This window comes from Nostoc sp. CALU 546 (assembly GCF_048836525.1).
In genome coordinates this window covers 35237-78521 of the sequence record NZ_JAWJTF010000034.1, presented here as the reverse complement: position 1 = coordinate 78521, position 43285 = coordinate 35237, and the positions used below count along the sequence as shown (strand labels likewise).

Below are 43285 nucleotides of genomic sequence, written 5' to 3'. Positions count from 1 at the left end.
GGCGTTCGGCGTGGCGTTCGGTGTGGCGGTGCTGCGTCCAGAAATCTGGCTTATTGGCTCACCTTTAAACTTGCGAACTATTCAAAACAGTAGTTGGCTACTCCCCCGCATTACTCCGCTTCCCCTTCCTAATCTTGTCTGGCGCTTGCAAAATTGGTTGCAAGATGATTGGGAAAAAGGTTTACATAATACCAATGAACTACTGGCATATACCCTACAATTTATTCCCGTTGTCCAAGCAGTCAATAAGGTACTTGCCAAAATCCCTTCAGACCAAATTATTTGGACTGTCTCTCGACTGGCGGCAAATCCCTTTGATTGGAATATAGTACATTTTGCCTCAGCTTCTCTAGATGAAACCCTAAAATCAACGTTTATCAAAGATTTCTTATCCTACCCCTGGTTCTTTTTCTTGCCTCGTTCTTGGCGAGAAGGTTTACAGGCTCGTTTTAATACAGACACTCGCTTAGATACTCCTGCCCGTGCCGCTTCTGCTGGCTTCTGGCATCTGCATGAATATGAGCCAGCCAAAGCAATGGAGGCTTTTACAGTAGTGCGTTCTCTACTTTACGGTGAGGAAATGTATACCCTTGCCCAAACTTTAGCGGCGTTTGATAAAGCTCAAAAACCAGCCTCTATTGCAGCTATTCAAGTTCCTCCTTTTCCCCAGGAACCGCTTTTACGTCCAATTACCTGGAAAGTCCTTAATAATCTGCGTCGAGTTGTTGAGGATGTGCAGTTTGTTAATCGCAGCGTCTCACGTTCAGCAAGGTCTTTAGCTCTCAATCGAGCATTAGGCGAACTGACAAACATCCTAAATCAAGCCAACACCTTGCCGCAAGCAGAGCAAGGGTTAATCATAGATATCGCTGAAACTTGGAAAGAAAGCCTTTTACAAATCGCTGGTGAAGTGGGAGAGATTTCCATCACCAAGCCTGTGGTTAATCCTTATGTTGTAGGCGACCCCGTTCAAGGTCATCTCTTTATTGGGCGAGAAGATATCATCAGACAGTTAGAAGAACTCTGGGTGATGGGTAATCAACTCCAGTCTATAGTTCTCTACGGTCATAGGCGCATGGGCAAAACTTCTATTCTGGTTAACGCTGCTAATTGTCTAGGCTCGCAAATACAGCTAGCTTATGTTAACTTGCTACGTTTGGGAGATAGCCCCCAAGGTGTGGGTGAAGTACTAATGGCAATTTGTGATGAAATTTCTCAAACTGTAAAACTTCCACCACCAACTGACGCTGATTTGCTTAATCTTCCCTACCGGACTTTTGAACGTTATTTGAAACAGGTTGAAGCAAAGCTAGACGGTGGGTTAATCATCGCCTTAGACGAATTCGAGAAAATTGAAGATTTAATAGAAGCGGGAAAAATCCCTATCGATTTTATGGGTTTTCTGCGCGGTTTGGTGCAAATGAGTTCTAAAATCGCCTTTGCCTTTGCTGGTTTGCACACTTTAGAAGAAATGACAGCAGATTATTTTCAACCCTTCTTTGCCAGCGTCATTCCTATTCATGTAGGCTTTCAAGAACGTGCAGCTACTCGCCAAATTCTTGCTAACCCAGATAATGAAGACTTCCTCCTCGACTACATCCCGGAAGCTTTAGATGAAATTTATGCTTTGACACACGGCCAACCATATTTAGTGCAACTACTGGGTTTTCAGCTAGTGCGTGGCTACAATGACTTTGTTTTTGAGCAAGGGCGATCGCGTGACCCAGTTTTCACTGTAGAAGATGTGGAAGCAGTTATCAATGACCCTGAGTTTTTCAAGCGAGGACGCTACTATTTTGATGGGGTTTGGGGTCAGGCGGCGCGGGGTGCTGAGGGTCAACAAGCAATTGTACAAGTGCTTGCACCTCACCCAGAAGGGCTAAGTCTGGATGCTTTAGCTCAGTCTACAGGTATGAATGACGCTGATTTACAGGAAGCGCTGAATACTCTGAAGCGTCATGATGTCGTTGAGGAAACTCAGGAAAGCTGGCGGATTATGGTAGAACTTTTTCGCCGTTGGGTTTTGCAGCAGTAGAGTACGAGCGATCGCATTTGTTATTTCGGAGTTCGCATTTGTTATTTTGGGGTTCGCATTTGCTATTTCAGCGATCGCATTTGTTACTTCGGCGATCGCATTTGTTATTTCGGAGTTCGCATTTGTTATTTTGGGGTTCGCATTTGCTACTTCTGCGATCGCATTTGTTATTTCGGAGTTCGCATTTGTTATTTTGGCGATCGCATTTGTTATTTTGGCGATCGCATTTGTTACTTCGGCGATCGCATTTGCTATTCTAAACGCTTATCTCCTCAAACTACGAGGATCAAGTGCATCTCTCAGCCCATCACCGAGTAAGTTGAATGCCAGCACTGTGAGAATAATCAGCACAGCCGGCGGCCAGATTAACCAAGGTTGCAATACCAAAATGGAAGCATTGCTAGCCAGAGAAAGCATATTTCCCCAAGATGGGTCTGGTTGCTGAATGCCCAAGCCGATGAGACTCAATATCGCCTCTGCACCAATAAAGCTGGGAATTGCAAGAGTCGCAGAGATAACTACATAACTAGCTGTTTGCGGCAAAACGTGGCGGAGGATGATATAAAGTGGGTTCGCACCCATTGCCCGCGCTGCTTGGACAAATTCTCGCTCTTTAAGTGATAATACCTGTCCGCGAATGACCCGTGCTAAACCAGCCCAGCTAATAACCGAAGTAATCACCACAATTAGCAAAAAGCGCTGGGTACTACTTAAACCCGCTGGTAAGACTGCGCCCAATGTCACCAAAAGATAAATACTAGGGAAAGTCATTAGCACTTCTGCCAAGCGCATAATCAGGCTATCAGTTACACCGCCGAAATAGCCAGAAATTCCCCCGATGAGCAAACCAAGGGGATAGGTAATGATAATGCCAAAAATCCCGATAAACATACTGATGCGACCGCCATGCAGGAGGCGACTGAATTGGTCACGCCCTTGGTCATCAGTGCCCAATATGTTGACTTTTGTGCCACTTGTTGTCCCAAATAAATGCCAATTTAAGGGGATACCAGGAAAGATCGTGACTTCATCCCACTTCGGCGGTAATGGCAAACTCATCTGTAACAATCGGTATTCTGGCCCGGAGACAAATAGACGCAGAGGTGATGGATTTTTGAAGTCTACAATGAGTTTGCGATCGCCTGTTTCTAAATTAGTATCTCCCTGAGTCGTCGGAAAAACATGGGGCCCGATAAACTGCCCTGACTGAGAAACCCAGTGGATCTTAGTTGGTGGTAGCAGTGAACCATTAGGCTGTGAAGCATAGGGGTCATAAGGAGCTACGAAATCAGCTGCAATTACTGCTATGTAAAAAATTAACAGCAAAATTGCCCCAAATCGTGCCAAAGGATTTTTCTTCAGTCGTCGCCACCAATCCATAGTAGTTAGGAGTTATAAGTTATGAGTTATGAGTTATTAAAGTTTTATCTTAGTTCATAACTCATCATTAATAATTTTCAACTCCCAACTCTTGTACAGACGCGATTAATCGCGTCTCTCCTAACTCTTAACTGCTAACTTCTCCAAATACCTCTGCTGTTCTTCCTGTTGTTTTTCATGTTCCACAACAAACACGTTTGAGTAGAGATTAGCGAGAATTTGTTTTCCCTGCTGTGTCAGTGATAGGTAATGCAGTCCCTCTTGGATATACGGATAGACGCCATTCCAGTAAAACTTAGCGTAGTTATTACGTAAATCGGCAGGAGTTTTATAGCCCAAAACTTTATTTACACCAGTTTCTTCAAATTCGTAAAATAAAGACGTAATTTTCTTTAGGTAACGTGGGTCACTTAGTTGACCAATCAAATCAGCAGCCCGGACTAATCCTGCAAAGCACTTTGTATCTTGATGATCTTCTGCCGCAGGCACGGGAAATCGAGTTAATTCAATATTGCTCTTAATTGCCTCAGCATCTATTAACTTGTGACCTCCAAAACGCTCATCAATAAAGAGCTTGGCTCTATCAACATGATACGGCGTCAGACTGGCATCAGAAGCGCCAGGAGCTACAGAAATCATTTTGCCATTTTTACCTGTGGCATATAAGCCTGCTGCTTCTCGGTCTTGTCGGCAAACTCCCTTAACGTAGCCAATATCATGACTCACTAAAGAAATGATACAATGTAACCAATCTTCACTGGAAACGCCGCCTTCCCTAATGTGTTTGCCACGTAAGATTTCTTGCCCTACTAGGGTGACAAGGACAGTGTGTTCAACATTGTGGTAAAGGGCGTCGCTATTGGCGATATTTTCCAAAGCCATGTTACCAGCCCAGGCGATAATGTCTTGATAATCATTTTTGAAGCAGCCATAAGTGCGACGGTAACCATCTCGAATTTCATTTACAAAGGCATCAATTAAAATTTCAGTGGCATTGAACATATCTGGTTACTCTGGTAAATACCAATTATTTATTGATTTGATTGATTTAAAAATTCCATAATCAGGGCCACCCTTACTGGAATTTAGAGCAATGGAGTTTGCTCCTTTGTAACTCACGTGTAGCTGTGGACGCTAGCTTAACCTATACCTGGATTACATGGTAATAGATGACTTTCTGGCAACACAAAGGCTGTAGAGTAATTATGGGTTGCGTATAAAAAATAATCTTCTCGTGTAGAAAAGCACATAAATATTTTAGATTTTAATTAGATAAATCTAGATTCGCTTTATCAGTTTTTCATATCTAAGCCTTGGTTGGCGGTGATCTAAATACATCTAGTGTGTGACCTAGAGTAGCTTAATCTACATAAAATTTTGAAGCTTTTTTTGTTAGTAATTACTCTTAGTAGAATCGTAGTATTCTATACAATTGCATCTGAAAGAGTTTACTATTAAATGCCTCATAGTTGATAGAAGTAAATAAACTTCAAGTTTTCTTAAGAAAAAACCAAGATTGATATGCATAGACAGAGTGGAGGTGGAACTGTGAGTGATAAAAATGTTTCATGTGAAAACCGCCCATAATTGGCGGTTTCACAACTACCACCCTGCTGAGACTGGTGATAGTACCAGTAAAATTTAGCTACATCGACAACTTCCAAACTTAGATTATGTATGGATGACTGCGCTATGGCTTTGGTAAAGAACCACCGCACCCATAATAAAAAATATCTCGTGGAGTTAATTATGCGTTACCTGAAATCCTTGTAGAGACGTAGCAGTGCTAAGTCTCTACATTCTTTTTTACCAGATGTCTATTACAGTAAACTTCCAAATTTAAGTGTTTTAGACAAATTGAATATCGCTCAGGCTATAGTTATTGGCGAGGATTGTGATCACATCAAAACGAGGTAAAATCACAGAAGAGTCAGTGCTGTTTTCTGTTGTATCTAACGAAACACCAAGACTCAAGGAATTTTTAGAGCCATTGTTTTTAATAATCTCGTTAACAGTCGACTCTAACTGAGGGTCGTTTATGTCTTCACTGCTCAATGTATCGTTCGTGATTGACCCAAATGGAGAGCCAATAGCAATGTAGTTGCTACCAAAAATATAGTTTTCAAGTTTTTTCAGTTGGATTTTATCTTGTCCTGTCTGAAAATCTCCGATAAAAGCAAAGTCATTAAGACCGAAAAATCCTCCACCTCCCACATAGTAAGGATTTTTTTCATCTCCAATCACAAATGTGTCTGGATCTGCACCACCTGTTAGGATATCTATCTCCTTTATCCCTGGTTGAACACTTGCAGTATCAACACCAACTAAAGTATCTTTACCATCAAGACCTGAGAGTTGGTCATTACCCTTTCCACCTTCGAGCAAGTTATTGGCTAAATTACCGATAATGGTGTCATTTTGTGAAGTGCCAGTGACGTTGACAAAGTTCTGAACTTTAAAAGTCAAAGTACCCAATCCTGGAACACCATTGACAATCAGACTATTGGTTGACAGGTTGACATTCAATGATGTTGTTGCTGTGCCTATAGAACCATCAATAGCATTGGCTTGTCCTTTTGCCCCAATGATAGTTTCTATCTCTAATAGCTGATCTTTACCAGATATACCCTCCTTATTCACGATACCAACGGCTTCGAGGCTAATAGCATTACCCAATCCGCTATAGTCAGCCGTATCAATTCCGATACCTCCGTCTATGAGGTCATTACCAGTTCCTCCAATTAAGATGTCATCACCGCTACCACCTTCTACAATATCGTTCCCATCTCCAAGGCGAGAGGCAAAGATAACACCTTTGCTGCCTCCACCAATCACATCATTACCATCACCACCGCGTACAGTATCATTGCCATTACCTCCCAAGATTTCATCATTGCCCTTTTCACCTTCGAGCAAATTATTGGCTGAATCACCGATAATGGTGTCATTTTGTGAAGTGCCAGTGACGTTGACAAAGTTCTGAACTTTAAAAGTCAAAGTACCCAATCCTGGAACACCATTGACAATCAGACTATTGGTTGACAGGTTGACATTCAATGATGTTGTTGCTGTGCCTATAGAACCATCAATAGCATTGGCTTGTCCTTTTGCCCCAATGATAGTTTCTATCTCTAATAGCTGATCTTTACCAGATTTACCTTTGTTGACAACACCAGCAGCTTCTAGAGTCACAGCCTGACCTAATTCGCTGTAGTCAGCTGTATCTGTTTCAGATCCTCCTACAAGTGTGTCATTGCCGATGCTACCGATAATGCGATCATTTCCCGCAAGACCAAGCACAATATCATCCAAAGAAGTACCAGTTAGGACATCATCAAAGCGAGTACCAACAATTAACATATATTAATGATGCTGAAGTTTTTATGACTTTAGCAGAAGTAGGTTATTGAATAAGCTTAGAGCGGGTTAAGGGTTATAAAATTGTTTACTTAAATGTCTATTCCCTCATTTTTTGACATCTAGTTTAATTAGCAGAAATAATTTATTGAATAAGTTTATATTGGGTTAAGAATTATAAAATTATTTATTAAATTGTCCGTTCACTCATTTTTTGACATCTAATTGAATAAGTTTGGGGTTCGGATGCCGGAGGAGAGTGAGTATCCCACGGTTTTTCCTTTTTCGATTGAGCAGACCTAGACATAGGAGTGGAAACCCTTGTAGAAAACTTAAATGTAAGGTTTCTACAAGAGTTTCAGGTAACGCATCATTATTTTCTGGTGACGCCTATTCTAGATGAGGATTTTTACGGACTGTAGAGGATTGCGTAGGCGTAGCCTGCCGTAGACATCGCTGTTATATTGCTTCACATCTAGATGGATAGACAGGTGAACCGAAAGGTTCTACAATCTGACTGATTGCGGTAAATTTACCTATTGTCCAATCCACATAAGCATAGTAAAGATTTTCTAGTGATTCCGTTTGATTGCGGAAGCACTAAATTAATATAGGAAAGTCTTGAGTAAGGGGCGGCAAACAAATGGATGTAAAGCTGATTCTAGCTGGATTAACGGTTATCTTCACGCTTTCGTGCTTATTTTTTGGTACGAAAAATGGATTTTATGATTCAGATAACTATCACGGCAATGGCTCCGCACATTGAGATAAATCTGTAGGCGCTTGGGTGACTTCCCAAAGGGAGAGTTGGCTGAAAGCGCTCAAAACTTGCAAAGGGAAAATACACAGAGGCAAACTCCTTGAGTTCCTAGTTTGACGGCTTCTCGTTAGCCCACCTTTCCGAACCAGTGCGGGTTCGGTGGAGGCGTCCTCCCCAATCAAAAATCTGTATTCTCAGGGTGTAGGGGCGCACGATAAAACTTACCCCTAAGTCACAAAACCAAAATTTGTGTATGTAACTTTTGGCTTTTGGGATATGTCCATGATGATGAGGTTTGAGGGGAGGAGAGCATGAGGGATAATCTGTCGGCATCCTCTCGCGTAGATGCTGCGGAAGCGGGTAGTGAATTAGAATGTTTCCCCTATAGTGTCCAGCATGACAATGAGGGCGTGTGTTTATTGGTGAAAATGGGCCCACACCGCATTCTGTTGGATTGTGGTTTGGAAGATATTTCATCGCTGGCTAAGGGGCTTAATAAGTCAGTACGTGGAGCTAATTCGCCCTTACCAGCGGATTTAGTTTTGATTAGTCATGCCCACCCAGATCACTCTAGAGGCTTACTGGCACTGCATAAAGCTTTTCCCAAGTTACCTATTTATGGTAGTGAGGTGACTAGCAAGTTACTGCCGTTGAATTGGCTAGACCAAGATCCTCAAGAAATTTCCCAATTTTGTCATGCCTTGCCGTTGCGATCGCCTGTAGAATTCCAAGAAGGTTTGGTGGCAGAATTATTTCCCGCAGGGCATCTACCAGGGGCAGTGGCAATTCTACTTACCTACACCACTCAGCAGCGTATTTACAAGCTACTCTATACAGGGGACTTTTTCCTGTCCAACTCCCGCCTGGTAGAAGGTTTGCGTTTAGAGGAACTGCGGGGCTTAGACTTGGATGTGCTAATCATTGAAGGTAGTTATGGCACATCCCGTCATCCTCACCGTCGTAACCAAGAAAATCAACTAGCAGAGCGAATTAATCGGGCGATCGCTGATCATTGTTCTGTAATCCTTCCTACTCCTGCTTTAGGATTGGGTCAAGAACTATTAATGCTCTTGCGATCGCATCACCATTTCACCGGACGAGATTTAGATATCTGGGTAGATGGTGCTGTTGCGACTGGGTGTGATGCCTACCTAGAACTGCTACCCCACCTTCCCCCATCGGTGCAGAACTTCGCCCGCCATCAACCTTTGTTTTGGGATGAACGGGTACGTCCCCGCGTGCGTCGTTTACAACCGGAACATCGTTCCACTGTGGGCAAGTCACCTTGTATAGTCCTCACTGACTCTACATCTGATTTAGGTGAACATTGCCAACTAGACACCGGCCCTTGGCTGATCCTGTTACCAGAAAAAATTGATATAAAAGTTAACAAAGAATATTTAGCACCCACCACCGTCGAAACCTATCTTTTAGCTCAACATAGTGATGGCCCTGGTACTACGCAGCTAATTCATAACTTGCGACCCCAGCACGTGATTTTTGTCCACGGTTCTCCTGCTTATTTAGCAGACCTGACTAGCTTAGAAGAGTTGCAAAACCGTTACCATGTACATTCACCAGCAGCTAACACTTTAGTAGAATTGCTGATTGGCGATACATTTTTGCAACCGGCAGCGCCAGAAACTAACTACGAAGGCGAACTGACGGAGTTGGGAACAGTAATCACAATCACCCTACCTGATGTGATTACTGCTGATCCGCGTTGGCGGCAATTTGCTGATACTGGGTTAATCGAAGCTCGTTGGCAAGGGGAAGAACTAGTATTAAGGGGATTGTCTCAACGAGAACTACTCAGCCAAAACAGCGATCGCTATACATGGACAGATGTAGACTGTTGTGGTACTTGCCGACACCAAAGAGGGCAGCGGTGTTGGAACCCAGCTTCCCCGCTGTTTAACTTCAAGGTAACTCTTGAAGGTTACTGTCCTGCCTTTGAACGTTTATCTAGTCCTGAGTCCTGAGTTCTGAGTTCTGAGTTAGGATTTATTACTCAGCACTCGACCCTCAGCACTCAGCACTGATTAATTATTCTGGATTCGAGTCAGTGTAGCGGTTATGAATGCGTTCAGCTTCGGGACAATCTTCAGTCATCAAAGGTTCCACATTCCCGCGTGGTACTGAAGCCAATTTTTGCGTTACAGCACCAATGCTCTCGAGGCGAACCATTTCTTCCCAAGAACAAACTTCGTCTTCTTCTTCTGTTTCATAGCGTAGGGTCACTAAATCTCCCTCTATGTCTATGATGCGGGCGCGTTCAATCCAGCGTTGCTGGTCCCGCAAGAAAACACATACCTCGCGCCCATCGCAACACAGTTGATAAATCTTGCGGTGTAGCATGTATTGTTTCTGCCTTTTTAAACAACGTAGTTAAACCTGTCAAAATCTGGGTTCTACCCCATTACATTACACCTTTAAGAGGTTAATTTCACTGTTGAGAACAACAAGTAGAGTTTATGACCTAATCCCAAGACTTGCTTGTAGTTGTCAAAATATCGGGAAATCTTTGGTCATCAATCAATGGTTGTTCTCCCAATGAACTTAATCTCCCTTTGGCTGATTTTAGGGAATGTCTGCTTCATAGAAGTCAAACAATTCGGCACCTGTCCTAACCAGGTTCATATTTGTTGGTGAGTCATTCCTACCATTATGTAATAAAGAATACTCCAAAACAATCGTTGATTGCGGTTGTTTAATTTGCCTACTTTTAGTCATTGGCATTACTGGGAAGTCCGGGGACTTGGTTTTACTTTTACCCACTTGTATCTGATCTTAACTCATTCTCTTGCTGACCTTGATGCTTTTCAACAACAACACTCAAAGAGTTTTGAGTTTTTAAGATTTTTGCCCGATTATAACTAAGAAAAAGGCAACGGAGTCGGAGGAAAGGCAGATAGACAAATGGAGATAAGGGGCAGAGGGTAAGTACTCTGAGAAGATTCCCCTCTGTTTCTTTTGTGGGAGTATCAGCAAGATTTATCAAGAAAGGCAGTTCTTGCTGCAATACGGTTCGGTTAAGGTTTTTTAATGAAAATTCTAGATCCAAAGACGCGATAAATCGCCGTCTCTACAAGGATTAATCTTTCGTCTTGATGGCGATTTATCGCGTCTCTTGCCTGGAACCCTATTGCGTCCTGCCTTCTGCCGACGCTCGCGGACTCGCTACTGCTGCGCTATTCTGTCTCCTGCCTCCTGCCTCTTTCAACCGATAGAGGAAATTCCATCAGCACGCTCGACGAAGACGCTTCTCGTTTAATTTGACCTGCGCGAACTGCATTATATAGGGCTGCAAGGAAAGGCAAATCCTCTGACTGATAGCATTTAGTAGACAGTACTTGCTGGAGTAAACCCTCAGATTCAACACTAAGATATCCAGTTTCAAAAGCAGATTCAATGAGTGTGCGAATCATCTTGATTAGGGCAGAGTAAACAATTTGTTACGTCAAGTGTGGAACATTTTCCTCTGGTACTAGTTGATATGGAACATGAATATCATGTGATTATAATTACAAGTAATTAGTGATTTTTATCACAAGAATGGTTAAAAATAGAACTTTGTCTGCGTTTATTTATATATTCACTAGTATAAATATTTGCAAACTATCTCAACATTAATACAAGAAAGTCACATGATTTAAGAATATTAAAATTGAAGAAGAATTCAGAAGTCAGAATTCAGAATAAAGACGCGACGCTCGCAGACTCGCTACCGCTCCGCTATCGTTCGCGTAGCGTGTCGTAGACAAGACTCGCTTTCCGCTACGCTATCCGCCAGTCATACAGAAAACATAGCTGAATTCTGACTCCTGAATTCTGTTCGATAAAAATTTTTAGAAATGATCAAGCAAAAAACTGCCGGAAGTCTTCATCGTTTTTACTTAATTGCGTCCAGTCTAAATTTAAGCCTTGGAATTTTTGCACTAAGCGATCGCAAGCCGGACGTTCGGTAGCGTAATGCCCAGCATCGATTAAAATGAGATTGCGATCGCGGCTTTCTTGAAACTGATGGAATTTACAGTCAGAAGTCAGATAAGCTTGAGCGCCAGTTTTGACGACGGCTGAAATGTAACTAGCTCCCGAACCACCCAAAACGGCAACTCGTGAAATTGTTTGCTGTAAATCAGCGGTTGGAGAAAAAATCAAATTAGGTGGAGCAAGTCTGGTTTGAATGGCTGCGAGTAGTTCCTGTAATGTCAGAAATGGCTCTAGCAAACCAACACGGCCATATCCTAATCCTCCTTGTGTAGGTACTATGGGAGTAACTTCTTTGAGTTCTAAAATCTGAGCCAAAACGTCAGCCGTACCATCCTGCACTTGGTCGAAATTCGTGTGAGCAGTGTAAATACCAATATTGTGGGTAAAGGCTAACCGTACCATTTCTGCGATCGCTTCACCAGTGCGTAAAGATTTGAGAGGATTGAAAATCAAGGGGTGATGGGCAAATATCAGATTAGCATTAAGAGCGATCGCTTCTTGCATTACCGCTAAAGTCGGTGTTAAACAGACCAAAACCCGTGCTTTTTCCTGCAAAACTCCCGGCTCAATCTGCCAGCCACAATTATCCCAACTTTCACACCAAGCTGGATTTGCCCATGCTTCAAACCAAGTAATTAAATCAGCAATTTTCATATTATAGTTATTCAGCAATTTTGAATTGCTAATCAATGTCTCTGTGGTTGAATGTTTAATTTTAATGCTAATTGCTGGCGCATTTCTTGGAAAGGTTTGTTCCATACAGGACTAGCATTCCAATTCCATGCTGCTACTGGAATAAGTTGTTCTTTTGCTAAATAAGTTAGCAGACGATATTCATCTTCTGGTTCACGAGAAAAGGTAAAGGGGTTACGGTAGCCTGTTTCACACAGTTTATAAGATATTACTTGATCATGATTAATACGTTGTAAAAGTTCCTTACCTTTAGCGAGTAAATAATCAAAAAAAACCAGACTAAAAGGTTCTATATGTGAGCGTTTTTGTGGTTCTTTTTTTACCCATCTTGCCCAATCAAATCCATACATAAAATCATGAACATAACGAAACCGCATTTCCGTTTTATTCCCGAACATTTCCGTCAAACAAACCATCTTTTCACCAAAAACTTTTAAGAATGGAACAGCGCCCTCTTCTGCGGTTAAAGCCTGTCTAAGCATACTACTTACCAGAAAATCAAAATCCCAGAAGATGTTTTCTGGGAAGTTTTGCAACTGAGTACAGACTATGCTTTCGAGAGTTTCTTGAAGGGTTGTAAGAATTTGAATGTCGGTGTTTTGTTCAGTAATCAAATTTCCCAATTCTGCAAAATTAGTAATTAATGTCTTGTGCGGATTAAGTGACAATAAGTTAACAGAATGCTGGGCAAGAATTTCATCAAGAAATTGAAAATTAGGATTTGGTTTTAGTTCTTTTTTCATATTAATTGAAGTTGCCCAGACAGCTTACACTAAAATATTAGTGTATATTAAAATAAATATATTATTAAATAATCATAAATAAACTTAATTTTTAAATTAACAAATTGACATATATTACTTGGTATGTATCTGGTTTAATTTTTATGAATCAAGCTATTACGGCAAGAATTATGTAATAAATATTGCCGCATAGATCATAATATTATACCATACTGATTCGCAGTATAAACAGAGTATTTAAACTCTATAAAATGACACTTCAAATCAACGAGAATTGAGAAGTATCTATCCAGAAATGTGAACAACCAATTCTCTTGAATGACTGCGTTGGCGGTGTTCCCAAATATAAATTCCCTGCCAAGTTCCCAGTACAAGATGACCTCGATTAATGGGAATATGTTCAGAAGTGTGGGTGAGTGCGGTACGGATGTGTGCTGGCATATCATCGGGGCCTTCTGCATTATGGATATATTTGCCTGATTCTGGAACAAGTTTTGCCATAAAATCAGCTAGATCCACAAGAACATCAGGATCGGCATTTTCTTGGATAACTAAACTGGCTGAAGTGTGGCGTAAAAATAAAGTACAAAGACCAATATCAACACCTGATTCTGCAACTATGGATTCAATTTTGGCAGTGATATTGTAAAAAGATTTACCAGTAGTAGAAATTCTCAGTAACTTTTGGTAGTGGCTCATTTAAAACAGTAATTATTGATGACAGTAAAATCTAATTAGCAGTTCAATCTGCTTGATTTGGTTGTTGTTCTCTCGTTGGTTGATCGCTTGACTTAGTATGTCTTCTTCTAAAGAGGCTTAACACCGCATTTACAGACTCTTTTATGACATCGGGGATGATAGGCGTATTAGGTAGATTGTGAGATAAAGCTGTAATGTTATCTATGTTTGGCTCTGGTAGTTGTACACTCTTTTTAGAAGATGTTGTATCATCTTGGTTGGTATTCATAATTTTTGTAGTTCAGGAATGAAATAAACTGTTACTTGATGTAACAAAGAAACCACAGCAATTCCAGCGGTAACACCAGTAGCATATTTCAAGGCAAGGGATATATCATCTACTTGCTTCTGGTTATTATTATAAGTCTCTCTGAAGTCAGCTAACATCTGTAAATTATATTCTTGAGGTGTAAACGTCAAATAATCCTCTGGAAATTTTAGTTTTCCTTCATTTTCTTCGCTTTTTTCGAGATTGGGGCTGACAAAAAACTTACGTGGTAATAAAGCCCAGATTAGTAGCAGAAAATTGATGGAGAATAACAATATTTCTAACGCACTGAAGATACTAAATATAGTAATCAATCTGGATATTGTTAGAAAACTTAGTATGGCGCTGTTTGTCACAAATAGAATGTTCATTTGGGTGATTAAAATCTGCCGTTCTTCTTTTTGCCTTTCAATCACTCGACGTACATCTTGGGCGGCCAATTCTAAAGTTTCTTTATCTATTGTTGGAGATTCCATTATTAATTGATTGTATTTTGAATAACTTTATTTCGTCTGCAAATAATTAATAACAGCTTTAGCGATCGCTTCATTACCATCTTTAGCAATTGGTTGAGATTGCTTTGGTGGTTGAGGTAACTCATGGAGAAAATCCCAATCCCCTTGAAAAAAGTCAGATGGGGTAATGATTTGATGCTGATTATAATTAGTTATGCCTTCTACTAGAAAAGCTGCTTCGGCAAAATCCTCACGCGGTATAGTAACAATCGGTACTCCTAATAATGTGGCTTCAGAAAAAGTACTGTAACCAGGTTTAGAGACGACTCGCGCACAAATAGGCATAAAATCTACAGGGCGGTATTTGCGGTCATCAATTTTCACTAAATTAGGTAAATCAGGAGCAGATTGATCAAAGACAATAAATTGCCAATCGGGGAATAGACGCAGATTATCGTAGGGGATTTGCTGTAAACCCAAGCCACCAAAGGTCAACAAAATAGTTTTTTCGACTGGTGCAGTTATTCCCCAAAGAGAACGTAAATCATCAGCAGAGTAACGAGGGGAACCGCCTGTTAAGCCGACATCTGTGATATTGTTAAAAGCTGGCATTGGTTCATGGAAGGGGAGACGAAACAAGCGATCGCACTTTGAGTACCCATCACTAATCCAATCTGCAACTGCGGTAAATTCGCCTCCCCAATCTCGGTAGATAAAGTCCCAGCCAAAGTTACTCATCATCCAGCAGGGAATATTTGCAGCTTTGGCAAACCCAGGAGCTAGGAAAGGAATATCTGCCAAGATGAGATTAACGCGATTTTGGCGGATAAAATTTACTTCCGAAGCAATCAGCGAATTTTGATGCTTCTTAATATCGAGCAACTTTTCTAAAGTCGCTGCTTTATCCATTGTCAAACTATCCGTTTGCACCACACCCAAATCAAATGCACGGGGACGATAGATAAAATCGCCTTGTATATAGCACTCTAGCAACCAGCGTGGGGCAGTACTCACCAGAATTAGTAGAACTTCTGGGCATAATTTTTGAATTGTCGCAGCTACAGAAGCCGTGCGGGTAGCATGACCAAAGCCGTGGTTAGTTATGGCTAAGTATAAGATTGGGCGTTCCATTTTAAAGTTAGAAATTATTCACATTTTGGATTTTAGATTTTAGATTTTAGATTTTTACTTCAATCCAAAATCTAAAATTGGCAGAGTTAGGAGTGAAAATTCTAATTTTCACTCTGATAATTTATAACTCCTAACTTTTAATTAATCTTGCAAAAACTTTGAATTGCCTCAACCAATAGGTCGATTTCCGATTCTAAAGTAAAGTAATGGACGGTAACCCGTATACAACTAGGATCGGCAATTGTCCGAGTTAATATCCTTTGTGAGTCTAAAAATTGCACCAACTTCAAATTAGCTTGGGGCTGATTATTTGCAAGTTGGAAGGAGATTATACCGCTTTCAGGTGGGGAAGTTCGCAAACATTTAATATCAGGTAACGCCGTCAATTGTCGCCAGAGGTAGTCACTGTTGTGGCAAATTTGCTCGTAACGTTCCTGTGACGTTCCCCATTGCTGATGAATTGCGATCGCTTCTTTTAAACCAACATACAAAGGATAAGCTAATGTAGACACTTCGTATCGTCGCCCATCTGGAAGCCAATCCACAGGCTGAGATTGACTATCCACAACAATGCCATTCAAGCCAATAAATGTAGGTTTCAAACTTTCTCGTGCTTCTGGTCGAACATACAAACCACCAGCACCCGCAGGGCCACATAACCATTTGTGACCAGTGAAAGCATAAAAATCTACTCCCAATTCAGTCAAGTTTAAAGGTAACAAACCAGCAGATTGAGCAGCATCTATTAATAGTGCAGAATGATTATTCCTACATACTTCGGCAATTTTATCAAGAGGTAAAACTTGACCAGTATTCCAGAAAACATGACTCAATATCACTAGGCGGGTATTGGGGCGCAAGTGCTGGGCAATTACTGTTACAGGGTCGCCCTCATTTAAAGTCGCTTTTAGGGGACAGGTAGTAACTTCTACAGCGAATCTGCGTGAGATTTCTTGCGCTGTCGCAATTACACCTGGATGTTCGCAGTCTGAGAGCAGCATGTGGTCGCCAGCTTGCCACTCAATGCCCCACATAGCGATATTACAGCCAACAGTGACATTTTGAGTGAGAGTAATTGTTTGGCTTGGTGCATTTAACTCCAAAGCGATCGCTTCTCTTGCTGCTTGAGTTTGGGGTGCTATCCAGCTATACGCCTCATTCCCAAAGGGGCCGATTTTTTGAACATAAGCTTGAGTTTCGGTCATAGCATCCATTGCCCTTTGGGGCATTGGCCCTTGTCCGCCATAATTGAAATAAGTCTTATTTGCTAAAGCCGGAAATTGCTCTCGATGGCGATGCAGCTTGATTGGTGATGCAGAAATACTAGTCATAATTCACAGGGGATATCTGCTGTTTGCAGGTTATTGAGATTTAGAGGAATTTGTACTTTGTGGTAGGAGCAATGAAATTAATTTAAGCCCTCGCTGCCAAATTTCATCTCGTAATCAGTAACGATAAATGCTCTGTGACTTTTTCTCTTAGATTCTGGGCTGTTTGAGAACTAATCAGATGATGTTTGAACTCTGATACATTACGCCACGGATTAGCCTTGCGATCTGGATCAGACTCGTAACGGGGGAAGAGATGCCAATGAATATGTGGCTCACCATTTCCATAACAGGCATAATTCATTTTCCACGGACTAAAAGCGTTAACAATAGCTTGTCCTGCCAACATCACCTCTTGAAATAAGGCGGACTGGATAAGTGGGGGAAGTTCATGCAACTCTCTAATATGTTTTTTTAGAAGGATGAGAGAGTATCCGCGATGAAACTGATGATCGCCAATCACAAAGATTGAATGCTCGAATTCGTGGATAAAGTAGGGATTCTGACCGTTTCTCCAGAGTGTGACACGCTCACAGATGAGACACGGCTCATGTTTTTCTGTCATGTACCCTTGTAATAATGGATAAACCGTGATTATGTTACTCTCTTGCAGTTGTAATTTGGCAAAAAAGCAAACGCTTGTGCTGTTTAAACCAATAGCTAGCTGTTGACAGTATAAAATAAACGGCAAATTAAGTGTGGATGCGTTGGCGTAGCCCACCAAAGGTATCGCTACTTCCAGATTTTAGTTGTCTAATTTACTCCCAGAGTGTGCTAATTCTTGTTAACTTATAAAGATGCTAATTAATGCTGAACTCCTACTGCAATATCAACGCTGTAAACGCCGGCCTTTTCTAGATACTCACGGTGACAAAAGTCAGCGCGATGCTCCCAATGAGTTGCTACGGAAACTGCAACAGGACAAAATCGCTCATCAGCTGAGTGCTTTGGCACAAAAGACTTATCACCAACCAGATTATTCTTATGGAAACTGGGAAAGGGGAGAGAAAGAAACTTTAGAATTGATGCAGCGTGGGGTTGAGTACATATATAAAGGAGTCCTGTTAGCAAATTATTCTGAAGCATACACCCTCCTAAGTCGTCCAGATTTACTTGTAAAACAGCCAGGACAATCCCATTTTGGGGATTGGATATACGTCCCGGCTAATATTGAACTCGGTAAGCGTCCTAAGCAAGAATATCAAGTTGTCGCTGCATTTCATGCTCAAGTATTAGCGACAGTGCAAAGAGTTCCGGCTGAAACAGCTTCGCTCATATTGCGAAGCAAAAATACAAACTATGCGGTGGATTTGTTCAAATGGATGCCACGGATGCAGGAAATTCTGGAGGAGTTTATTCAAGTTTTAGAGTTACCGAATCCGCCAGAAGTGTTTATTTCTCGGCAAAAGTGCAATCTTTGCCATTGGTATAGTGAATGTTATGCGATCGCTCAATCTGAAAAACATCTCTCATTATTACCAGGCGTAACACCCATTCGCTACACTCAACTCCAAGCCTTAGCCATCACCACACTGGAATCTCTCGCTAACACCAGTCCCAGCACCTTAGAAAACCTACTTGGTTTTGACAGAGAAATAGCGCCCAAGTTAGTAGTGCAAGCTCAATCTGCGCTAGAAAAACGACCTCTAATTTTACCCTACCCGTTACCAATAGAAGATATTACATTTACAGCACCCATAGAGATTTACTTTGATATTGAAGCACAGCCAGATTTGGATTTAAATTATCTCTTGGGGGTTTTAGTTGTTGATAGAGTTGCCAATACAGAACAGTTTTATTCGTTTTTAGCAGACAAACCAGAAGACGAAGAATTAGTTTGGCAGCAATTTTTGGATTTGGTTTGGCAATATCCCGAAGCGCCAATTTATCATTTTTGTGTCTACGAGTTTGATACAGTCAAACGGATGGCAAAGCTTTACCACACTCCTTACTCCTTAGTGCGTCCTGTCCTGAATCGATTTGTGGATGTGTATGAACAATTAACCGAAAGTGTAGCATTGCCAATAGAAAGCTATGCCCTCAAAGCGATCGCTCGCTGGCTAGGATTTGAGTGGCGGGAAAAGGAAGCTAGTGGTGCCAAGTGTATTTACTGGTATGATCAGTGGCTAGAAACAGGCGATCGCACCTTACTAGAAATTATCCAAAGCTACAACGAAGATGATTGCCGCGCTACCCGCAGAGTCAAAGATTGGCTTGTTAACTTTTTTCAGGATGAATATGATTTGCGACTTGCTTAATTAGCGCTGAGTACTTCGCATACTCCAGTATAGTTTTGTTCTTTTCAGATAAGATCAAAACACTTGTAGAGACGGCGATTTATCGCGTCTAAAAAACCCACAATTTTGTACAATTAGCCCTTAACTCAAGCGTATTGGTTTATAATTTTCAAAATTTAGCAATAGCTCTCCATGCAGTTCATTAAAAAACTCTTCATATTCCCGCGAATTATTTACTTTTTTATCCCGATTATAATTATCATTTTCTTCTTTATAGTTTTACATACAAATGCTGTTGAAATCAGTAGCATAGAATTTATTGGGGAAGCCACTCTACCGAAAGGTTTAATATTTCAGAAAACTGAAGTTGGAGGCTTATCTGGAATTACATATAATGTAAAAGACAACCTTTACTATGCTATTTCCGATGACCGTGGACAAAAAGCTAATGCCCGTTTATACACTCTTAAAATCGACTTGAGTAAAGGTTCCCTACAAAAAGATGGAGTTATCCCAGTTAGTGTAACCACATTATTAAATCAAAATAGTCAAACATTCCGCCCCAGTGAAACTGATACAGAAGGTATTGCATTAACTAATAAAGCAACTGTGTTTATTTCTTCTGAAGGCGATGTTGCAAAATTAATTGATCCTTTTATTAAAGAGTTCTCACTATCTTCTGGTAGAGAAATTACAACACTTCCCATACCAAACAAATTTTTGCCAGATAAAACTAATCAACAAGGTATCCGCAACAACTTAGCTTTTGAAAGCCTCACCATCACACCTGATAAAAAGCATTTATTCACAGCTACCGAAAATGCTCTAATTCAAGATGGTGTCGCAGCTAAACCTAATATCGGTAGTCCTTGCCGAATTTTGCAATACAACTTGCTCAACAAGCAGCCAGAAAAGGAATTTCTTTACCAAACAGAACCAGTTGCACCATTTTTGAATCTTATTGGCAAATTCGCTAGTGGATTGCCCGATTTACTTGCTCTCGACAATCAAGGACACTTCCTAAGTTTAGAACGGTCATTCACTGGTTTAGGATTTGCTATTTCCCTGTTTCAGGTTTCTTTAGAAGGAGCCGATGATATTCATAATATTGATAGCCTTTTAGCAGTTGATGCCAAAAATATTAAACCAGTTCAGAAACGACTGCTATTAGATTTGAGAAAACTAGATGTACTGCTAGACAACATCGAAGGCTTAACTCTTGGCCCTAAACTACCCAATGGACAACAATCATTAATTCTCATCAGTGATAACAATTTCAACTCCCTACAACGCACCCAGATACTAGCCTTTCAAATTAAAATTGAAACTCCGCTAATTAGATTCTTACGCCGTTTACTGCCAAGCTTAAACAATTAGCTGTATAGAGATAAAGGTGTGTAGGCGTAGCTCGTCGTAGACATCGAGGCTTTACTGCTATTTATTTATCGAACAGAATTCAGCAATGTTTTCTGTATGGCTGGCGGATGAATAATCGGCGTTTTTGCACCCCCACCGGATTGAAAATTTGGTGGTCTTCAAGGCGTTCCAGGATGATCTAACGCTGCGCTATCAGTCAGGGATTCAGACCCGCGACTGATTTATTCTGACTCCTGAATTCTGACTTCTGAATTCTTCTTCAATACTGTGTATTCACGGAATCTACTAGGTAACTTTATCTAGCCTATTTAGAGTTTCCGTGTAATTTCTCAACCGTAATCCTTAATAAATATGTTACACAATATTTAGGAGCTTTTGCAGAGAAATTAACCATAATTAAAGCTTGTAGTTAGTTATCTCAAAATAATGATATTTTTTTAAGATTTAAATTTAATAAATAGCTAGAATTTTTAAAGTATTTTGCCAACAATATTTTTCAAAAATGATTTTCATGAAACAAAATAAAATTGAGAATATGGTAGGGCAAAAATCAGAATTAGACGATTACATTGGGCAATGTTTAAATAATCGCTATTTAATCAGAGATTTGATTGGCAAAGGGGGGATGGGTAGAGTTTATCTAGCTGAAGATACTGCCAAAGGTGGTATGCCGATCGCAGTCAAAATATTATCACTTAATTTAGCGAACCAACAAATGTCTCAACGCTTTGCCAGAGAGATTTTTATTGGCGCTCAATTGGGTCGCAAAAGTAAACATATTGTTCGCATTTTAAGTTATGGCGTTACTGAAGATAAAACTCCTTTTTATGTAATGGAATACCTCCAGGGAAAAAACCTCAAACAAATTCTCAAAATTCAGCCCTTAACAATATCGAAGTTTTTGCAGATTTGTAATCAAATTTGTTTAGGTTTACAATGTGCCCACCAAGGCATCAGCCTTAAAGGAGAGATTTATCCTATCGTTCACAGGGATATCAAACCAGAAAATATATTCATTAGTGAAGATAGTAAACAAGGAGAAATTGTCAAAATACTCGACTTTGGCATTGCCAAATTTTTAACAGAACGAAGTGGGATGACCCTGACAGATTCTTTTATTGGCAGTTTGCCTTACTGTTCTCCAGAACACATGGAAGGGCGCAAACTGCTAGATGTTCGCTCTGATATCTACAGTTTGGGAGTACTAATGTTTGAGATGCTGACAGGAAAGCATCCATTTCAAACAAAAAGTAACTCTTTTGGTACTTGGTATCAAGCGCATCGCTTTCAAATGCCACCTACAGTTGAAGAAGTTAATCCACAAGTCAAAGTTCCGCAGATATTAGAAAAACTATTGATGAGTTGTTTAGCTAAAGAAGTAAGCGATCGCCCTCAGAATATGAACAAAATATTAGAAGATTTAGAAAAGGTTAGTATTCAGCTTAATGATGTTATTCCTAGTAATAGTATTAGCAATGTGAATCTCTCATTTCCGGTTCAGTTAGTACCCGCAACTTTATTATCAGAACAAGAGTGTTTGCAGAAAAATTGGCCTAAAAATAAACCAATTGCCCCAATCGGTTTTCCTCATTTACTCCATACTACCCAAAGACCTATACCAACTTTTTGGGCAATGTTGCCTAAACAAGAGATTACAAGATTTTTAGATAAAATACATGGTACTGAATTTATTAGTAAAATGAATGTCTACCCGATGCTATTGTGGATAACAGTACTATACGATGCCGAACCTTCTATGACTAAATGGCTACCTTATTTTCTAGATTTAAAAGATAATAAAGGGCAGAATATAGCGCGTAGTTTAGCGGAAGTAGGCTACTATCATCTACTATTTTTCACTCTAGAAGATCCAACCCGTTGCTCTCATGTAACAACTTTAAACCTCACCGCCAGCCAGCGACAGCAACTTGTAGATTGGTTAGATATTAGTCAACAGCCAAAAGAATTAATTTCACCTAATCAAGCCAAAAATATTCTCAAAACAGAGTATGAAAAGCTGAAGTTAGACATCTTACAAAATTTAGCCATACATCAAAAAAATGAGAAAGAAAGCTTAAGAAATTGGATGAATAAATTTTTGGAGATTTTTTTTAAGTTTGTATTACGTTATTGAAAGCTTGCCATCAAAATCTTTACCTCTATTCCCTAAAAGCCTTCTCTTAATTATGTGTGTATTGCTAACTTTAAATGTACTCAGCAATGGAGGTTAATAAAGTGAATCAGAGCTTATTTACATCTCCAAATAGTACGGGCTTGCTTGCCAATCGTTATCAAATCAAGCAGTTAATTGGTAGCGGTGGTATGGGTGAAGTTTTTTTAGCAAATGATATTTTGTTAGGAGGAATACCAGTTGCTATCAAGTTTTTGACTCAAACTGTTGTCGATACCAAGATGCAACAAGACTTTGCTCGTGAAGCTTTAATGAGTGCAGCTTTAAGTCAAAAGAGCATACACATAGTACGGGCGTATGATTATGGTGTGAATGAGAAAGGTAAACCATACTACGTCATGGAATATTTATGTGGCAAGAGTTTAAAGGATTTAATTCCGCTATCTCTGCCCATCTTTTTAACTATCTCTCGGCAAATTTGTTTAGGGTTAGAATCCGCTCATCAAGGTATTAATATTGATGGCAAAATTTGTCCCTTGGTTCATAGAGATATAAAACCTGCCAATATATTAGTTATTCCCGATCCGATATTGGGTCAGTTAGTTAAAATTCTCGATTTTGGGATTGCTAGATTTTTAAATTATGCATCAACAGCTAGTACAAGTAGGGGATTTAATGGCACTTTACCCTACTGTTCTCCAGAACAACTAGATGGGGAAAAATTAGATAGTCGATCTGATATTTATAGCCTCGGTGTGATGATGTTTGAGATGCTCACAGGGAAAAAACCTTGGCAACCAGAAACAGACTATTTTGGTGCTTGGTATAAAGCACATCACTTTGAACAACCAAAAGCGATCGCAGATGTTAAACCCTCTCTTAAATTACCTCAAAAACTAAATAATTTAATCATGTCTTGTCTTGCTAAAAAAGCAAGCGATCGCCCACAAAATATCGCTCAAGTTTTGCAAGTCTTAAATACTTTAGAACAGTCTAGTTGTCCCAGCTTACCTACAACTTTAGGCTCTAATTCTATCCTTAGCCGTCCCTTAGATTCTGGATTACCAATCACAGTAGAACAAAGTTATCGGCAACTTTTGTGGCCTCAAAATAAACCAATTCAAGAAATTGTTTTTCCTCAGCTTCTAGATACCCCACAAGGATCTATGACAGCGCTATGGTTGATGTTGTCTAAACAAGAAATCAAAAACTATGCGGTTTCTAGCCGTTACAACCAGTTTATCTTTATGACATCCCCTCACCCAATGCTATTGTGGGTAACTGTACTCTACAATCGGCAATTGGCTCCTAAGTGGCTACCGTGCTACTTAGATATGCAAAATCCCCAAAATCTTCGGTTGGTAAGTTTACTGGCTGAAAATGAGCAGTATCCGTTGATTTTCTTTACTCTGGAAGCGCCAAATTCTTGCATCAAAGTTCTTAGCAGTCGCATCGAGCCAACTCAGCGGCAAATGTTGCAAACCTGGGTGCAACAGAGTCATAGTCTACCACCCACTTCTCAACCCCAGTTGAGCAAACAGCTATTAAAGCAGCAGTATAAACAAATGCAATGCCGAATATTGCAGCATCTCGAATCAGAACCACAGGTTGTATTATCAAGGTTTTAACGAAAAATTTCCACCTTGGAGAGATGAGACAAAAATAATTTCTAATTTCCAACTCCAAAACACTTGACAAGTAAAAAAAAAATAGTGATAATAGCAAAGTTGCCAAACAAGGGACTGTAGTTCAATTGGTTAGAGCACCGCCCTGTCACGGCGGAAGTTGCGGGTTCGAGCCCCGTCAGTCCCGTTCTAAATTTATGAGTAGTGAATCACCGGAGTTAAGTTCGGTGATTTTGAATTTTGAATTACCCAAAGGGATTGGCTCAGAATTCAGGGTTTGAATATAAGCTACATTTATCATGCTTTGCGAAAGAGAGAATTAACTGTGACTGTTAGAGTCCGAATTGCGCCGAGTCCAACCGGAAATTTACATATTGGTACAGCTAGAACGGCTGTATTTAACTGGTTATTTGCCCGTCACCACGGCGGGAAATTTATACTGCGAATAGAAGACACAGATTTAGAGCGATCGCGTCCCGAATACACCGACAATATTCTTGAAGGACTGCGCTGGCTAGGGCTTAACTGGGATGAAGGGCCATTTTTCCAATCCCAACGCCTGGATCTTTATAAAGGAGAAGTACAAAAACTACTAGAGCGAGGATTAGCCTATCGCTGCTACACCACCTCAGAAGAATTAGAAACTCTCCGAGAAGCCCAAAAAGCTAGAGGCGAAGCTCCTCGCTATGACAATCGTCACCGCAACCTTACACCAGAACAACGCGCCGCTTTTGAAGCAGAAGGTCGTTCTTCTGTAATTCGTTTCAAAATCGAAGATGAGCGCGAAATCGTCTGGAATGACCTAGTAAGGGGAAAAATGTCTTGGCGAGGTAGCGATTTAGGTGGTGATATGGTCATCGCCCGCGCTTCAGACGAGGGTAGCGGTCAACCTTTATACAACTTTGTCGTTGTAGTGGATGACATAGATATGCAAATCACCCATGTCATCCGGGGAGAAGACCATATCGCCAACACCGCCAAGCAAATTCTGTTGTATGAAGCAATGGGTGCAAAAATCCCAGAGTTTTCCCACACACCGCTGATTTTGAACATGGAAGGACGCAAGCTTTCCAAGCGGGATGGCGTCACTTCCATTTCTGACTTTCAGAAAATGGGCTTTACTGCTGAAGGCTTGGTGAATTACATGACATTGCTGGGTTGGTCGCCACCAGACTCGACGCAAGAAATATTTACCTTAGAATCAGCAGCCAAAGAATTTGGCTTTGAGCGTGTAAATAAAGCAGGTGCAAAGTTTGACTGGGATAAGCTGGACTGGTTGAACAGCCAGTATATCCACAAAACGCCAGTAGATAAACTTACAGATTTACTCATCCCCTATTGGCAAGCGGCTGGGTATAAATTTGATGGTGGAAGAGAACGCCCTTGGTTAGAACAGCTAGTAACTTTAATTAGTCAGAGTTTGACTCGTTTAGTAGATGGAGTAGCTCAAAGCCAACTGTTTTTTACTGACACAGTTGAATTTAGCGACGAAGGTAGCACACAACTGAAACAAGAAGGTTCTGCTGCTGTCCTTGAGGCGATTGTCACAGCTTTGGAAAACCAGCCGCAACTATCGGAAGCCGCCGCCCAGGATATTATCAAACAAGTGGTGAAAGAGCAAAAAGTCAAAAAAGGCTTAGTAATGCGATCGCTCCGAGCAGCCTTAACTGGAGATGTTCATGGGCCTGATCTGATTCAATCTTGGTTGCTACTAAATCAGATTGGTTTAGATAAATCGCGCTTGAGTAAAGCAATAACGGCAGTGAATTAGCGATTACTTCCGGATTTTAGAAATATTTTAGATTTTAGGGGCGCACAAACGTGCGCCCCTATCCATAAGGTAGAGCAACTATAAGAACCAAAAATCATTGACTAATTACTCATGAATTATCCCCAATTTCAAATCTAAAATAGGTAGTCAATTCTCCTCACGTTGGGAACTTGGTGTGTAAAATTAATGTCTTCAAAAACACTTAGAAGCGAACGTAATTACAATGCCGACACAAGCGCTCAATAGAGGGATGAGATTATCGTTCATGATAGTTACACTCTTCATCATATCGACGGTTAACCCTGTTACTGATGCTGATGCTCAGGAAGCACCAACGATATTTGGAGATGTCACTATTAGCCCTCAGTTTTCCCCAGACCCTTTGACAGTTCGCGGGATGAGTGGTGGTTCAATATCTGGGAATCAAGTAGCTGGGAGAAGTGAAACAGCCACCGGCCCTTGTAACGGATTTGTTGATCAAACCCCAGACCACACATTAGCGCTAACAAGTAAATTTGACTACCTAAAGCTACAAGTGCAAAGTCCTGAAGACACCACCATAACTATCAAGGGGCCCGGTGGTACTTGGTGCAATGACGATTTTGATGGCAAAAATGCCGGCATTGTTGGTGAATGGCTACCTGGAAGTTACCAAATTTGGGTTGGTTCCTACGAAAAAGGCAAATATCTTCCTTACACTTTACAAATTACAGAAGCTAAGTAGGGGATTGGGGATTGGGTACTGGGGATTAGGGATTAGGTATTGACAATTAGATTAAAAATTAGGGTTCAACTAATTTTTACCAGTCCCCAGTCCCCAGTTTCCCAGTCCCCAGTTCCCCAGAATGATGATTGAGAAGGGCTTAAACAACACGAGGAGTATTCTGGAGAAATTCTCCGTGTCTTTGCATCCCGTTGCGCTCCTTTTTCTCGTGCGATTTTGTATTAAAATTAAGTTAACTTTGATTAAGATTCTTGTTGGCATCGCCATAATGCTCTAATCGCTTTATAGCAATGCATATAAGAGATCAAATTAAACAAAATGGATTTATAGACATCCGTTTAACAGCTTAAAGTAACAGAGTGATGAACATTCCGTTGCTAAGGCTGATGAGTTGTATAGGCATCTAAAGGCAAATTAAGATGAAATTCTCTTGGAAAGTCGCAGTACTCTGGACATTGCCAGCTTTGGTAATTGGCTTTTTCTTCTGGCAAGGGGCTTTTGCAGGCGCTCCTACTGACATGAGTAAGAATGCAGCCAATACCCGCATGACCTATGGTCGCTTTCTAGAATACCTGGACGGCGATCGCGTCAGCAGCGTGGATCTTTACGAAGGCGGTAGGACAGCAATTATAGAAGCCCGCGATCCAGACATCGAAAATCGTGTCCAAAGGTGGCGTGTGGATTTGCCTATTAACGCTCCTGAGTTAATTAGCAAGCTCAAAGAGAAAGCCATTAGTTTTGATGCTCACCCCATGCGGAATGATGGCGCAATTTGGGGATTGTTGGGCAATCTCATCTTTCCAGTTTTATTGATTACCGGGCTGTTCTTTTTGTTCCGGCGTTCTAGCAACCTTCCCGGCGGGCCAGGTCAAGCGATGAACTTCGGCAAATCCAAAGCGCGTTTCCAAATGGAAGCAAAAACCGGAGTCAAATTTGACGACGTAGCTGGGATTGAAGAAGCTAAAGAAGAATTGCAAGAAGTTGTCACCTTCCTGAAGCAGCCAGAAAGATTTACCGCTGTGGGCGCACGGATTCCCAAGGGAGTGCTGTTAGTTGGGCCTCCTGGAACTGGTAAAACTTTACTAGCAAAAGCGATCGCTGGTGAAGCAGGTGTACCTTTCTTCAGTATTTCCGGCTCAGAATTTGTGGAAATGTTCGTTGGTGTGGGTGCATCCCGCGTCCGCGATTTGTTTAAGAAAGCTAAAGACAACGCCCCCTGTATCATCTTCATCGATGAAATCGACGCCGTTGGACGCCAACGGGGTGCTGGTATCGGTGGTGGTAACGACGAGAGAGAGCAAACCCTCAACCAATTGCTCACCGAAATGGACGGGTTTGAAGGTAACACAGGCATCATTATTATTGCTGCTACCAACCGTCCCGATGTACTAGACTCAGCCTTGTTGCGTCCCGGTCGCTTTGACCGCCAAGTAACAGTCGATGCACCCGATATCAAAGGGCGTTTGGAAATCTTACAAGTCCATGCGAGAAATAAGAAACTAGACCCTAGCGTATCTTTAGATGCGATCGCTCGTCGTACTCCTGGATTCACTGGTGCTGACTTAGCCAACTTACTCAACGAAGCAGCAATTCTCACTGCGAGAAGACGCAAAGAAGCGATCACTCTCCGCGAAATTGATGATGCAGTGGATCGGGTAGTCGCTGGGATGGAAGGTACTCCTTTGGTGGATAGCAAGAGCAAGCGCTTAATTGCCTACCACGAAATCGGACACGCTTTAGTTGGGACTTTGTTAAAAGACCATGACCCAGTACAGAAAGTTACCCTGATTCCACGTGGACAAGCACAGGGTTTAACCTGGTTTACACCCAATGAAGAACAGGGGTTAATTTCCCGTTCTCAACTGAAAGCTAGAATTACTGGTGCTTTGGGTGGTCGCGCCGCTGAAGAGGTAATTTTTGGGGCTGCGGAAGTCACAACTGGCGCTGGTGGAGACTTGCAGCAATTATCGGGAATGGCACGGCAGATGGTGACTCGGTTCGGGATGTCCGACTTAGGCCCACTGTCCTTAGAAAGCCAGCAGGGAGAAGTATTCTTGGGTCGTGATTGGACAACCCGATCTGAGTATTCCGAATCCATTGCTTCTCGCATTGATGCTCAAGTCAGAGAAATTGTTGAGCAGTGCTACGAAAATGCTAAGAATATCATCCGTGACCATCGCACTGTCACCGATCGCTTAGTAGATTTGCTCATCGAAAAAGAAACCATTGACGGCGAAGAATTCCGCCAGATTGTAGCTGAGTACGCTGAAGTACCAGAGAAGCAACAGTATGTACCGCAACTGTAATAGTTGACTCTTTTCTGGCTACTATCTGGGAATGAGTAAAGTAACAAAAAATAAAATGGGGATGGTATACGCCATCCTCATTTTTTTGAAAAAAATTATAATGTGTAGGAACAATTCATGAATTGTCCTTTTTTAAAATTATCAAAATTTATGAACCTAATAAACTCTACAACAAACTTTGTTTTTTCAAATTAGCTAGTGCATCTTCAGCAGCAGCTTTTTCTGCATCTCTTTTATTGCGTCCCTTACCTTCGCCGTAAATTTTTCCATCTACCAATACTTTTGCTATAAATTCTGGCGCGTGAGAAGAACCTCCTATTTTTTCTGTGAAATATTTGGGAGGAGTTGGAGTAACAGTGCGTTGCACCCATTCCTGAAAGCGGTTTTTTGAATCTACAAAATTGTTAGACTTACTATCAGATTCATGAGGAACATGTGAGTTTTGAACTATTGCTGAATCAAACAATGGTTCCACAAAATCGCGGACTGACTCAACTCCAGAATCTAGAAAATAAGCACCAATAATAGCTTCAAAAGTGTTACTAAGCAAACTAGATTGTGTTCGTCCTCCGTCTTTTATTGCACCCTTACCTAACCGCATCCACCTACCCAAGTCTAAACTAACAGCAAACTTTGCTAACTGCGGTTTATCTACCAACCGAGAACGTAAAGGTGTTAATTCGCCCTCTTTTTTGTCTGGATAACGACGATATAGATACTCGCCACTCAGGAAATTTAATAACGCATCACCCAAAAACTCCAGTCGTTCATTATCTTCACCTGAATTAGGGTTTTCATGCATATATGATGTGTGGGTTAGCGCACGAAGTAGGAGATAAGCATCTTGAAAGGGGAGGTTTTTTAATATTTCATCTAAACTTTCTCTTATACGGACTTCTTCAGCCTGTTTTGGAGAAAGAAGTCGTAGAACTTCTTGTTTTTGTTTTTCTATAATATCTGCTTCTGATGCTGAGATGGCTTTAAGGAGTCTAACAATACTATCAAGTGCCCGATAAGTATCTTCATAAGAGAAATGCTTTACATTTTGATGTGCCTGTTTGTTACGGACTTCAATAATTTCACTCACTAAAGCACGTTCACCATAACTCAGCTTTCTTTTGAAGACTTTATCCCACTGCTTGCTCATTACTTTCAGCAAGACAGAAACATCATCGTCTATGTTGTGCTTTACTGTTTGCTCATCGGATATACAAGATGTTGCTACTATCAACCAGCGCTCACCGTGGACTTTCTGCATTTCCCTCTCAAAATAAGGGTATAACCCCTGATGTAAAATAGTTAAGGCTCTGCCAACTCGTTCGTTATTGCTAATAGCCATTTAGATATTTTTAGATCACTTGTTTAATTAAATATTTATTTTAAACACTTATTTGAAATTTGTCACAAAGATAAATTCAAAGTTTACAACAATCAATTTAAGACTTACTTTGGGCGATCGCACCATACAAAATACCCAAAATTCTCTTAATATCCTTAATATAATATTCACTCAAATCAATAGAAACTACATTGCCTTCAAGCTTGAGAAATTGCCAGATAGTGCCGATAGTAACAGCACCATATATAGCTTTTATTTGATTTCCACCTCTTTCGTTAAATAACTGAGCAGCTACCATTTCGGCAATACATTGGGCTAAACCAGACCTCAAATTCTCATTTTTACTTTCTACTAACATAATTACCGGACTACGGACAAGCAACTGCTCCGAAGAAAGACTCAAAATAAAATCACAAAAGCCATTTAATCCTCGCTGGCTGTCAACAGTAAAATCAACTCCCGAAAAAAAGCTTATTTCATAATTAAATTTGCGTCTAATTTCTAATAAAATTGGACTGATTATCATTTCACTTCGAGCTTTTTCCGAACTTATCGCTACTGCTAAATCAACATTTTCCCTAAGAAGAGTAGATAACAAATCGCTACATTCTTGCTCCTGCACATTTGCGAATAGTCCAGATGATTCGTGGATAACTAACCCAAAAGAATCAATAACTTCAATAAGTTTAAAATCACTATAAGCCATAAAACTTAATCCTTTGTCTTATGACTGAATCCTATAACAAAGTTTAAAAATTTCGTTTTGGCGGAAAAACCTTAGCTAAATCAAGAGATAAATCAGGGAAGCAGGGAAAAGTTATTATCTCATCTGACAGGAAAATTCGCTTATTTGAATAACCATATCTGCCTTGATTATCCTGATATGGTTCACTGTAAGCTTCCAAATAATTATCGAATAAATTGAATATCCAATAATCAGTAATACCTCCTTTAGCATAGAGAGGTATTTTAACGTCTTGGTCATAGGCCAAAGAAGAATCTGAAACCTCCATTACTAAAAACACATCAGCCGCTTTAGGATGACCCGACAGATAATCATCAGCACGGTTTTGAACAATCGCAAAATCAGGCTCAGGTTCGCTATTAGGTGGCAAAGCAATCGGCGCTTGTGATTGCAAAGTAGCCTTGTCTCCCAGTATTTTGGGGAGTTCCTTCCACAGTTTTCTTAAACAAGTTTCATGGGCTGTACCTTTGGATGCCATTTCAATAATTTCCCCATTAATTAATTCAATATGGTCATCTTCATGGAAAAAGCCCAAGTCTCCAAGCCTGTGGTATTCATCTAGTGTGAAGCGTTTAGTCTGAGCAATACTCATAACCTTACCTTTCTCTCATTGCCATAATCCCTATTCTAAATGTGTCAGAAATTGGTATGCTAAAGGCCGAGACTCGCTATAAAAGCAAACAATGCCTGCGCCTACTATCAATCCCACCATCACTGCTTTTCCCTTGACAGCCGTAGTCGGTCAAGAAGCAATTAAATTAGCCTTGCTTTTAGCCGCAGTTGATCCTGGTTTGGGAGGAGTGGCGATCGCAGGTCGTCGCGGTACGGCAAAATCTGTAATGGCTCGTGCTATCCACGCTCTACTACCGCCCATTGAAGTTGTCAAAGGTTCAATCAGCAATTGTGACCCCAACCATCCAGAAGAATGGGACGATCAATTATTGGCGGAGTACGCAGATAAAGATATTCAAGATGTTCCCGTCGAAATCATCCCTGCGCCTTTTTTGCAAATTCCTCTAGGTATCACAGAAGACCGACTCCTAGGTTCAGTGGATGTGGAAAAGTCCGTAAAACAAGGTGATACGATTTTTCAGCCCGGTTTACTCGCTACAGCAAACCGGGGTGTACTGTACGTAGATGAGATTAATTTATTAGATGACCAAATATCAAATCAGCTTTTAACAGTATTATCTGAGGGACGCAACCAGATCGAACGGGAAGGGATTAGTTTTCAGCATCCGTGCAAATCCCTATTTATTGCCACCTATAACCCAGAAGAAGGCGGATTACGGGAGCATTTGTTAGATAGAATTGCGATCGCACTCTCTGCTGACGGTGTACTCGGCTTAGATCAAAGAGTAGAAGCAGTAGAAGTTGCGATCGCTTATTCTAAATCTCCCCAAGACTTTCTCCAACAGTACAACGAAGATTTAGACTCCCTCAAAACCCAAATCATCTTGGCGCGGGAATGGTTGAAAGAAGTAATCATCACCCACGAACAAATTGCCTACTTAGTGGATGAAGCTATTCGTGGCGGAGTTCAGGGACATCGCGCCGAGTTATTCGCCACGCGGGTTGCCAAAGCTGCCGCGGCTTTAGAGGGACGAACAACAGTTAATGCCGAAGATTTGCGCCGCGCAGTGGAATTGGTAATTGTACCACGCGCCACGGTTGTGCAGACACCACCACCAGATCAAGCACCGCCACCCCCTCCACCGCCGCCGCAACAGAATCAAGAAGAACCCCAGGACGAATCAGAAGAGGAACAAGAAGAACAAGAAGAACAAGAAGAAAATCAAGAACAAGAACCCCCCGATATTCCGGAAGAGTTTATCTTTGATCCAGAAGGGGTAATTCTTGATGACAGCGTGCTTTACTTTACTCAAACAGCGAAGCGGCAAGGTAAATCTGGTAGTCGCAGTATCATCTTTTCCGATGACAGGGGACGCTATATTAAGCCAATGTTACCCAAAGGGAAAGCGCGACGCATTGCAGTAGATGCTACCTTGAGAGCTGCGGCTCCATATCAAAAAGCACGAAGAGAAAGACAACCAGATAGAAAAGTTATTGTCGAACAGCCCGATATTCGCTCGAAACGCCTGGTACGTAAAGCCGGAGCGTTGGTAGTATTTGTGGTAGATGCTTCTGGCTCAATGGCCCTGAATCGAATGCAATCGGCTAAAGGTGCAGTGATGCAACTGTTGACTGAAGCTTATCAAAACCGCGACCAAATAGCATTAATTCCCTTCCGAGGAGAACAAGCGGAGGTATTATTGCCTCCAACACGTTCTATTGCTTTGGCGCGTAACCGTTTGGAAAGGTTGCCCTGTGGTGGGGGTTCACCTTTAGCACATGGTTTAACTCAAGCTGTGCGCGTCGGCTTAAATGCTCAGATGAGTGGAGATATTGGGCAAGTTGTCCTTGTCGCAATCACCGATGGGCGGGGTAATATTCCTTTAGCGCGTTCTTTGGGCGAACAGCTAGAACCAGGAGAAAAGCCAGATATCAAAGGAGAATTATTAGAAATTGCTGCCAGAATCCGTTCTTTGGGGATGCAACTATTAGTAATTGATACAGAAAGTAAATTTGTGTCTACTGGCTTTGCCAAAGAATTATCGCAAACAGCAGGCGGTAAATATTATCATTTGCCAAAAGCGACAGATCAAGCTATTGCTGCTATGACCAAAGGTGCGATCGCTGATTTAAAATCTCGATAATTAGTTTATTAGTTATTTGTCAGTTGCTTTTCTACCAACCACTGACCATTGACTAATGACATCAAGATCCAGTGGGCATTACCTGCGGTTGCAAATAACAAATCAAATCTTGAATTCCCTTTTGCAGATAGCGAGTTACAGTCATTGGACTAGTACCAATGTTTTTAGCAGCATCCTTGCGAGAAAGTTCCTTCAAGAATACCATTTCAACTGCCATGCGGGGTTTTTCTTCCAACATATTGATTGCACCTTGGAGTTGTTGGCGTTCTTCTTCTTGTTGCAGAAGCACATGAGAACGAGGACAAGGAAGTGCTTCACCCAAGGTTATTTGGCAATCAACATAGTTAACTGCGGTTGCATCTAAACTCAAAGGCATCCGGTTTTGAGCAGCTAATTTGGTTTCTTGCCATTCTTGCACAGATACCCGAAGTTGGCTGGCAATTTCAGCATCCTTGGGCTGACGACCTAAAGACATTGCCAAGTCCTTGCGAATCTTTTGCCCTTCATTGTATAATTCTTGCCAACGACGGGGAATTTTTAATAGAGTACTGCGATCGCGCAAAAAGTGCAGCATTTCACCGCGAATATATGGCACTGCAAAGGAACTAAAAGCATATCCTTGGCTAGGGTCGAAACGCTCAATAGCCCTAATCAAACCAAAATACCCAATTTGTTCTAAATCTTCATAAGGTTCATTACATTGATGGCTGAATTTATGAGCCATCTTCCGCACTAAGCCAGTATGTAACTGTACAAGTTTATTACGAAGTTTAATAGAAGGATTCTGGTGGTACAAGTGCAATAATTCTATACCATCAGTTCGTAAAGAGGACTCACTTGTTGCCATATACATTCCCTTGTTGTAACTCCTATTCCTGAGAAAATGGAGTTGCGTATATTTTCTTCTAAGCTGTTATTATTTTGCTGAGTCAGGGAAGAATAAGCCATCGTCGTTTCACTGAACTTGTTAGGGGTCGAACTCCACAATTCAGTATTTGTACGCATGATTTTGCGAACCTCTCTGTTACAAGTTATTTTTGCTTTTTATATAACTCTTGAATGGTAAATAATCTTTAGCTTTTGCAACAAAAACTAGCTATTTATGCTGAAAAATGCATGACTGACTTAATACTTATCTGTCATATTGAGTGCAATTTGATCGGCACTGAATTAATTGCAAATTTATCGAAACAGAATTCAGGGGTCAGGAGTCAGAATTCAGTATGAATTCTGTAGGAGTGGCGGATAGCGTAGCGATAGCGAGTCCACGTTCGCTTTTAGCGTCTCGTAGAGAGCGTCTTGATTCTGAATTCTGACTTCTGAATTCTGACTCTTGACTCCTGAATTCTGACTTCTTCTTCAAATATTGGTAAGAATAGTAATAAGCAGAACGTTTTCCTAAACAACAGTTTTTCAATATGAGCAACACCAGTAATTTTCGTGAAGCTATCCGTGAGGCTAAATCTCACGCCCTTGTTGGCCCAAACGTGATTGCCAACGCCCTCCCCTACGTTGGTGGTGGATTGGTGCTAACAGCATTAGGAACCTACGGTGGTTTGGGAGTTATCCGTACTAACCCCGAAATATTCTTTCCCACCTTCATTGGTGCGGTGATTTTGGAATTAATTTTGTTCTTTGTTGCCCAAAATGTTGCCCAAAAAGGTAATAAGGGACTTGCACTACCCTTGTTGGCAACCTACAGCCTCTTATCTGGATATACTCTCAGTGGCTTGGTATTTGTCGCTTTGAGATCCCAAGGTGTTGGCATTCAAGGCATTGGGTTGGCTGCTCTGGGTTGCGGCGTCACTTTTATTTTCGCCCGTCAAATAGGTTCAAATCTTTCTGAACAAGATGGCATGGCTTTGACAAAAACCATCAATCTCGGCGTTATCGCCTTGGTGGTTGTCTGTCTAGCCCAATTCGGATTTGCTATGTTTGGTGTTTACACACCAAATTGGTTAGAAATCGCCATCTCCGGTTTAGGAGTATTTCTATTTGTTGGGGTTTCTGTTGTCGATTTTTATATCTTGCCCCGCACTTACAGCGATGACCAATATCTTCCTGCTGCTTTATCGATGTATTTAACTTACATCAACTTGTTCGTCTTTATCTTGCGGTTGCTAATTGCCATAAATGGCCGCGATTAATTGTCTGTAGACACTAAAAAAGTAAAGTTTTATAAAGCAAAAACCGTGGTTAAATTTTCAGCAACCACGGTTTTTTCATCGTTTTAATTGTCGAATATGTTGGTCATTAGAAGGATGGAGCATACAACTTATCGCCAACAATCTCGCGAATTGTCTCTACTAGTTGGATGTATGTGAAGTTAGATAAAACTGGTTTTGCTGCTTGTAACTGAATTGGTTCATCTAAATCAATCCATGACTTACAGCCAGAGTATTTGGCGTAATAGGAAATTTCTTGCTCTTGGGGTAGTTTATACGTCCGCAGAAGAAGAATATAAAGCGGTTGACGTGGTTTCCATTTGAGGCGATCGCTAATAAAATGCTCGTTCCAAATATGGAAGGGAAGCAAGGTGTTGACAATAGACTCGTCACTAACTGGCAAAATATCCGTAATTTCCGCCCAACTGCCGATGCGAACTGTTTCAGGATGCCAGCCTGATGTCACTGGATAAACACCATTGGCATACTCAGCTTTCAGCATGAAAGCTTGTTGATGTTCATAGGTAGGGTAAAGCAAAACTTGCTTGTGGGCAACTTGGAAGTGTCCATTTCGTTCATGGATACCGCCTTTGCGGAGCAACATAATTGTTTTGCCATCTTCCAAGGCATTTACGGCCACTGCCCATTCTTTGAGGGCATGAAAAGTTGTAGTCAATTCCATCAGCATCTATTGTAATTCTGATTTAATTTCAAGCTAAAACCAATAAAGTATGAACTGTCCAAGGGAATGAATTAGGAAGCAGTTATGGAAAAGCGATGTCTACGAAGGGCTTCTCCATGAGAGGCTACGCCAACGCCTACGCTAGGTACTTCTGATGTGCAAATCACACCCATCTTGATGAGAACTTGGCAAGCTGGTAAAAGAATGTGGGTGGAAATTGAGGATGCAGACTCGATTAAAAGTATCAGAGCCTAGGGAAACTGCGTCCTATAGCCCTTCTTCATAATTGTACTCTTGCTCAGTTAGCTTTGGCGTGGTTAATTGCTCAACCCCAAACAAATGCTATCGCCGGAGCGCGTTATGTCCAACAAGCGCGAGACAACGCATTAGCCGCCCAATTGGCAGAAATTGACGCCATTGACGTACTTTTACCGACTATCTGGATGATAATAATCAAATTATGTGGAATTGGTGACAATGCAGTTGCGTTAGCCATGCTTATCTATCCAAGATCCCTTGAACTTTCATAAAGAGAAAGTTAGGGATCAAATCTTATAGCTCTAGATTGCAAAATCTAACAAAAGGTCAACTTTAGTAAACCAAGGGTTGCAATTTAGAAGCTAAGTGCTAATTTAAATAGTAGGACACCAAAATAAAATAAAACCAAACAAAAGGGTAAATGACTTAGTGTCCCCGTGTCATCAACCCAAGCAAATTTCAGCATATCAAATGTGAGAAAAGTGGCAAAAAGCCTAATGTAGAAGGCAAGGCCAAATCCTAAAGCGGAAAAACGCAAGAATGCTGAGTTTGTTAGTTTTTCAGTCCACCTTAGTTATGAATTTTCAATTACTTAATTAGTTTAACAATTTGAAAACTGTGAACTCAAGAAAACCTGGTCAACCTCGACCAGGTTTTTGGCATTTTATTCTGATATAATTTTCTCAGTAGAGCAGAGAGTGCCGGAATTGACGCTTGAGGAGCTAGTCGTGAGATTAAAATAACATTAACAAAAGACATTTAATGTGCCCAAAAAGCTAAAATCTTTTGGTTAAAGTACTTCAATTATTTTTGTTAGAAAAACAAGCCCACTTCTGTTGCTCGTTTTGTAAAATATAAACTCAAATTAAGACACTGGCTAATTTTCCAGCAGGGAATAAAATAAGACAACAACGTATCCTGCGAGAAGAATTTGATGATGAGAGTTTATAGCTTTTTAAATAAAATTACTACAGCGATTATTATTGCGACCCTTTCTTTCTCTTGTAAGTCTTCTGTTAGCAGCAAAACAGAACAGGCAAAAGCAACTGACAAACCAAACTCCCAACAAAATATTGTCTATGGCGATTTAATCATTAAAGAACAATCAGATTATCTAATGATTCCCGTCACTGTTGCAGAGCAGAATGAAGATAAAGGAATTGATTTAAAACTTTCACGTTCTTATGAAAGAAATAACCAATTGTATAACATCATCTTTTATAGGAAACAAGATGGTGAAGCTCATCTTTTATTAAATAAAAAAGCCATTATTACCTCCTTTGATTTATTGGAGGTAAAAGCAGCAAACAAGCCAACTACAAGATTTTGGTTGTATAGAATTGTTGACCAAGACACCAATACAGATAAAACACTCAGCAGCGAAGATGCTACTATCGGTTATCTTTCTGATTTATCAGGTAAGAACCTCCAGCAAATTACCCCAAATAATACTCGAATAATCAGTTGGGTTGTTGTTCCAAGTCAAAATGCAATTTTCCTAAAAATTATCAAAGACTCTGATAATAATAAAAAATTTACAGCCGAAGACAAAACAAACTTTGTTAGAGTCAACCTCGATAAACCCAGTATGGGAACTGAGATTATTAGTGAGCAAATAGAGCAAGAAATTAAATCCTACGTTTTTAAATAATTAAATAAGTGTTTTCAACTCTACAGGGCAAAGTTTAGCTGATAGTGCAGTATCAGCTAAAATCGTTTTGGTCTTTAGATATATCCTTTCTGCAATGCGGTGGGTTTGTTCATATCTAGATGGCCATCAACAAAAGTTTCCAAGACCTAAATGATTCCTAAAATAGAGAATGATTCGGGAATTACGTGTAATGTTAACAACATAGACCTCACTAAGCCAAATACAAGGTAATGTCTGAGGAAAACTATGTAAGTAGCTTTTGGCGATCGCAAAACTTTCGTTTGGAGCCGTGGGGAAATGACTACGAGCCGCCAATTCAAATCAGCGAAGAGCTTTCATTGTCTGAAAGTGATGTTAATTTTAACAGTGGAAACTGAGAATTGGGAATGTTTTGAGTCTCCCCAGGCGCGATCGCTACCTAATCGCCTCATGGTAATTTTCTTCTACCCCCCTCTGAACGCTTACAAAGAATTATCCAGACAAATTGAGGATCTAGAAATTGGGATTAAGTATTTTTTTCAGAGATGAGCAAAGTTTGACATAACCATCTACGCTACTTTCTCAAAACATTTTTTACTCTACCTATATATAGATTGACAAAAATACTGTGATATTAAATAGATTTGAAACTTTAAATTCTTAAATAATTCTTGAGTGATATCACTGAATCTATGCTGCCTAATACAGTTGATATATCTGTATTTATTCGGTAGCTATCACTGGTTACAAAAATCATTCCTACCCATTTCTTCTCTGGTGTCAAATATTTTTGTGTATGACAATCAAAAGTACTGCTTGTTTATCAGTGCAATTGCTGTTTTGTATTCTGTATCACAAATTATCAATTCTAGTAAAATGACCTTATCAAAGGCATTGTAGGATGTTATAATCATGAAGTATCGGACAAATATGTTTTGCTAATTAATCTTTAAGCAGCGAAAAAATGTAATTTATGATGCTGTCAAAGTTGGTTTTGCGTATGCGAACCGTTACACCATACAGGGAAACATCTGAAAATATTAATTACAAAATAAAACATGATTGGTTTAGTTGTAAGTTTGTATTAAGAAGTCCATGTATAAAAATGCTATTATGACAGTTTTAGAACTGGTTTAAGTTGTAGAATGCTACACATTTTACAGTTTAAAAATAGCTAAAATAGAATTGAAACTCTCAATCAGAGAGTAGACCTACACAGTGTTACGAAGAACTTCAATTTTGTATGAATTCAAATAGCCAGTCTGCCAATGCCGACACATATTCCCAACGTTTGGCAGACATTGTGGGAACTGCGATCGCTCTGTTGACTCTTGTCCTACCCGTATTTGTCATCGCCCACTATTCTTCAACTGATGTTCAAAATAACCAGCAACCCCTGATCCAAAACCTACAAGGCAGCAAAGATTGATAAAGCCTCCCACTAGTATTCCACCGGTAGGAAAGCTACAAAAAGAAGAAAACTGATTTTGAGACAGCCTTTGTAGATGTAGATGTCGTTCATCGCGAATAAGCTGAATCTGTATTGTGTGACTCCAGATTTCAGTTGTCTTGACAGAATAGGGGCAGAAATCCCTCCGACAGTAATCAAGGGCAGAGGATATCCATAAATACCCTCTTGGAAAAAGCGTTACGAATAAACTTCGTAACGCTTTTCCCATTTTTTGGAGCGAAGATGATCATTAGATTCTTCCTCCCCCGCGCAAGATCCCCCTTCTTGCCAAAGCAATGGGATATTTTTTTAGTTGGAAGTCCCTTTCCCCTAACTCCGTGTTGTGGAATGAATACCTTGGGAAGAGATCCATATTGCCTTAAAATTCTACACGGGGAGCGAAGCTGACTGAGTGCCCCCATGATTCACTGTTATCAGAGGAGTTTTTTGTGGATTTATCTCGTATTCCTGCCCAACCGAAACCGGGTCTAATCAACGTTTTGATCGAAATTGCTGGCGGAAGTAAAAATAAATACGAATACGACAAGGAACTAGAAGCTTTTGCTCTAGACCGAGTACTTTATTCCTCGGTAAAGTATCCTTATGATTACGGCTTTGTACCCAATACTTTAGCTGATGATGGCGATCCCCTAGATGGTATGGTCATAATTGACGAGCCGACCTTTCCAGGTTGTGTTATTGCTGCACGACCGATTGGCTTTTTGGAGATGATTGACGGTGGCGATCGCGATGAGAAAATCCTTTGTGTTCCTGACAAAGATCCACGCTACACTCAAGTAAAATCTTTGAAAGACGTAGCGCCACACCGCTTAGATGAAATTGCTGAATTTTTCCGTAGTTATAAAAATTTGGAAAAAAAGGTGACTGAAATTCTTGGTTGGCAAGATGTGGATAAGGTTGCAGCTTTAGTAGAAAAATCCGTCAAAGCTTATAGAGGATAATAGAGGAGTTAGGAGTTAGGAGTTAAGAGTTATGAATTTTTATTCCTAACTCCTCACTCCTAATTCCTCACTTCACTTTGCTAACTTTCCCTTGTTACAGATTTTAAAATCTGCCACCAACCCCAAACCAAAATGCAGCGTACTCTCCTTTTGGCAAAAATTCATAACTGCACCCTCACAGGGGCGAATATCAACTATGTGGGTAGTATCAGCATCGATGAAATGCTTTTAGAAAAAGCTGGTATCTTACCCTACGAGCAGGTGCAAGTAGTTAATAATGCCAACGGCCAGCGCTTTATTACTTATGCGATCCCGGCTCCAGCCAATTCAGGAGTAATTGAATTAAATGGAGGTGCGGCACGTCTAGGCATTATTGGCGATCGCTTGATTATAATGACTTACGGGCAGTTCACTTCAGAAGAGTTAAAAAGTTACTCTCCTACGGTAGTCATTGTGGACGAAAAAAACAGGCTGTTGGAAGTACGGCGCTACGATGACCTGCTCAGTAAGGTCTAATTTCAAGAAAAATGTCAAATTTTGAGTCGTCGGGTTCCCAAAGCTACATACCTGAAAAGTCAGCTACCCTGCCAAGCAGTCCATCAGGTGAATTTCTCGTGCAATTCTGGGGTGTGAGAGGTTTGATTCCCACTCCAAGTAGCAACACCAATCGTTATGGCGGTAATACCGCTTGTCTAGAAATGCAGGTCGCTGGGAAACGCTTGATTTTTGATGGCGGTACTGGCTTACGTATACTAGGTAAAACTTGGCAAGAACTACAACAGCCACTAGAAGCCCATTTATTTTTTACCAACTGCCAATCAAATCGTATTCAAGGGTTTCCCTTTTTTGCTCCAGCATTTATTGTGGAAAATTGCTTCCACATTTATGGCACAGCTGCCTCAAATGGAGCTTCCATCAAACAATGTCTGTACGATCAGATGCTCCAGCCACACTTTCCTTACCCTTTACAGGTAATGCAGTCGGAATTGCAGTTTTATAATCTCACTCCAGACAGTGAGGTGAAGTTAGATGATGTCACCATTACAACTGCATTAATTAATCAAACCCAGCGGTCAGTTGGCTACCGAGTTACTTGGCAAGAGTATAGTGTTGCTTACATCACGGATTTGCACCAAAATGCTGAACAAGTGGAGCGAGAGCGAATTTTAGAATTTATTAAAGGCGTTGATTTGCTGATTGCCAATGCTACTTACACTCCCCCTACATCTCACAACCATGACTCTGCTGATTTACTTTGGCAAGCTGCGGTGAATACAGCTCTTGGTGCTGGCGTCCAACGGCTAGCTATTTCTCACCATCACCCAGATGACCATGATGATTTTCTTGATCAGGTTCAGGTCGATATTAAATCTGCTTTTCCTCAGGCAATAATAGCCCATGAAGGTCTAGTATTAAGTGTTGGTAAGTAATTTAGACTTCTTAACATTTTGAAATTGTTATGAGTACTCTCGATCAAGTGCTAGAAGACGCTTTGCAACTTCCCTCCGAACAGCAAGAAATGCTGATCAAGATTTTACAAAATCGTCACCACGAAAACAGTCGTGCAGAAATAGTTATAGATGCTCAACAAACCCTAACTGATTTCCATGCAGGTAAATTTCTGCATCAGTCAGCGCAAGATGTTATTGCAGAATTACGCCAGTCTTTAAACGAACCAGAGAAATGAGACTGCTGGTTTTGACTCCAAAGTTCAAACGAGCATTCCATAAGTTTGTAAAGCGAAATGCTGAACTCCAGTAACGTATTGAAGACACTCTTCAACAAATGGAAGCAGATGTATTTGCCCCAGCATTAGGCACTCACAAACTGAGCGGCAAACTCGACGGTCTTCAGTCCTGCTCTTGTGGCTATGATTGTCGTGTTGTTTTCTCCATTGAACTGGATGCAGAAACGAATACTGAAGCTATTGTTCTGCTCGACATTGGAACGCATGATGAAGTTTATTAACTAGGGTCTGCTGAATAATTATAAAACGTTGATTTCTCAATGTTTTGGGGCTATTTTTGTAGAAACAGATGCAAGTAAATTGGGGTATCAGGCTGAAAAATTTTGCATTTCTAATGGATTAGGTCACAAAAAAACACCAAAAATCATGATGAAACTATTGCCTGTTGCCTATTCCCTATTGCCTACCCCAGCCATCAGACTTTTTCAGCAAGCCCTAACTATCTGATAATATCACTACACGCGCTTTGGGCACAGCATTCCTCATTGGTGTCAACTTAAGCTAGAAATAGCTGCGCTGCGGGCTTCATAACCCGCCA

39 protein-coding genes and 1 tRNA gene are annotated in these 43285 nt (G+C 40.7%); 22 read left to right on the top strand and 18 right to left on the bottom strand.

Going from position 1 to position 43285, the window contains the following annotated elements; all coding sequences use genetic code 11:
* Both RRG12_RS18480 and RRG12_RS18475 read left to right on the top strand, forming a co-directional pair.
* Positions 1 to 2035 (top strand): AAA family ATPase (locus tag RRG12_RS18480; RefSeq protein ID WP_420760277.1); only part of this gene is annotated, 2035 nt, incomplete at its 5' end.
* A complete protein-coding gene (locus RRG12_RS18475; protein WP_420760276.1) occupies positions 2017 to 2295 on the top strand; it encodes a hypothetical protein in 279 nt (92 codons plus the stop codon). The genes RRG12_RS18480 and RRG12_RS18475, both read left to right, overlap by 19 nt.
* A 4-nt stretch (positions 2296 to 2299) precedes the next feature.
* Here the strand turns inward: RRG12_RS18475 and RRG12_RS18470 are convergent, their stop codons facing one another.
* From RRG12_RS18470 to RRG12_RS18460, 3 genes are all read right to left on the bottom strand, one after another.
* Positions 2300 to 3415 carry an ABC transporter permease gene (locus RRG12_RS18470; protein ID WP_069069665.1) on the bottom strand — a complete coding sequence of 372 codons (1116 nt, stop codon included), beginning with the start codon at positions 3413 to 3415 and terminating at the stop codon, positions 2300 to 2302.
* A gap of 120 nt (positions 3416 to 3535) precedes the next feature.
* A complete protein-coding gene (locus RRG12_RS18465; protein WP_069069666.1) occupies positions 3536 to 4417 on the bottom strand; it encodes an Npun_R2479 family HD domain-containing metalloprotein in 882 nt (293 codons plus the stop codon).
* Positions 4418 to 5263: 846 nt separating this feature from the next.
* Entirely contained in the window at positions 5264 to 6775 is a 1512-nt protein-coding gene (locus RRG12_RS18460) for a calcium-binding protein (protein ID WP_420760275.1), read from the bottom strand.
* 1068 nt (positions 6776 to 7843) lie between these two features.
* On the opposite strand from RRG12_RS18460, the gene RRG12_RS18455 reads away from it, so the two are divergent.
* Complete coding sequence (locus RRG12_RS18455; RefSeq protein ID WP_420760274.1) at positions 7844 to 9514, top strand: MBL fold metallo-hydrolase; 1671 nt, start codon at positions 7844 to 7846, stop codon at positions 9512 to 9514.
* Between the two features lie 64 nt (positions 9515 to 9578).
* Here RRG12_RS18455 and RRG12_RS18450 read toward each other — a convergent pair whose 3' ends face one another.
* The 10 genes from RRG12_RS18450 to RRG12_RS18405 form a co-directional block, all read right to left on the bottom strand.
* Positions 9579 to 9890, bottom strand: a complete 312-nt coding sequence (locus RRG12_RS18450) for a DUF6679 family protein (protein WP_012408115.1) — start codon at positions 9888 to 9890, stop codon at positions 9579 to 9581.
* 833 nt (positions 9891 to 10723) lie between these two features.
* Positions 10724 to 10960 carry a hypothetical protein gene (locus RRG12_RS18445; protein ID WP_069069670.1) on the bottom strand — a complete coding sequence of 79 codons (237 nt, stop codon included), beginning with the start codon at positions 10958 to 10960 and terminating at the stop codon, positions 10724 to 10726.
* Positions 10961 to 11390: 430 nt separating this feature from the next.
* Positions 11391 to 12179: a Nif3-like dinuclear metal center hexameric protein gene (locus tag RRG12_RS18440; RefSeq protein WP_420760273.1), complete on the bottom strand. Its 789-nt coding sequence runs from the start codon at positions 12177 to 12179 to the stop codon at positions 11391 to 11393.
* Between the two features lie 32 nt (positions 12180 to 12211).
* Complete coding sequence (locus RRG12_RS18435) at positions 12212 to 12961, bottom strand: hypothetical protein (protein WP_420760272.1); 750 nt, start codon at positions 12959 to 12961, stop codon at positions 12212 to 12214.
* 285 nt (positions 12962 to 13246) lie between these two features.
* Complete coding sequence (locus tag RRG12_RS18430; RefSeq protein WP_069069673.1) at positions 13247 to 13660, bottom strand: secondary thiamine-phosphate synthase enzyme YjbQ; 414 nt, start codon at positions 13658 to 13660, stop codon at positions 13247 to 13249.
* A 43-nt stretch (positions 13661 to 13703) separates the two neighbouring features.
* On the bottom strand, positions 13704 to 13928 hold the full coding sequence (locus RRG12_RS18425) for a hypothetical protein (protein ID WP_420760271.1): 225 nt from the start codon (positions 13926 to 13928) through the stop codon (positions 13704 to 13706).
* The gene (locus RRG12_RS18420) at positions 13925 to 14443 is read right to left on the bottom strand and encodes a hypothetical protein (protein ID WP_420760270.1); all 519 of its coding nucleotides are present in this window, start codon (positions 14441 to 14443) and stop codon (positions 13925 to 13927) included. The genes RRG12_RS18425 and RRG12_RS18420 overlap by 4 nt, the downstream gene beginning before the upstream one ends.
* A gap of 27 nt (positions 14444 to 14470) precedes the next feature.
* Positions 14471 to 15553: a glycosyl transferase gene (locus RRG12_RS18415; protein ID WP_420760269.1), complete on the bottom strand. Its 1083-nt coding sequence runs from the start codon at positions 15551 to 15553 to the stop codon at positions 14471 to 14473.
* Positions 15554 to 15690: 137 nt separating this feature from the next.
* Positions 15691 to 16884, bottom strand: coding sequence for an aminotransferase class V-fold PLP-dependent enzyme (locus tag RRG12_RS18410; RefSeq protein WP_420760268.1), 1194 nt, complete (start codon positions 16882 to 16884; stop codon positions 15691 to 15693).
* 103 nt (positions 16885 to 16987) lie between these two features.
* Positions 16988 to 17446 (bottom strand): HIT family protein, encoded by a 459-nt coding sequence (locus tag RRG12_RS18405; RefSeq protein ID WP_420760267.1) that lies wholly within the window; start codon positions 17444 to 17446, stop codon positions 16988 to 16990.
* A 232-nt stretch (positions 17447 to 17678) separates the two neighbouring features.
* Here RRG12_RS18405 and RRG12_RS18400 point away from each other — a divergent pair, with 232 nt between their 5' ends.
* The 8 genes from RRG12_RS18400 to ftsH2 all read left to right on the top strand — a co-directional run bounded on the left by RRG12_RS18400 (position 17679) and on the right by ftsH2 (position 29052).
* The gene (locus tag RRG12_RS18400) at positions 17679 to 19139 is read left to right on the top strand and encodes a TM0106 family RecB-like putative nuclease (RefSeq protein ID WP_420760266.1); all 1461 of its coding nucleotides are present in this window, start codon (positions 17679 to 17681) and stop codon (positions 19137 to 19139) included.
* A 171-nt stretch (positions 19140 to 19310) separates the two neighbouring features.
* Positions 19311 to 20495, top strand: coding sequence for an esterase-like activity of phytase family protein (locus RRG12_RS18395; protein ID WP_420760265.1), 1185 nt, complete (start codon positions 19311 to 19313; stop codon positions 20493 to 20495).
* Positions 20496 to 21006: 511 nt separating this feature from the next.
* Complete coding sequence (locus tag RRG12_RS18390; RefSeq protein ID WP_069069681.1) at positions 21007 to 22629, top strand: serine/threonine protein kinase; 1623 nt, start codon at positions 21007 to 21009, stop codon at positions 22627 to 22629.
* 101 nt (positions 22630 to 22730) lie between these two features.
* Entirely contained in the window at positions 22731 to 24254 is a 1524-nt protein-coding gene (locus RRG12_RS18385) for a serine/threonine protein kinase (RefSeq protein WP_420760264.1), read from the top strand.
* A gap of 110 nt (positions 24255 to 24364) precedes the next feature.
* Positions 24365 to 24438: transfer RNA gene (locus RRG12_RS18380), tRNA-Asp, on the top strand.
* A gap of 138 nt (positions 24439 to 24576) precedes the next feature.
* Positions 24577 to 26022 (top strand): glutamate--tRNA ligase, encoded by a 1446-nt coding sequence (gene gltX, locus RRG12_RS18375; RefSeq protein WP_069069682.1) that lies wholly within the window; start codon positions 24577 to 24579, stop codon positions 26020 to 26022.
* 223 nt (positions 26023 to 26245) lie between these two features.
* On the top strand, positions 26246 to 26746 hold the full coding sequence (locus RRG12_RS18370) for a hypothetical protein (protein WP_084227064.1): 501 nt from the start codon (positions 26246 to 26248) through the stop codon (positions 26744 to 26746).
* 419 nt (positions 26747 to 27165) lie between these two features.
* Positions 27166 to 29052: an ATP-dependent zinc metalloprotease FtsH2 gene (gene ftsH2 / locus RRG12_RS18365; protein WP_420760263.1), complete on the top strand. Its 1887-nt coding sequence runs from the start codon at positions 27166 to 27168 to the stop codon at positions 29050 to 29052.
* A gap of 166 nt (positions 29053 to 29218) precedes the next feature.
* On the opposite strand, the gene rnc is transcribed toward ftsH2, so the two are convergent.
* From rnc to RRG12_RS18350, 3 genes are all read right to left on the bottom strand, one after another.
* Positions 29219 to 30391: a ribonuclease III gene (gene rnc, locus RRG12_RS18360; RefSeq protein ID WP_420760262.1), complete on the bottom strand. Its 1173-nt coding sequence runs from the start codon at positions 30389 to 30391 to the stop codon at positions 29219 to 29221.
* Positions 30392 to 30488: 97 nt separating this feature from the next.
* Complete coding sequence (locus tag RRG12_RS18355) at positions 30489 to 31097, bottom strand: hypothetical protein (RefSeq protein WP_420760261.1); 609 nt, start codon at positions 31095 to 31097, stop codon at positions 30489 to 30491.
* 43 nt (positions 31098 to 31140) lie between these two features.
* Complete coding sequence (locus RRG12_RS18350; protein WP_420760260.1) at positions 31141 to 31728, bottom strand: Uma2 family endonuclease; 588 nt, start codon at positions 31726 to 31728, stop codon at positions 31141 to 31143.
* Between the two features lie 91 nt (positions 31729 to 31819).
* On the opposite strand from RRG12_RS18350, the gene bchD reads away from it, so the two are divergent.
* Complete coding sequence (bchD, locus tag RRG12_RS18345; RefSeq protein WP_420760259.1) at positions 31820 to 33853, top strand: magnesium chelatase ATPase subunit D; 2034 nt, start codon at positions 31820 to 31822, stop codon at positions 33851 to 33853.
* A 61-nt stretch (positions 33854 to 33914) separates the two neighbouring features.
* Here bchD and RRG12_RS18340 read toward each other — a convergent pair whose 3' ends face one another.
* Positions 33915 to 34700: an RNA polymerase sigma factor SigF gene (locus tag RRG12_RS18340; protein WP_069069688.1), complete on the bottom strand. Its 786-nt coding sequence runs from the start codon at positions 34698 to 34700 to the stop codon at positions 33915 to 33917.
* A gap of 571 nt (positions 34701 to 35271) precedes the next feature.
* On the opposite strand from RRG12_RS18340, the gene RRG12_RS18335 reads away from it, so the two are divergent.
* On the top strand, positions 35272 to 36000 hold the full coding sequence (locus tag RRG12_RS18335; protein WP_069069689.1) for a Bax inhibitor-1 family protein: 729 nt from the start codon (positions 35272 to 35274) through the stop codon (positions 35998 to 36000).
* 106 nt (positions 36001 to 36106) lie between these two features.
* Here the strand turns inward: RRG12_RS18335 and RRG12_RS18330 are convergent, their stop codons facing one another.
* Positions 36107 to 36706 (bottom strand): DUF1802 family protein, encoded by a 600-nt coding sequence (locus tag RRG12_RS18330; RefSeq protein ID WP_069069690.1) that lies wholly within the window; start codon positions 36704 to 36706, stop codon positions 36107 to 36109.
* 254 nt (positions 36707 to 36960) lie between these two features.
* Here RRG12_RS18330 and RRG12_RS18325 point away from each other — a divergent pair, with 254 nt between their 5' ends.
* The 9 genes from RRG12_RS18325 to RRG12_RS18285 all read left to right on the top strand — a co-directional run bounded on the left by RRG12_RS18325 (position 36961) and on the right by RRG12_RS18285 (position 42968).
* Entirely contained in the window at positions 36961 to 37230 is a 270-nt protein-coding gene (locus RRG12_RS18325; RefSeq protein ID WP_420760279.1) for a hypothetical protein, read from the top strand.
* A 665-nt stretch (positions 37231 to 37895) separates the two neighbouring features.
* On the top strand, positions 37896 to 38609 hold the full coding sequence (locus RRG12_RS18320; RefSeq protein WP_420760278.1) for a hypothetical protein: 714 nt from the start codon (positions 37896 to 37898) through the stop codon (positions 38607 to 38609).
* Positions 38610 to 38839: 230 nt separating this feature from the next.
* Positions 38840 to 38986 (top strand): hypothetical protein, encoded by a 147-nt coding sequence (locus RRG12_RS18315; RefSeq protein WP_176726963.1) that lies wholly within the window; start codon positions 38840 to 38842, stop codon positions 38984 to 38986.
* Between the two features lie 845 nt (positions 38987 to 39831).
* On the top strand, positions 39832 to 40017 hold the full coding sequence (locus RRG12_RS18310) for a hypothetical protein (RefSeq protein ID WP_069069692.1): 186 nt from the start codon (positions 39832 to 39834) through the stop codon (positions 40015 to 40017).
* A 470-nt stretch (positions 40018 to 40487) separates the two neighbouring features.
* On the top strand, positions 40488 to 41000 hold the full coding sequence (locus tag RRG12_RS18305) for an inorganic diphosphatase (RefSeq protein ID WP_069069694.1): 513 nt from the start codon (positions 40488 to 40490) through the stop codon (positions 40998 to 41000).
* A 132-nt stretch (positions 41001 to 41132) separates the two neighbouring features.
* Positions 41133 to 41516, top strand: coding sequence for an aspartate 1-decarboxylase (gene panD / locus RRG12_RS18300; RefSeq protein ID WP_069069695.1), 384 nt, complete (start codon positions 41133 to 41135; stop codon positions 41514 to 41516).
* Positions 41517 to 41527: 11 nt separating this feature from the next.
* Positions 41528 to 42430: an MBL fold metallo-hydrolase gene (locus tag RRG12_RS18295; RefSeq protein ID WP_069069696.1), complete on the top strand. Its 903-nt coding sequence runs from the start codon at positions 41528 to 41530 to the stop codon at positions 42428 to 42430.
* 29 nt (positions 42431 to 42459) lie between these two features.
* Positions 42460 to 42687: a hypothetical protein gene (locus tag RRG12_RS18290; protein ID WP_069074928.1), complete on the top strand. Its 228-nt coding sequence runs from the start codon at positions 42460 to 42462 to the stop codon at positions 42685 to 42687.
* Positions 42688 to 42785: 98 nt separating this feature from the next.
* Entirely contained in the window at positions 42786 to 42968 is a 183-nt protein-coding gene (locus RRG12_RS18285) for a type II toxin-antitoxin system YafQ family toxin (protein WP_256091413.1), read from the top strand.
* Positions 42969 to 43285 lie beyond the last annotated feature (317 nt).

Bases quoted from the DNA above. Each gene is read 5' to 3' on its own strand.
- RRG12_RS18470 (WP_069069665.1), bottom strand. From the start codon at position 3,415: ATGGATTGGTGGCGACGACTGAAGAAAAATCCTTTGGCACGATTTGGG.
- RRG12_RS18465 (WP_069069666.1), bottom strand. From the start codon at position 4,417: ATGTTCAATGCCACTGAAATTTTAATTGATGCCTTTGTAAATGAAATT.
- RRG12_RS18460 (WP_420760275.1), bottom strand. From the start codon at position 6,775: ATGTTAATTGTTGGTACTCGCTTTGATGATGTCCTAACTGGTACTTCT.
- RRG12_RS18455 (WP_420760274.1), top strand. From the start codon at position 7,844: ATGAGGGATAATCTGTCGGCATCCTCTCGCGTAGATGCTGCGGAAGCG.
- RRG12_RS18450 (WP_012408115.1), bottom strand. From the start codon at position 9,890: ATGCTACACCGCAAGATTTATCAACTGTGTTGCGATGGGCGCGAGGTA.
- RRG12_RS18445 (WP_069069670.1), bottom strand. From the start codon at position 10,960: ATGATTCGCACACTCATTGAATCTGCTTTTGAAACTGGATATCTTAGT.
- RRG12_RS18440 (WP_420760273.1), bottom strand. From the start codon at position 12,179: ATGAAAATTGCTGATTTAATTACTTGGTTTGAAGCATGGGCAAATCCA.
- RRG12_RS18435 (WP_420760272.1), bottom strand. From the start codon at position 12,961: ATGAAAAAAGAACTAAAACCAAATCCTAATTTTCAATTTCTTGATGAA.
- RRG12_RS18430 (WP_069069673.1), bottom strand. From the start codon at position 13,660: ATGAGCCACTACCAAAAGTTACTGAGAATTTCTACTACTGGTAAATCT.
- RRG12_RS18425 (WP_420760271.1), bottom strand. From the start codon at position 13,928: ATGAATACCAACCAAGATGATACAACATCTTCTAAAAAGAGTGTACAA.
- RRG12_RS18420 (WP_420760270.1), bottom strand. From the start codon at position 14,443: ATGGAATCTCCAACAATAGATAAAGAAACTTTAGAATTGGCCGCCCAA.
- RRG12_RS18415 (WP_420760269.1), bottom strand. From the start codon at position 15,553: ATGGAACGCCCAATCTTATACTTAGCCATAACTAACCACGGCTTTGGT.
- RRG12_RS18410 (WP_420760268.1), bottom strand. From the start codon at position 16,884: ATGACTAGTATTTCTGCATCACCAATCAAGCTGCATCGCCATCGAGAG.
- RRG12_RS18405 (WP_420760267.1), bottom strand. From the start codon at position 17,446: ATGACAGAAAAACATGAGCCGTGTCTCATCTGTGAGCGTGTCACACTC.
- RRG12_RS18400 (WP_420760266.1), top strand. From the start codon at position 17,679: ATGCTAATTAATGCTGAACTCCTACTGCAATATCAACGCTGTAAACGC.
- RRG12_RS18395 (WP_420760265.1), top strand. From the start codon at position 19,311: ATGCAGTTCATTAAAAAACTCTTCATATTCCCGCGAATTATTTACTTT.
- RRG12_RS18390 (WP_069069681.1), top strand. From the start codon at position 21,007: ATGAAACAAAATAAAATTGAGAATATGGTAGGGCAAAAATCAGAATTA.
- RRG12_RS18370 (WP_084227064.1), top strand. From the start codon at position 26,246: ATGCCGACACAAGCGCTCAATAGAGGGATGAGATTATCGTTCATGATA.
- ftsH2 (WP_420760263.1), top strand. From the start codon at position 27,166: ATGAAATTCTCTTGGAAAGTCGCAGTACTCTGGACATTGCCAGCTTTG.
- rnc (WP_420760262.1), bottom strand. From the start codon at position 30,391: ATGGCTATTAGCAATAACGAACGAGTTGGCAGAGCCTTAACTATTTTA.
- RRG12_RS18355 (WP_420760261.1), bottom strand. From the start codon at position 31,097: ATGGCTTATAGTGATTTTAAACTTATTGAAGTTATTGATTCTTTTGGG.
- RRG12_RS18350 (WP_420760260.1), bottom strand. From the start codon at position 31,728: ATGAGTATTGCTCAGACTAAACGCTTCACACTAGATGAATACCACAGG.
- bchD (WP_420760259.1), top strand. From the start codon at position 31,820: ATGCCTGCGCCTACTATCAATCCCACCATCACTGCTTTTCCCTTGACA.
- RRG12_RS18340 (WP_069069688.1), bottom strand. From the start codon at position 34,700: ATGGCAACAAGTGAGTCCTCTTTACGAACTGATGGTATAGAATTATTG.
- RRG12_RS18335 (WP_069069689.1), top strand. From the start codon at position 35,272: ATGAGCAACACCAGTAATTTTCGTGAAGCTATCCGTGAGGCTAAATCT.
- RRG12_RS18330 (WP_069069690.1), bottom strand. From the start codon at position 36,706: ATGCTGATGGAATTGACTACAACTTTTCATGCCCTCAAAGAATGGGCA.
- RRG12_RS18320 (WP_420760278.1), top strand. From the start codon at position 37,896: ATGAGAGTTTATAGCTTTTTAAATAAAATTACTACAGCGATTATTATT.
- RRG12_RS18315 (WP_176726963.1), top strand. From the start codon at position 38,840: ATGTCTGAGGAAAACTATGTAAGTAGCTTTTGGCGATCGCAAAACTTT.
- RRG12_RS18310 (WP_069069692.1), top strand. From the start codon at position 39,832: ATGAATTCAAATAGCCAGTCTGCCAATGCCGACACATATTCCCAACGT.
- panD (WP_069069695.1), top strand. From the start codon at position 41,133: ATGCAGCGTACTCTCCTTTTGGCAAAAATTCATAACTGCACCCTCACA.
- RRG12_RS18295 (WP_069069696.1), top strand. From the start codon at position 41,528: ATGTCAAATTTTGAGTCGTCGGGTTCCCAAAGCTACATACCTGAAAAG.
- RRG12_RS18290 (WP_069074928.1), top strand. From the start codon at position 42,460: ATGAGTACTCTCGATCAAGTGCTAGAAGACGCTTTGCAACTTCCCTCC.
- RRG12_RS18285 (WP_256091413.1), top strand. From the start codon at position 42,786: ATGGAAGCAGATGTATTTGCCCCAGCATTAGGCACTCACAAACTGAGC.